The organism is Streptomyces sp. NBC_01451, assembly GCF_036227485.1.
Lineage (GTDB): Bacteria > Actinomycetota > Actinomycetes > Streptomycetales > Streptomycetaceae > Streptomyces.
The window spans coordinates 3,279,133-3,331,476 of record NZ_CP109479.1 but is presented as its reverse complement, the minus strand read 5'-3'; the positions used below and the strand labels follow the sequence as shown (position 1 = coordinate 3,331,476).

General features: G+C 67.8%; 70 protein-coding genes and 2 pseudogenes (1 of these 72 only partly in view). 54 read left to right on the top strand and 18 right to left on the bottom strand.

What is annotated here, in order from left to right; translation table 11 throughout:
• The 3 genes from OG595_RS14280 to OG595_RS14270 all read right to left on the bottom strand — a co-directional run.
• Nucleotides 1–98, bottom strand: partial view of a hypothetical protein gene (locus OG595_RS14280; RefSeq protein ID WP_329271868.1) — the beginning only. The gene continues 316 nt to the left of window position 1, outside the view; 98 of the gene's 414 nt are visible here — the first part of the coding sequence; its start codon is at nt 96–98; its stop codon lies beyond the left edge, outside the window.
• Between the two features lie 375 nt (nt 99–473).
• Nucleotides 474–893: an STAS domain-containing protein gene (locus OG595_RS14275; protein ID WP_329271866.1), complete on the bottom strand. Its 420-nt coding sequence runs from the start codon at nt 891–893 to the stop codon at nt 474–476.
• Between the two features lie 3 nt (nt 894–896).
• Nucleotides 897–1,082 (bottom strand): hypothetical protein, encoded by a 186-nt coding sequence (locus tag OG595_RS14270; RefSeq protein ID WP_329271864.1) that lies wholly within the window; start codon nt 1,080–1,082, stop codon nt 897–899.
• 212 nt (nt 1,083–1,294) lie between these two features.
• Here OG595_RS14270 and OG595_RS14265 point away from each other — a divergent pair, with 212 nt between their 5' ends.
• Nucleotides 1,295–2,068: a DUF7873 family protein gene (locus OG595_RS14265; protein WP_329271862.1), complete on the top strand. Its 774-nt coding sequence runs from the start codon at nt 1,295–1,297 to the stop codon at nt 2,066–2,068.
• Nucleotides 2,069–2,608: 540 nt separating this feature from the next.
• Here the strand turns inward: OG595_RS14265 and OG595_RS14260 are convergent.
• Nucleotides 2,609–3,724, bottom strand: a complete 1,116-nt coding sequence (locus OG595_RS14260) for an adenosine deaminase (protein ID WP_329271860.1) — start codon at nt 3,722–3,724, stop codon at nt 2,609–2,611.
• 41 nt (nt 3,725–3,765) lie between these two features.
• Here OG595_RS14260 and OG595_RS14255 point away from each other — a divergent pair, with 41 nt between their 5' ends.
• The 3 genes from OG595_RS14255 (at nt 3,766) to OG595_RS14250 (ending at nt 5,510) form a co-directional block, all read left to right on the top strand.
• Nucleotides 3,766–4,119: a hypothetical protein gene (locus OG595_RS14255; protein WP_329271859.1), complete on the top strand. Its 354-nt coding sequence runs from the start codon at nt 3,766–3,768 to the stop codon at nt 4,117–4,119.
• A 256-nt stretch (nt 4,120–4,375) separates the two neighbouring features.
• Nucleotides 4,376–5,029: a GntR family transcriptional regulator gene (locus OG595_RS45360; RefSeq protein ID WP_443073338.1), complete on the top strand. Its 654-nt coding sequence runs from the start codon at nt 4,376–4,378 to the stop codon at nt 5,027–5,029.
• 49 nt (nt 5,030–5,078) lie between these two features.
• Nucleotides 5,079–5,510: a hypothetical protein gene (locus OG595_RS14250; protein ID WP_329271857.1), complete on the top strand. Its 432-nt coding sequence runs from the start codon at nt 5,079–5,081 to the stop codon at nt 5,508–5,510.
• Between the two features lie 127 nt (nt 5,511–5,637).
• Here the strand turns inward: OG595_RS14250 and OG595_RS14245 are convergent, their stop codons facing one another.
• Nucleotides 5,638–5,976 carry a hypothetical protein gene (locus OG595_RS14245; RefSeq protein WP_329271855.1) on the bottom strand — a complete coding sequence of 113 codons (339 nt, stop codon included), beginning with the start codon at nt 5,974–5,976 and terminating at the stop codon, nt 5,638–5,640.
• A 190-nt stretch (nt 5,977–6,166) separates the two neighbouring features.
• Between OG595_RS14245 and OG595_RS14240 the strand changes: the two genes are divergently transcribed.
• From OG595_RS14240 to OG595_RS14035, 42 genes and pseudogenes are all read left to right on the top strand, one after another.
• Nucleotides 6,167–6,616, top strand: a complete 450-nt coding sequence (locus tag OG595_RS14240) for a hypothetical protein (protein WP_329271853.1) — start codon at nt 6,167–6,169, stop codon at nt 6,614–6,616.
• A 47-nt stretch (nt 6,617–6,663) separates the two neighbouring features.
• Nucleotides 6,664–7,008, top strand: coding sequence for a histone-like nucleoid-structuring protein Lsr2 (locus tag OG595_RS14235; protein WP_329271851.1), 345 nt, complete (start codon nt 6,664–6,666; stop codon nt 7,006–7,008).
• Nucleotides 7,009–9,636: 2,628 nt separating this feature from the next.
• Entirely contained in the window at nt 9,637–10,221 is a 585-nt protein-coding gene (locus OG595_RS14230; RefSeq protein ID WP_329271849.1) for a hypothetical protein, read from the top strand.
• 14 nt (nt 10,222–10,235) lie between these two features.
• Nucleotides 10,236–10,748 (top strand): hypothetical protein, encoded by a 513-nt coding sequence (locus OG595_RS14225; RefSeq protein ID WP_329271847.1) that lies wholly within the window; start codon nt 10,236–10,238, stop codon nt 10,746–10,748.
• Between the two features lie 137 nt (nt 10,749–10,885).
• Nucleotides 10,886–11,146: a hypothetical protein gene (locus tag OG595_RS14220; protein ID WP_329271844.1), complete on the top strand. Its 261-nt coding sequence runs from the start codon at nt 10,886–10,888 to the stop codon at nt 11,144–11,146.
• Entirely contained in the window at nt 11,136–11,456 is a 321-nt protein-coding gene (locus tag OG595_RS14215) for a hypothetical protein (protein ID WP_329271841.1), read from the top strand. The genes OG595_RS14220 and OG595_RS14215 overlap by 11 nt, the downstream gene beginning before the upstream one ends.
• A gap of 183 nt (nt 11,457–11,639) precedes the next feature.
• On the top strand, nt 11,640–11,993 hold the full coding sequence (locus tag OG595_RS14210; protein WP_329271839.1) for a hypothetical protein: 354 nt from the start codon (nt 11,640–11,642) through the stop codon (nt 11,991–11,993).
• Nucleotides 11,990–12,367, top strand: coding sequence for a hypothetical protein (locus tag OG595_RS14205; RefSeq protein WP_329271837.1), 378 nt, complete (start codon nt 11,990–11,992; stop codon nt 12,365–12,367). The genes OG595_RS14210 and OG595_RS14205 overlap by 4 nt, the downstream gene beginning before the upstream one ends.
• Nucleotides 12,368–12,558: 191 nt before the next feature.
• Nucleotides 12,559–13,563: a hypothetical protein gene (locus OG595_RS14200; RefSeq protein ID WP_329271836.1), complete on the top strand. Its 1,005-nt coding sequence runs from the start codon at nt 12,559–12,561 to the stop codon at nt 13,561–13,563.
• A 110-nt stretch (nt 13,564–13,673) separates the two neighbouring features.
• A complete protein-coding gene (locus OG595_RS14195) occupies nt 13,674–13,967 on the top strand; it encodes a hypothetical protein (RefSeq protein WP_329271834.1) in 294 nt (97 codons plus the stop codon).
• Nucleotides 13,964–14,374 carry a hypothetical protein gene (locus OG595_RS14190; protein ID WP_329271832.1) on the top strand — a complete coding sequence of 137 codons (411 nt, stop codon included), beginning with the start codon at nt 13,964–13,966 and terminating at the stop codon, nt 14,372–14,374. The genes OG595_RS14195 and OG595_RS14190 overlap by 4 nt, the downstream gene beginning before the upstream one ends.
• Nucleotides 14,375–14,515: 141 nt before the next feature.
• Nucleotides 14,516–14,890, top strand: coding sequence for a hypothetical protein (locus OG595_RS14185; RefSeq protein ID WP_329271830.1), 375 nt, complete (start codon nt 14,516–14,518; stop codon nt 14,888–14,890).
• Nucleotides 14,891–14,915: 25 nt separating this feature from the next.
• On the top strand, nt 14,916–15,170 hold the full coding sequence (locus OG595_RS14180; RefSeq protein WP_329271829.1) for a hypothetical protein: 255 nt from the start codon (nt 14,916–14,918) through the stop codon (nt 15,168–15,170).
• An 87-nt stretch (nt 15,171–15,257) separates the two neighbouring features.
• Nucleotides 15,258–15,842, top strand: coding sequence for a hypothetical protein (locus OG595_RS14175; protein WP_329271827.1), 585 nt, complete (start codon nt 15,258–15,260; stop codon nt 15,840–15,842).
• Between the two features lie 2 nt (nt 15,843–15,844).
• Complete coding sequence (locus OG595_RS14170; RefSeq protein WP_329271824.1) at nt 15,845–16,381, top strand: hypothetical protein; 537 nt, start codon at nt 15,845–15,847, stop codon at nt 16,379–16,381.
• A gap of 43 nt (nt 16,382–16,424) precedes the next feature.
• Nucleotides 16,425–16,694 carry a hypothetical protein gene (locus OG595_RS14165; protein ID WP_329271822.1) on the top strand — a complete coding sequence of 90 codons (270 nt, stop codon included), beginning with the start codon at nt 16,425–16,427 and terminating at the stop codon, nt 16,692–16,694.
• Nucleotides 16,691–16,963, top strand: coding sequence for a hypothetical protein (locus tag OG595_RS14160; protein ID WP_329271819.1), 273 nt, complete (start codon nt 16,691–16,693; stop codon nt 16,961–16,963). Before OG595_RS14165 ends, OG595_RS14160 begins: the two co-directional genes overlap by 4 nt.
• Nucleotides 16,964–17,010: 47 nt before the next feature.
• Nucleotides 17,011–17,322: a hypothetical protein gene (locus OG595_RS14155; protein ID WP_329271817.1), complete on the top strand. Its 312-nt coding sequence runs from the start codon at nt 17,011–17,013 to the stop codon at nt 17,320–17,322.
• A gap of 115 nt (nt 17,323–17,437) precedes the next feature.
• Nucleotides 17,438–18,040 carry a hypothetical protein gene (locus tag OG595_RS14150; RefSeq protein WP_329271815.1) on the top strand — a complete coding sequence of 201 codons (603 nt, stop codon included), beginning with the start codon at nt 17,438–17,440 and terminating at the stop codon, nt 18,038–18,040.
• A complete protein-coding gene (locus tag OG595_RS14145; RefSeq protein WP_329271812.1) occupies nt 18,021–18,707 on the top strand; it encodes a hypothetical protein in 687 nt (228 codons plus the stop codon). Before OG595_RS14150 ends, OG595_RS14145 begins: the two co-directional genes overlap by 20 nt.
• Nucleotides 18,704–19,228 carry a hypothetical protein gene (locus OG595_RS14140; RefSeq protein ID WP_329271810.1) on the top strand — a complete coding sequence of 175 codons (525 nt, stop codon included), beginning with the start codon at nt 18,704–18,706 and terminating at the stop codon, nt 19,226–19,228. Before OG595_RS14145 ends, OG595_RS14140 begins: the two co-directional genes overlap by 4 nt.
• Before the next feature lies 1 nt (nt 19,229).
• On the top strand, nt 19,230–19,697 hold the full coding sequence (locus OG595_RS14135) for a hypothetical protein (protein WP_329271808.1): 468 nt from the start codon (nt 19,230–19,232) through the stop codon (nt 19,695–19,697).
• Entirely contained in the window at nt 19,694–19,948 is a 255-nt protein-coding gene (locus OG595_RS14130) for a hypothetical protein (protein ID WP_329271805.1), read from the top strand. Before OG595_RS14135 ends, OG595_RS14130 begins: the two co-directional genes overlap by 4 nt.
• A gap of 7 nt (nt 19,949–19,955) precedes the next feature.
• Nucleotides 19,956–20,837, top strand: coding sequence for a hypothetical protein (locus tag OG595_RS14125; protein WP_329271802.1), 882 nt, complete (start codon nt 19,956–19,958; stop codon nt 20,835–20,837).
• An 8-nt stretch (nt 20,838–20,845) separates the two neighbouring features.
• The gene (locus tag OG595_RS14120) at nt 20,846–21,721 is read left to right on the top strand and encodes a hypothetical protein (protein WP_329271799.1); all 876 of its coding nucleotides are present in this window, start codon (nt 20,846–20,848) and stop codon (nt 21,719–21,721) included.
• 34 nt (nt 21,722–21,755) lie between these two features.
• Nucleotides 21,756–22,205 (top strand): hypothetical protein, encoded by a 450-nt coding sequence (locus OG595_RS14115; protein WP_329271796.1) that lies wholly within the window; start codon nt 21,756–21,758, stop codon nt 22,203–22,205.
• Nucleotides 22,206–22,381: 176 nt separating this feature from the next.
• Nucleotides 22,382–22,969, top strand: coding sequence for a DUF7178 family protein (locus OG595_RS14110; protein WP_329271794.1), 588 nt, complete (start codon nt 22,382–22,384; stop codon nt 22,967–22,969).
• 66 nt (nt 22,970–23,035) lie between these two features.
• Nucleotides 23,036–23,431 (top strand): hypothetical protein, encoded by a 396-nt coding sequence (locus OG595_RS14105; protein WP_329271792.1) that lies wholly within the window; start codon nt 23,036–23,038, stop codon nt 23,429–23,431.
• Between the two features lie 254 nt (nt 23,432–23,685).
• Nucleotides 23,686–24,192: a hypothetical protein gene (locus OG595_RS14100; protein WP_329271790.1), complete on the top strand. Its 507-nt coding sequence runs from the start codon at nt 23,686–23,688 to the stop codon at nt 24,190–24,192.
• A 99-nt stretch (nt 24,193–24,291) separates the two neighbouring features.
• A complete protein-coding gene (locus OG595_RS14095) occupies nt 24,292–24,795 on the top strand; it encodes a hypothetical protein (protein ID WP_329271787.1) in 504 nt (167 codons plus the stop codon).
• 89 nt (nt 24,796–24,884) lie between these two features.
• Complete coding sequence (locus OG595_RS14090) at nt 24,885–25,391, top strand: hypothetical protein (protein ID WP_329271786.1); 507 nt, start codon at nt 24,885–24,887, stop codon at nt 25,389–25,391.
• Between the two features lie 38 nt (nt 25,392–25,429).
• Nucleotides 25,430–25,888: a hypothetical protein gene (locus OG595_RS14085; RefSeq protein WP_329271783.1), complete on the top strand. Its 459-nt coding sequence runs from the start codon at nt 25,430–25,432 to the stop codon at nt 25,886–25,888.
• Nucleotides 25,885–26,649 carry a hypothetical protein gene (locus tag OG595_RS14080; protein ID WP_329271780.1) on the top strand — a complete coding sequence of 255 codons (765 nt, stop codon included), beginning with the start codon at nt 25,885–25,887 and terminating at the stop codon, nt 26,647–26,649. The genes OG595_RS14085 and OG595_RS14080 overlap by 4 nt, the downstream gene beginning before the upstream one ends.
• A gap of 8 nt (nt 26,650–26,657) precedes the next feature.
• Nucleotides 26,658–26,930, top strand: coding sequence for a hypothetical protein (locus tag OG595_RS14075; RefSeq protein WP_329271778.1), 273 nt, complete (start codon nt 26,658–26,660; stop codon nt 26,928–26,930).
• A 5-nt stretch (nt 26,931–26,935) separates the two neighbouring features.
• Entirely contained in the window at nt 26,936–27,691 is a 756-nt protein-coding gene (locus OG595_RS14070; RefSeq protein ID WP_329271776.1) for a hypothetical protein, read from the top strand.
• A 90-nt stretch (nt 27,692–27,781) separates the two neighbouring features.
• Nucleotides 27,782–28,609: a DUF6881 domain-containing protein gene (locus tag OG595_RS14065; protein ID WP_329271773.1), complete on the top strand. Its 828-nt coding sequence runs from the start codon at nt 27,782–27,784 to the stop codon at nt 28,607–28,609.
• Between the two features lie 223 nt (nt 28,610–28,832).
• Entirely contained in the window at nt 28,833–29,165 is a 333-nt protein-coding gene (locus OG595_RS14060; RefSeq protein WP_329271771.1) for a hypothetical protein, read from the top strand.
• A gap of 345 nt (nt 29,166–29,510) precedes the next feature.
• Nucleotides 29,511–29,660, top strand: a pseudogene (locus tag OG595_RS14055) (Lsr2 dimerization domain-containing protein); the annotation flags it as partial.
• Nucleotides 29,661–29,741: 81 nt separating this feature from the next.
• A complete protein-coding gene (locus tag OG595_RS14050; protein WP_329283644.1) occupies nt 29,742–30,428 on the top strand; it encodes an Lsr2 family DNA-binding protein in 687 nt (228 codons plus the stop codon).
• Between the two features lie 121 nt (nt 30,429–30,549).
• On the top strand, nt 30,550–31,446 hold the full coding sequence (locus OG595_RS14045) for a histone-like nucleoid-structuring protein Lsr2 (protein ID WP_329271767.1): 897 nt from the start codon (nt 30,550–30,552) through the stop codon (nt 31,444–31,446).
• Nucleotides 31,447–31,628: 182 nt separating this feature from the next.
• A complete protein-coding gene (locus tag OG595_RS14040; RefSeq protein WP_329271765.1) occupies nt 31,629–32,084 on the top strand; it encodes a hypothetical protein in 456 nt (151 codons plus the stop codon).
• On the top strand, nt 32,085–32,816 hold the full coding sequence (locus OG595_RS14035; protein ID WP_329271764.1) for a hypothetical protein: 732 nt from the start codon (nt 32,085–32,087) through the stop codon (nt 32,814–32,816). It abuts the gene before it with no gap.
• A gap of 66 nt (nt 32,817–32,882) precedes the next feature.
• On the opposite strand, the gene OG595_RS14030 is transcribed toward OG595_RS14035, so the two are convergent.
• Nucleotides 32,883–33,464: a YkgJ family cysteine cluster protein gene (locus OG595_RS14030; protein ID WP_329271761.1), complete on the bottom strand. Its 582-nt coding sequence runs from the start codon at nt 33,462–33,464 to the stop codon at nt 32,883–32,885.
• Nucleotides 33,465–33,582: 118 nt separating this feature from the next.
• On the opposite strand from OG595_RS14030, the gene OG595_RS14025 reads away from it, so the two are divergent.
• From OG595_RS14025 to OG595_RS14015, 3 genes and pseudogenes are all read left to right on the top strand, one after another.
• On the top strand, nt 33,583–33,936 hold the full coding sequence (locus tag OG595_RS14025) for a hypothetical protein (RefSeq protein ID WP_329271758.1): 354 nt from the start codon (nt 33,583–33,585) through the stop codon (nt 33,934–33,936).
• Nucleotides 33,912–34,169 (top strand): annotated as a pseudogene (locus OG595_RS14020) (adenosine deaminase); the annotation flags it as partial. The gene OG595_RS14025 and the pseudogene OG595_RS14020, both read left to right, overlap by 25 nt.
• 129 nt (nt 34,170–34,298) lie before the next feature.
• Nucleotides 34,299–34,658: an ATP-binding protein gene (locus tag OG595_RS14015; protein ID WP_329271756.1), complete on the top strand. Its 360-nt coding sequence runs from the start codon at nt 34,299–34,301 to the stop codon at nt 34,656–34,658.
• Nucleotides 34,659–34,750: 92 nt separating this feature from the next.
• Here the strand turns inward: OG595_RS14015 and OG595_RS14010 are convergent, their stop codons facing one another.
• From OG595_RS14010 to afsQ1, 5 genes are all read right to left on the bottom strand, one after another.
• The gene (locus OG595_RS14010; protein ID WP_164322241.1) at nt 34,751–34,960 is read right to left on the bottom strand and encodes a PspC domain-containing protein; all 210 of its coding nucleotides are present in this window, start codon (nt 34,958–34,960) and stop codon (nt 34,751–34,753) included.
• A gap of 132 nt (nt 34,961–35,092) precedes the next feature.
• Entirely contained in the window at nt 35,093–35,644 is a 552-nt protein-coding gene (locus OG595_RS14005) for a VanZ family protein (protein WP_329271752.1), read from the bottom strand.
• A gap of 177 nt (nt 35,645–35,821) precedes the next feature.
• Nucleotides 35,822–36,403, bottom strand: coding sequence for a hypothetical protein (locus tag OG595_RS14000; RefSeq protein WP_329282873.1), 582 nt, complete (start codon nt 36,401–36,403; stop codon nt 35,822–35,824).
• A gap of 83 nt (nt 36,404–36,486) precedes the next feature.
• Nucleotides 36,487–38,058 carry a HAMP domain-containing sensor histidine kinase gene (locus tag OG595_RS13995; RefSeq protein ID WP_329271751.1) on the bottom strand — a complete coding sequence of 524 codons (1,572 nt, stop codon included), beginning with the start codon at nt 38,056–38,058 and terminating at the stop codon, nt 36,487–36,489.
• A complete protein-coding gene (afsQ1, locus tag OG595_RS13990) occupies nt 38,055–38,732 on the bottom strand; it encodes a two-component system response regulator AfsQ1 (protein WP_318323702.1) in 678 nt (225 codons plus the stop codon). Before afsQ1 ends, OG595_RS13995 begins: the two co-directional genes overlap by 4 nt.
• 263 nt (nt 38,733–38,995) lie before the next feature.
• Here afsQ1 and OG595_RS13985 point away from each other — a divergent pair, with 263 nt between their 5' ends.
• On the top strand, nt 38,996–39,760 hold the full coding sequence (locus OG595_RS13985; RefSeq protein ID WP_329271746.1) for a SigE family RNA polymerase sigma factor: 765 nt from the start codon (nt 38,996–38,998) through the stop codon (nt 39,758–39,760).
• A gap of 205 nt (nt 39,761–39,965) precedes the next feature.
• On the opposite strand, the gene OG595_RS13980 is transcribed toward OG595_RS13985, so the two are convergent.
• Nucleotides 39,966–40,670 (bottom strand): uridine kinase family protein, encoded by a 705-nt coding sequence (locus tag OG595_RS13980; protein ID WP_329271744.1) that lies wholly within the window; start codon nt 40,668–40,670, stop codon nt 39,966–39,968.
• Nucleotides 40,671–40,730: 60 nt separating this feature from the next.
• Here OG595_RS13980 and OG595_RS13975 point away from each other — a divergent pair, with 60 nt between their 5' ends.
• On the top strand, nt 40,731–41,141 hold the full coding sequence (locus OG595_RS13975; RefSeq protein WP_329271742.1) for a hypothetical protein: 411 nt from the start codon (nt 40,731–40,733) through the stop codon (nt 41,139–41,141).
• A 114-nt stretch (nt 41,142–41,255) separates the two neighbouring features.
• Here the strand turns inward: OG595_RS13975 and OG595_RS13970 are convergent, their stop codons facing one another.
• From OG595_RS13970 to deoC, 3 genes are read right to left on the bottom strand one after another with little or no spacing between them, the layout of a single operon-like run.
• Complete coding sequence (locus OG595_RS13970; protein ID WP_329271740.1) at nt 41,256–42,200, bottom strand: aldehyde dehydrogenase family protein; 945 nt, start codon at nt 42,198–42,200, stop codon at nt 41,256–41,258.
• Nucleotides 42,193–43,644 carry an aldehyde dehydrogenase family protein gene (locus OG595_RS13965; protein ID WP_329271738.1) on the bottom strand — a complete coding sequence of 484 codons (1,452 nt, stop codon included), beginning with the start codon at nt 43,642–43,644 and terminating at the stop codon, nt 42,193–42,195. Before OG595_RS13965 ends, OG595_RS13970 begins: the two co-directional genes overlap by 8 nt.
• A gap of 5 nt (nt 43,645–43,649) precedes the next feature.
• The gene (deoC, locus tag OG595_RS13960; RefSeq protein WP_164408067.1) at nt 43,650–44,609 is read right to left on the bottom strand and encodes a deoxyribose-phosphate aldolase; all 960 of its coding nucleotides are present in this window, start codon (nt 44,607–44,609) and stop codon (nt 43,650–43,652) included.
• A gap of 178 nt (nt 44,610–44,787) precedes the next feature.
• Here deoC and OG595_RS13955 point away from each other — a divergent pair, with 178 nt between their 5' ends.
• On the top strand, nt 44,788–45,435 hold the full coding sequence (locus tag OG595_RS13955) for a PH domain-containing protein (protein WP_329271734.1): 648 nt from the start codon (nt 44,788–44,790) through the stop codon (nt 45,433–45,435).
• A 5-nt stretch (nt 45,436–45,440) separates the two neighbouring features.
• Nucleotides 45,441–47,141 carry a hypothetical protein gene (locus OG595_RS13950; protein WP_329271731.1) on the top strand — a complete coding sequence of 567 codons (1,701 nt, stop codon included), beginning with the start codon at nt 45,441–45,443 and terminating at the stop codon, nt 47,139–47,141.
• 64 nt (nt 47,142–47,205) lie between these two features.
• On the opposite strand, the gene OG595_RS13945 is transcribed toward OG595_RS13950, so the two are convergent.
• The 3 genes from OG595_RS13945 to OG595_RS13935 all read right to left on the bottom strand — a co-directional run bounded on the left by OG595_RS13945 (nt 47,206) and on the right by OG595_RS13935 (nt 50,668).
• Nucleotides 47,206–48,840 carry a phospho-sugar mutase gene (locus OG595_RS13945; protein WP_329271729.1) on the bottom strand — a complete coding sequence of 545 codons (1,635 nt, stop codon included), beginning with the start codon at nt 48,838–48,840 and terminating at the stop codon, nt 47,206–47,208.
• 441 nt (nt 48,841–49,281) lie between these two features.
• On the bottom strand, nt 49,282–50,106 hold the full coding sequence (locus OG595_RS13940; RefSeq protein WP_329271727.1) for a purine-nucleoside phosphorylase: 825 nt from the start codon (nt 50,104–50,106) through the stop codon (nt 49,282–49,284).
• Nucleotides 50,107–50,230: 124 nt separating this feature from the next.
• Nucleotides 50,231–50,668 (bottom strand): gamma-glutamylcyclotransferase, encoded by a 438-nt coding sequence (locus OG595_RS13935; RefSeq protein WP_189150331.1) that lies wholly within the window; start codon nt 50,666–50,668, stop codon nt 50,231–50,233.
• Here OG595_RS13935 and OG595_RS13930 point away from each other — a divergent pair.
• Nucleotides 50,667–52,289 carry an NAD(P)H-quinone dehydrogenase gene (locus OG595_RS13930; RefSeq protein ID WP_329271724.1) on the top strand — a complete coding sequence of 541 codons (1,623 nt, stop codon included), beginning with the start codon at nt 50,667–50,669 and terminating at the stop codon, nt 52,287–52,289. The two genes, OG595_RS13935 and OG595_RS13930, sit on opposite strands and share 2 nt — an antisense overlap.
• Nucleotides 52,290–52,344: the final 55 nt, after the last annotated feature.

The window sequence follows — 52,344 nt, the reverse complement described above, 5'->3', positions numbered from 1 at the left end:
GGCTCGCCCTGGAGGTTGAACGCCAGGGGGGTTCCGCCGGGGCCACGGGGAATCATGTCGGGGGCCTGGCCGGCGTCGAGGAGAGTTTGGCTCTGCACGCTGCGTCCTTTCCCTGAGAAAACGAAGGCCCGGCGCAACCAGGAGGCAAGGTGCCGGGGGGACAGCACCTGCGTCGACTGGTTGCACCGGACCGTTCCGAGGTGCGTGCCATGCAGGGTCCCGGTGACCGGGGGTGGGGTGATCGACCGGGACCCCGCTGCGTGGGCACGCACCGACATCAACTCATGACTCCGTGTGCGAGTCACGCAGTTCTCGGGTTATTTCTCGCCTCATCACTCTAATGGGTGACGAAATAACTCTCCGCGCACACGCTCGCCGGTCGAGATGTCCAAGATGCCCGTGATTTTCGCCCACATCGTGAGACTTTCCGCGATTTCAATTACGGAGCGTAAAAACTTCACGCGGCAGACACCTCATGCACACGCTTCCTCCCCGCCAGCACCCCCAGGCTCGCCCGCAGGCAGCTCCGCCCACATCCGGTGGAAGTCCTCAACGGAGTCCACGACAGGGAGCACATTCGTCATACCCGTGATCTTGAAGATCTTCGCCGTGCGCTCGTCCGGGGCGACGACGAAGAGTCCCCAGTCCAGTTCCCGCTTCCGCCTGTGGTTGAGGAGACCCACCAAGACCCCAAGGCCGCACGAGTCCAGGTACACGCAATCGCTCAGATCGATTCCCACATGCACCGGTGGCTCGTCGCACTCCACCACAAGCCCCTTCAGGTAATCCCGGAGCTTGGGATGGGTGTAGACGTCGATATCGCCGTCCACCAGGACCACCAACACCCCGTCCTCACGCCGCACGTGGGACAACTCCAGATCGAACGCGCCCATCACTCACTCCTCGCCATCGCCACGGTCAGGCCAGTGCGACCGGTGCGGACACACCAGCAGGTGGGCGAAGTTCGACTCGTACTTCAGACCCGGATGCACCGAACAGCGCTCCATGTCCACCGGCTTCGCCACGAACGGAGCAGCCAGACGCTCCGCATCCGCCACCATCTCCCGCAAATCCACTGCCATGAGCCCTCCATCCCGCGCACCCAGCGCGACGGTCTAGCCACACCCTGTGCGCACGGTAGCCCTGCGCGCGCATGTGCGCGCGCACCTTGCGAAGTTGGCATATGCCAGCACGACGAAGGCCCCCCACCCCACCAGCCAATTTCAAAGTCGCCCACCCATACGGCCTAAAGACGATTTGCCTTAACCAAAAAACGATCCATAAATTCACCGCCATGACGACGCGACTCAGCCAGGTCGTCGCAGTGGAAAAGCCCATCAAGACCGAGGCATACGGCACCCTCAGCGCCGCACACCACCAGGTCCAAAAGCCCCCGCTGCTCGCTGGCATCACCCGCACCTACCGGCCCCGCGACGACGACGGCGAACAGCTCCCGCCCGAGTCCACCCGCGTACAACTCCGGGCAACCGACGCCATCGACGACGTGAAGCAGGCCCTCACCCGCTTCTACGACGTCACCGCCACACGCGACTGGGCCAACACCACAGCCAAGGCGGACATCAAAGTCGCCGGCATCACCCTGCTGCGCGACGCCCCGGTCCCGTACCTGCTGTTCCTCGAAAAGCAGCTCACCTCGCTGCACACCTTCGTCGAGAAGCTCCCCCTCCTCGACCCCGCCGAGGAATGGGTGTGGAGCCCGGACCAGGGCATCTACCGCACGCCGGCCTACGAGACGCAGCGCTCCAAGAAAGTCCCCAGAAACCACGTCCTGGCCGAGGCCACCGACCGCCACCCCGCCCAGGTACAGGTCTGGCACGAGGACATCCCGGTCGGCACCTGGAGCACCGTGAAGTTCTCCGGCGCCCTACCGGCCAGCCACGTCAAGGCCATGCTCGCACGCGTCCAGGCCCTCCGCGACGCGGTCAAGTACGCACGTGAAGCGGCCAACGCCACCGAGATCCCCCAGATGCGCGTGGCCGGCCCCCTCCTCGACTACCTCTTCCCCGCCTTCACCCCGCCGGCCAACGAACAGGCCGCCGCAGCGTAGGAGGACACCGAAGAGGGCCGAGCATCTGTATGCCTCACGGCACATGGGTAACAGCCAGCATTGCGCGACTGTCTCGGGAGCGGGAGGGGTACCCCGCGAGCAACACCACAGACCCCCGTCGCCGGCGTGCGACGGGTGCGCATGGAGCGCAATCTGAAGCTCAGGACTGAAATTCAACAACGGGCAGGCCACAGCGAAGGTTCGAACCCTTCCCCCGGCACCACACGCCGGGGTAGCCCAGTCGGTAGAGGCAAGCCGGCCCCGAATCTGAAGCTCTCGCTCCTAGACTCAGACACGCCACCAAGCGCCGAATCAACTGGCCCGAGCCACATCCCCGAAATGCCGGTTCAAGTCCGGCCCGCGCAGCTCGATGCGCGGTGGTCCAATGGCAGGACGCGGAGACCTCAACACGACTCGGGACCTTAAAAGTGTCGGCGCGAGCTGATGGGTGGATTCCTTCACAGGACTCGACTCTTAATCGAGAACCCTCCCAGGGGGTCGGGACAGGCTACGTCCCGGCCCCCGCCAGCGCAGTAGCCCTTACGAACGACCAGGAAACAGCCGCTCGGCCCGCAACTCGGCGTACCCCGGCTTAATTACTTCACTGATCATTGCGAGACGTTCATCGAACGCAACGAATGCAGACTTCATTGCGTTGATCGAAAACCATTCGAGATCCGAGAGCGTATAACCGAAAGCGTCGACAAGATGCTCGAACTCCCGGCTCATGCTTGTCCCCGACATCAATCTGTTGTCCGTATTGACCGTCGCACGAAACCGCAGTCGCCGCAGCAGCCCGATGGGGTGCTCGGCGTACGAACGGGCGGCGCCGGTCTGGAGGTTGGAGCTGGGGCACAGTTCCAGCGGGATGCGCTTGTCGCGGACGTACGAGGCGAGGCGGCCGAGCTTCACGGAGCCGTCCTCGTGGACCTCGATGTCGTCGATGATGCGGACGCCGTGGCCGAGCCGGTCGGCGCCGCACCACTGCAACGCCTGCCAGATGGAGGGGAGTCCGAAGGCTTCCCCGGCGTGGATGGTGAAGTGGTTGTTCTCGCGCTTGAGGTACTCGAAGGCGTCGAGGTGGCGGGTGGGCGGGTAGCCGGCCTCGGCGCCCGCGATGTCGAATCCGACGACACCCTGCTCGCGGTAGCGGTTGGCCAGCTCCGCGATCTCCAGCGACCGGGCGGCGTGCCGCATCGCGGTGAGCAGCGAGCCCACCCTGATCCGGTTCCCGTCCTGGCGCGCCCGGCGCTCGCCCTCCCGGAAGCCCTCGTTGACGGCCTCGACGACCTCTTCGAGGGAGAGTCCGCCTTCGAGGTGCTGTTCGGGGGCGTAGCGGACCTCGGCGTAGACGACGCCGTCGGCGGCGAGGTCCTCGGCGCACTCGGTGGCGACCCGGACGAGCGCTTCGCGGGTCTGCATGACGCCGACGGTGTGGGAGAAGGTCTCCAGATACCGCTCCAGCGAGCCGGAGTCGGCGGACTCGCGGAACCAGACGCCGAGCCGGCCGGGGTCGGTCTCCGGGAGCTGGGTGTACCCGCTGTCGCGGGCGAGTTCGACGATGGTTCCGGGGCGCAGGCCGCCGTCGAGGTGGTCGTGCAGCAGAATCTTGGGCGCCCGGCGGATCTGGTCCGGGCTGGGGGTAACACTCGTCATTTCCGCACCATAGCGCCACGCGCGTAGAGAGGCTGTGACCAGTGCGCTACGAAGACCGGTGGGCCCAGTGCTGGCCCAATGTCGTCGACTCCGTCCGCCACGTCGAAACCATCTCCCTCAAAAACGCGTGGCGCGCGGAAGCCCTCGACCGCCGCTTCCGCGAAAAGGCAGCCCTCGAACACCACCACGCCGACGACGACCAGCAGTGCTCCACCTGCCACGTCGCCTTCCCCTGCCCCACCTACTGGGCGCTCACCACCGCCACCCCCTGGAAGCACGCCGTCGAAGGCCAGCCCGTCACGCTTCCCCTCGGCCTCAGAGACGTCCAGGCCGCGGTCACCGAAATGCTCCCCGAGCTGGCGCCGACCGACGAGACACCACATCCCGCCCCGTGAGGCCGGCCAGCCGACCCCAGACACGACGAAGGACCCCGTCGAGTACCCGGGGTCCTTCGCTGCGGCTTCCCAACGGAAAGCTCTGATCGCGTTGCGATCCTCAGCACCTCATCCCCACCTACGCGGGGAGCAACCGATCCGTGCTGCCACTCTCGATCCCCACAGGGTCTATGAGTCACCCCCGATCGCTCGGGGAGCAGCCACCCGGTTGCAAGTGGCGACGAGCCTGCTCCGAGGAGCGACCCGCCAGGCAACTATGGCACAACTCGCTGACACCAAGCGAGCACATGGAGCAACATGGTCTGAGCGGAGCCTGCGCCCGCAGGCGACGCGACGCAAAAATCCCAGCCAGGAAGATGCCTTGACCACTCCAGGACCCGGCGCTCAGCCACAAACCACCGAACGTGCACGCGTGGAGTCACTACTGCGAGACCGGATCACGACCGGCACGTACCAGACAGGGGCGCAGATACCCAGCATGGAAGCTCTCGCTTCCGAACTGGGCGTCGGCAAGGACAGCGTCCAGTTCGCCTTCAACCGGCTGTCAGACGCAGGTCTCTTGCTCCTTGTCGAAGGGCGAGGCACCGTAGTGACAGACCCGCAAGCACCCCCCACCGGCCCCGAGCTGCACGTAACGACCCTCGCCGGCACGACCGAGACCTGGACCGTACCCGGCCGAGGCATCACGAACGCCGACCACATCCGGACGGTCCTCACGAGGCGACTGGCCCGCGGGACCTACCCCCCAGGGGAACGAGTGCCATCCACGAGGTCACTAGCCGAGGAATTCAGAGTCAGCCAAATCACGCTCCGCAACGCCCTCAAACCCCTCATCGAGGCCGGCCTCCTGATCCCCTTTCAAGGACGGGGCACATTTGCCAACTCCCGGCCACCAAGCGTGAAACATTGACCAACCACAGCCGACCAAAAAATCTACGCGAGCGACCGAGGAGGGCGACTTGAGCACGCTGGAGCAGGAGACTGACCTGGTCACCCACTGGGATCGCGAAGGCAAACCGATCTCGCTCGGCGACTGGTCCCGCCTCTGGAACGACCCCGACTACCGCATCGTCGCCAAGACCCCGCATCTCGACGCCGTTGTCCAGACCCAGTGGGAAGGCATCAACGACGGCGTCCAGGTCGCCACCATGTACCACACCGGCATCGGTTGGGCCGGCACCTGGACCACCGTCTGGGAGGGCTACTACCCCTGCACGGAGGCCGACGCGAAAAAGGCCCACCGCCAGATCGTAAAGCTCCTCCGCGAGATGTGCCCGAAGCCGCCGGCCGGCGCCGAATACGCCCGCCATGCCCGCGCCATCCAGCGCAACATCGACCAGCTCCTGAGTGAAGCCGAGGAGGACGACGGCCAGCCGACGCCAGAGTCCTGATTTCCCGCGAGTTCCCGACCAGACCGCTACGGTCACGCCGAGGCCGGCCGATGTCGCTGCGCCGGCCTCACCTCCAAGCGCCGGCGGCTCTCCGATCCCCCGCGGAGGGTCGCCGGCTTATTCCGCATCAGACCAGGCCGATGGCGGCCGGCCACGGCAACCCCAGCACGTGACCACAGCCGACAAGCGTGACGCTCAGGAACGGCAGCTCCTTCTCCTTGAACTCTCGGAGCGCCGGCCTCAGCCCCTTGGGCACCTCACCGCAGACCGGGCACCCCGGGAAGGCGTCCGGAGGCGAGTGCCGGCGCATCGGCGCCAGATGGGCCCCGTCCTCACCGGGGCAGTACCACCTCCACCCCTCCGCAGTCCTGACCGCGGCGGTGTAGCGGACGTCGTGGCCCACGCACACAGGAAAGCGACGACCGAGCGGGCGCAACTCCCGGTCCAGAGCTTGAAGTTGAGTCATGGGCCGACTGTAGGCTCAGGCCGGCCCCACATTTCGCGGTCTGCCACTTTTCCGGCCTCTTCGTTAAACTCACCGGGGCTGGCAGCTCCGTGACGGCGCGAGAGCTGCCAGCCCCGGGGCCGAGAGCACCGACTCACCCGTTCGAGTGACAGCACCGTAAATGCAGGGCCGTCAGCGCTACGGTCACGCCATGAACGCGCTCGAAATCCTCTCCGGGGTGAACATCAAAGTCGTCGGCGCACGAGGCATCGACGGCCTGCCTCTGCCCATGCTCGGCATGCGGCCCCAGCACCTCGTCCTCGACCTCCGCGGAGGCGACCTAAAGCCGCTTTCTCCGCTCGAACAGGCCCTCGTGCACGCTGGCTTCACGCAACTCGTGCCGAGCGACGGCGTCCCAGACCCCCACCCGGACTGGAAGTTCTCCCTGCCCACGAAGACCTCGTACACAGCCACCTACGAAGGCCAGGTCCAGCTCAGCAACAACCTTCCGACACCCGAGATGTGGCACGCCTTGGTGCGTGAGGCCGGCTGGTGCCTCCTGGTCCTCCAACGTGAGCCCGGCCCCGAGGTCCGCGGCCAGGAGCTGCTCGCCGAGATGGACGCCGGCAACACCTTCGCTCTCAAGGCCCGGCTGGAATAACCGCTGAAGCACGTCCCTAGCGTTTTGAGTAGCCCTACAATCCCCGCATGCAAAAGACAATTGTCACCCTGGTGGACGACATCAGCGGCGAGGAAGCCGACGACATCGACACGCACACCATCGTCATTGACGGTGCCGGGGTCGAAATCGACCTCACCAGTAAGAACCACGATCTCCTGCTTGAGGCCCTGCGCCCGTTCCTGCACGCTGCGGGTGCCCGCCGAGTACGCGGGAGCGTCACGTCGGGCGGCGGAAAGGCCAAGCGTCGCGGAGCCGGCAGTGGGAACACCGCCCAGATCCGCGCCTGGGCGAAGGAGAACGGCTACGACGTCAACGACCGCGGCCGGGTCCCCGCCGACATCAGGGAAGCGTACGAAAAGGCGAATGCCTGACTTTTTCGGCCGGCCTCACCGGCTCGGCCTGCGGCTGGGTGACTTTTCCCCTGACCTGTAGCGGCGGTTGTCGGTGCTGTGCCAGCCTGGCAGTGGACCGGTTCGCCGGTTGTGCCGCAGTGGCTAGCCACTGCTATCGGAAGGGCCCTGCCCCCGCTCCGGCCAAGAGGTTAGGGGGCAGGGCCACCGGCAGGCTGGCCACTTTCCGGGCTAAATCCGCTAGCCTCGTGCCGTCGGCCCCGCGCTAATATCCGAGTCCACGGCCCGCGGCCACTGCCGGCGGCACGGACACTGCCTTCGGGCGAGGAGGGGATATGCGTCAGAGCAACCAGGCCCCCCTCCTGTCCGATATGCCCGTTAAGGGTGGGGGGGTCCGCATATACAGGGATTCGGCACCCATTTTCCCGTATTCACCGTTTCCGCAGGACATGCGGGGTATTAGCGCTGATTGTAGGACATGCCCACGTTGTACGTGTGATGTCCGAGCTTACGCACGGTAGTTACAGCTACCATGCGTAATGTTAGGCAGAGCGTGACGCTCCCGGCGCGTACGGTAGCGGAACTGGGAGCAAACGTTCCACTTTGCTCAGCAAATGGGGCATGTCCGACACAGTCGTAAATGTACGACGTGTCGATAAATGATATGCCGTGTCGTGAGGTACTGCCTTTGTACTGACACGGGGGACATGCACTCCATGCCTGGCATAGGCTATTTGTAAGGCATAAGCGAGTTACCCCCACATGGCATGGCATGAGCCGACACGGTGGGCATACGTCCTCTTACCTACCTATGTACGGGTACGAGGGGCATACCCTTTAAGCACCCCGAAATTTCGCGTCCCGTCATTTTCTAGGGCGTGTCCGTCATGCCCGGTATGCAGGGGCGTGGCGCTGAGAGCCGTTCTGCCGCGCGGGACGCCGTGAGGGTACCGAGCGACCCCGGGCCGGAGATAGGCCGCGACGCGGGCAGACAGCACCGCGCACGGGCCGGATACGGGGCGGCGGCGGGGGCGTAGTCGTACCGTGCGAGCACGTCACCGGGCGCGTACGGGCCCCGTAGGGAGCGACCGGAGAGACGGGCCCCGGGGGCGAGTGCGCCCCGTAGGGAGGCACACAGGGGCGCGGTTACATAGCGTCAATCTTCCCCGAATTTTGGGCACCCAGCGTGATATTTGGCCCCGCCGGGGGCGCCCGACCCTTGCCGACGGCCATTTCTGACGCCCTGTCAGAAAATCGCGTTTTCGCAGGTCAGAGGCCCTTTTTGGCCTTATTGAAAATCACCCCCAATAGACCCTCGGGGCGCCCTCGCGAGCCCCTATGTAATGGGTGCACGGGCTATTTGATCTTACGAAATCTCAAAATGTGAGACATTCCCAAGATCAACATAATTAGTTTTAGGGCCTCTGACCTGCGAAAACGTGGATTCCCTCGGTTTCCTCGGCAAAAGGGGTTCACGAGGGCCCCGTGACCCCGTAATGTTCTCCATGTCGCCACCGAGGGACGGGCCCGGAACCTAGGGCCCGGAACACGGGGGCGGCGGGGAGTCGCTCACACGTGAATTTCTGCGCGTGAGTGGCAGTGCCCCCGGTGACTTTGCGTGCGGTACGCCGTTTCGGCCGTACGGCGCAGAGGTGACGGGAGAGTGTCCCCAACCTTTGAGAACTCAACAGGGTGCCGTGTTATGTGGGAGTTGTCTGTCTGAACTCTCGCGAATTACCTAGGGAGAACTCTGTCTTCGGACAGATTCTCACGGGACTGTACGTGTGACTTTCTGCGCGTACCCCACGTCCCATGTACGCCCTTACCCGTGTGATCCTGCGCGGGTAGCAGTGCCGTACCCATGGCGGAATTCTGCCTAAAAATTCCCGGGGTCGCTTCGGCGTCGCCTTTAGCTCAAACGCGCGTGTTGGTCGCATGCGCTTGGGAGGACTGGTTTGCCTCCGCTCCATTTTCTAGGTATCGCGAGTGACGACAGTCCCCGTGCCGTTCCCCACAAGGGGACGGACGTAAGTAGTGCGCAGAGGGTACGTAGTTGCGCGCTCATTCATGTGATCTTTTGCGTGGTGAGCGTGCCGAATTACGGGTGAATTCCTGCCCGTTAACCGTGACTGAAACCCGAAAAGGGCGCGCGTGTGCTGAAACGAGCTGTATACGGGCATGCGTAAACCTAGTACGGAAGAACTGACTACCGGGGTCATGCCCGGTACTCAAAGCGCGCGAAAGCAAACACCTATGGAATTGTTTCTGGGGGTGAACTCTGCCCTCAGACCGTGCGGACGGTTGTCTACTCTGCACCCCATAGCCACATAACGGACAACAGTCAACGGCAGAGGGGGCAGACGTACGTGTCCCCGAAAAGGTTCTCAATTCCCCGCGCAAACGCTCACAACGGGAGCGCGGGAAGGGTCGCAACGCTTAGCGAAGCGACCAAATAGGGGGCCGGTAGCGTGTGAGGGTTTGCGCGCTACCGGCCCCGTTTATCGCACAACCTACCGAGTGCGCGTAGTGGGTAAGCGGGTGAAACATACCGCTGATTACGCGCACTCATTTTCTCGCCCCTGAACGGCTTACCGGTTCAACTCCGGACGGGGGCACTCATTCACTAATAGTCACGGAAGGACTCTGACTATGTCGAAAGCCAAGCGTAAGGCGCGTGCACTCGCGTCGACTCTCGAACTGTCCCGTAAGGAAAATCGCCAGTCTGTGAAGCCTGGCAGTAAGCGGCTCATGCCTGAAACGCTCTCCGCTACGGCGCAGCGACTCAAAGCAGAAAGCCAGGCAGGTGCGAACGTTCCCGCGCGCGTTGTTGAGCGCATGAGCGGCAGCGTTAAGGACGTGCGCATTTCCCAGGGTGACAGCGGCCCGAAAATGCGACCTAAGCGTAAGCCGCACACCGTAGGGCGCGAAGCGGCAGGAACCTTTGCCGGTCGTGACTACGGCTCCTCGGGTGACGGGGTCAAGCGTCTGTCGGATGAGCGTATCCGGCAGAACCGTGCCGAGTACTTCGCGGGTACGGCTGCAAGCCGTAAGGCGCAGGAAAAGGTGCCGAGTGTCTCGGGAGACTCCGAGGCCGCGCGTATCGCGCAAGCGCGTGAGGACTACGCGCACGCAATTGGTAAGGCTCATGCACGGACCGCTGCCGGTGATCCTTCCGGCGCCGAAGCGTGGATGAGTGAGGCTCGTAAGTACCGCCGGATTTTCCGCAACCACTGACAGGAGACACACGGATGAACGTGATCACGCATTCCTCCCCCCTCGGCCCGACGGAGGCCGTAGACCTGAAGCACGCGGCGATCGGTGCCGCGCGTATCGCCCTGGAATCCGGCGACGCCGACATGTCGGAGAAGCTGATGACACGCGCCCGGGAATTCAACCGTGCCGCTCGGCGTACGGGCAAGGAGGCGATTCCCGTTCCGGCCGTAAAAGAGATGCGGACCGTGAAGGCGGCGGAATTGCAGGAGTCTTTCAAGGCCGTCATCAGGGAACTCGCGCGCATGGGCAAGCTGTCGGACTGGAGGATCGTCGGCGAGGCGAACGCCGACGACGAGTCGTTCCGGCCGCTGTGCGCGCGGCTGGTTGGTAAGGCCGTCCGGTACATGGAAGTCCCGCCTCTCAGGCCCGTGGAGGAGAAGGCGGCGGCGGTCGAGACCGAAAAGGACCGGCTGATCAGGCAGGAGACGCGGCGGCGCACGGAGCCGAAGAAGATCAAGGCCAAGACGACCGAAACCACTGCCGCGTGAGGGGGTGATCCGATCTCCGGCGTGCGCGGCTCCAGAAAGTACCAAGCCGCGCGCGTCGGTCTTGTCTCAGCCCTAGGGGCGCAGGGAATTCCCCCTGCGCCCTTTTCTCGTCTCAAAAGAAGGGTGGAACCTAACCCATGCACAACACCATGAAGCGCGCGGCGGCGCGTCGCTCGGTCAAGGTCGACATGCGCCGTGACGTACTCAAGGCGAACGGCACTCAGGTGCGGGATTTCCTGGAGACGCTGCGCTCCCACCGATATTCCATGACGGACAGCGCTTACGCGTTCGCGTACCGGTCTGTGCTCGGGACTCGGCGGGCCACTCGGCAGTCGGTCGAGGATCGGATGCGGAGTCTGCGGCACCCCGTATCGGTCGGGGGTTCCAGTGGCCGGTGACTACGGAATCCAGAACTTCCACGACTCCGGTTCGTGGCAGGGATACGGCGCGTACCGGCGCATGCCCCTTGAAGAGGCCATGCGAGCGGCTGCCGAATTTGCGCAGAACCTGCACGCGTCGCCGCTCGGTGTGCGCGTCACCGGGCCCAAGGGCTGGGTCTCGGATCGGATCGGCGGCAGGCAGGAAATCACGCTGATCCACAACCCGCTCACCGATGTCTGGACCGTGGGATGCACGAAGTGCTCGTGCACGGAGGAAAGCACGGATTCCTACGACCCGGTGAGATTCGCCAGACGTCACCAGTGCTGAAAGGGGAAAACATCCCATGCTCACGTGCCCCACCGTTCCGCTCGCCGTTCGCATTCCCGGGCAGGCACCGCGACTGAACCTGTTCTGCCCCCTGTACGGCAAGACCAAGCGCGGCCGTAAGCGCGCGGATTTCACACGCACGGCCAAGGCGTCCATTCAAATGATCGACCGAAAGGTGTCCGCATGAGCAGCGGAGAATTCGAGTACCTGCCCTACGTCACCACTCAGCCTGGCGACACGGACGAGCTGGTGGAGGAATTCTGGGAGGCGTTCCGGGAATTCAACGAGGGCTTCGCTGCCCTGCGCGCTGTCTACACCGGGCACACGCCCAAGCCCGGCAGGCACGACCGCTGCACGCAGCCGCCGCTCACGTTCGCGCGAATCGAGCACCGCGACCACGACGGCAGGCTGACGCACTCGACGAGTCACCGCAACCTGCTCAGCCCCACGTGGTGGGGCGACGGCAGAAACGCGTACGCCGGTCCGGCATTCACCCGCCCCGGGTTCTTCCCCAACGAGACCGGAGACGCCGCATGACGAACGTGATCAGGTCGCAGTTCCCTGCCGCTCATGCGGCGGCCGACCGCCTCGACGGCCCGATCGGGCGGGAGATCGAACGCACGGCCCGCGACTTCGAGCAGCTCGTCGACGAGTTCACGCACAACGGCGCGGTCGACACGCACAGCATCGACATGATGCGCGTCGGACTCGACCGGCTGGAGATGCACAGCAAGATCGAGTCGCTCGCCGACGAACTGGCGGAGCGCGCCAGGTTCGTGCGGCGCCTGGGCGACGAGCTGGGCAACGACAAGGCCCAGGGCGCGGTCGAGCGGCTCCAGGGGCACATCGACTTCCAGATGGGCCAGGTAATCGACATCGCCCAGAACGCCAGCACCCACACGGACGCGTAGATGGCCCCGGTCGGGCTCGGTGTCAGGGGGGAACCGAGGCCGGCCGAGGCTGTGCGCGTCCCGTGCATGGTCCTGCTGCGGGTCGGCCGGCCGATGGGTCGGCAGGGATGCCGCAGCAATTTCCGCAGGAATAGGGAGGGGGTATTTCGTTGCGCGCTGACATTCAGGCTGTAACGGTCGCGCTCCGGACGTTGAACGGCCACGGAATCAAGGAACTGAGCATCACTCAGCAGAGTGTGTGCGGTGGGGCGAAGTTCCGGGGTCAGTTGACCGACGAGGAGTTCGCGCCGTACGTGGCCGCCGCCGATGCGCGGCTCATGAACTACATGCGCTGGCGCGACATCCCGACGACGCCGGAGGCGTTGCACACCACCGTCTCGGTAAATCAGACGGTGGTCGCGTGGCTCCAGTTCGATGGCGTGGTCCGGGTGATCGACCGCAAGTTCGAAGAGCGGGCCCTGAACACGGCCCGGGATCTGGCCCGCCGGTTCCTGGGCCAGGACGCGGGCGTGCAGCAGCAACTCGCCGACGGCCGTGGCGACATCGAGAAGATGAGCGCTGAGGCGTTCCCGCGTGTGATCGGGGCGTTCGCCGAACGGGCCGCGCCGGGCAGTCGAACCAACGACTACCCGCCGGGTGTGAGCGTCCGGGAGTGGGAGCACGCGAACCGAGTACAGAACACGGGCCGTGACAAGGACATCCGGCCGTGGGTGTACCCGATGAACCCCACTCGTGAGCTGACCGACGACGAGCGCACGCGTTGGAGGCAGGAAGCGGATCGCTACATCGAGGCGTTCCGTACACGCTTCCCGGCCGAGCACAAGGCGTGGCAGTTTCGCGGCTGGTGGGATTCGACACGCGCTGAGCGGGCCACGGATGAACCCCTCGGCCTCCGGGCCGACGAGCGAATTCTCATCGAATACGAGGGCATGGTGATCCCAGCGGTCGTGGCCTGGCCGATGCGCCAGAGGGACCAGAGGGAGCGCGTGGACCTGGTCGTCGAACCCAGGCATCAAGGCTCGGGTGAGGACGGGCATCTGACGTGGGTCGACGTTTACCCCGGCCGGGCCCTTCGGTACGAGGACGTTCCCAAGAACGTGCGGTCAGGCTGGGAGAACACCTGGGCCGAGCTGCTGAAGCGGGTGAAGGAGATGTTCCCCGACTCTGAGTACGCGGCACTCCGGTACGACAACTGAACTATCCGACGGAAAGGGAGCCCCGGCGCGCGTAAATGCCGGTGGGCTCCCTTTCCGTTGTCCATCCTGAGTTTCTAGGTCCATCCATCGAATGGGCTAGGAGGTACCCCGTGGTTTTTGACGTAGTAAAGGACAGGCTGGCCGTTTGGCGCGATCGGCGTGAGGTGGCGCGGCAGCGGCTCGAAGCGGCGGACGAGTTCACCTGGGTCTGGTCCGACACGGTCAACCCGTGTAGCCACGAGTTCGGGGCCGATCTCACCTGCCGTGAGACGAACACCCTCGCCACCCTGTTCCGGCTTTTCCACCACTGGAACACGGCGAACCAGCTCCAGAAGGAGCACGAGCGCGGACCCAACTGCAACAACGCCGAGCCGCACCCCGAGATCGTCGAGGAGGACCAGTGAACGACCGCAGCGGCAAGACGGTGAGCAAGCAGAAGCGGCCGGAGGACTACAGGCTGTCGGACCGTGCGCACCTGGTGCTGGAGTGCGCGGACCGGGGATGGCTGTTCCACCTGAACGGAGTGACGAGCTGGCGGGTGTCGCCGGGGCGTGGGAACGGGCACCGGATGGTGGTCTCGGATGCCACCGGTCAGAAGCTGGTCCGTGACGGGCTCCTGGAACTGACCTCGGGAGTCGAGTGCCGTCTGACGAAGTTCGGCCGTGACGTGCTGTTCCCGCGGCGCCTGGCGGGCTGGGAGCTGGACGCCGGGGTCGGACGCAAGCCCCAGCTCAAGCAGGTGCCCCGCGAGGCCGAGGAACGGCCGGCCGGCCAAGGGCCGAAGGTTCTTCGCGAACTGCTCCAGATCTGAGGGGGGATAGCCATGTTCACGGTCTGCATCCTGGAGCCCTGCTGCCCAGTTCAGGAACCGGGCTACACGCCGCCGCCGCGCTCCCCGTTCAACCGAGTGCCGGGGTACAGCCCGCTCTCGTGTGGGCACAGGGACAAGCGCGTGGCCACGCTCACCACACACGACACGCAGAGTCTGGCCGAAGCCTGGTTCAACGGTAGGGCGCGCGGCTGGTACTCGACGGACGGGTGGCTGTTCGACGGCGAGATGCCGTCGGAAGGCGAGCGGTTCCGCATCGTGCCGGTCGGCGGCAGCCTCGCCACGGCCCGTGGCTACCTCCACGGTGCGCCGGTCGAGATCCCATTCCCCACGATCGAGCAGGCTCGCGAGTACGCCGAGGCGTACCACGAGTACCCGGACGGCCGGAGGCACCGGCAGGTCCTGTTCAACATCGTCGGCGACCAGGACACGCTCGTGCGCTGGTCGTCGTACGGCGTCGGCATCGGTACGGAACTGGAAGCCGGTGCCTGGGCCTGAGCGGGTCGGCCGGCTTTGGTTCTTCATGCTCCAGCAGTACGTGCCCCCGGCCGGTGAGCAGCCGGCCGCATGGGTCGATACCGCGACGCGGTACGTACAACTCAAACCGCGCGGACGGGAGTCCGACCCGGTTGCCGAATATTGCGTGCGCCACATGAAAGCGCGAATGCGCAAGGGTAAGCCCCAATTCCGCGTGAAAGTCCGCGAGTTCAGGGGCTCAGTAATCCAGCAGGTATTCGTGGTGCACATCGACGGCACCCGCACATCAATCGACGTCTGAGCTAACGGCAGTCCAGGACGCAGCAGCAACGCCGCGCCCCGAGCTGCCGACCATCAGCCGAATTACCCAGTCCAGAAGGGAAACCACATGCCGCACGTCTACAAGAGGCCCGAGAAGTACTACCCGCAGGTCGGCGAAACCGTCGTGGTCGAGATCGGCGCGTCCGAATGCATGATGCATCTGGGCCTGGTCGGGCAGTACAGGCCGGTCCGAATCCTGGAGAACGGGTTCGGCCAGCTCCGTCACCCGGACACCGGTCGTGACGACGGGATGCCCAACCCGCTCAGTTGGATCAGCGGCTTCTACAGGGACGACCAGGGCTACTACGGCACCGACGTCTACGAGATCGGTGTGGGCCACACCGTGACCCACACGAACGGCCGCTACTACGTCTACGTGGAGGGCAAGAAGCTCTACGGCGTTCAGTCCATGCGCTTCGAGGAGATGCGCGACGCGGCCCGCGAAATGCACGGGCGAGACATCCCGACCGCTCAGGTCCGCTTCGTGGAGAACAGCCGGTTCCTGAAGAACATCTCGTGGTCCCGCTCCGCCGTCGTGCCGCTCGACACCGAGGTCCGCGAGCACGTCACCCGCACCCACCGGGACACGTGGGTCGACATCCCGACCCACTTCAACCTCTTCGCCGGCCGACACCACCTGACGGAGGTCTGAAAATGCTGACGATCGACGAGGCGACCGATTTCCTGCGAGGAATCAAGCCGGGCCAGCGGGTGTCGCTGTTCGACCCGCGCGCCGTGAACCACCGGGACAAGTGGCACGCGGAATTCGTGCTGGACGGTGAGCAGCCGAACCTCCCGTACACCCCGATCTGCAACAGGCCGGATCACTTCCGGATCTACATGCGGATGCACAAGGACGTCGTCTGCTTCATCTCGAACCTGTGCGCGTGCGAGCTGGCCAACGGCTCGAAGCGGCTCGCGGTGTGGGAGATGCCGGAGGACGCCAAGCACTCCATGTCCGCGACCAGCTTCTACAACGGCAAGCACTACGAGGAGCAACGGACCTGGCAGTCGACCATGTGCGGTCTGCTGCTGGAGACGACCGGCGGCGTGAATCTGCGGGAGCAGGGCCACAGCTCCTACATCACGATCCACTCGTTGGACCGGCTCACCTGCCCCGGCTGCCTGATGCGTGAGGGCAAGCCGCCGCAGGACATCGAGGGCGTGACTGTCTTCGGTTACCTCGCCTGAACCACGTCTCAACCCCTCGGAAGGAAAAGGGACGGGAAATCTGATGAAGGAATACACGATGGCCGGCGTCTGGGACGACGGCGGCGGCCTCGAAGTCAAATACGTGGGCGTGGGCCTGCCCGACGCGACGATCGAGGGCCTTGTCGCCGCCGACAGCGACAGCAACGCGTTCACGCACACGGTCGAGTCCGAGTCCGAGGCCGACGCGTTCCGGGCCCTGGCGGAGGAGCTGGACGCCGACAACGTCTGGGACTACCGGAAAGCAAAGCCGCTTCGCGTGTACACCCGGCCCGACGAGGAGGACGACGCGTGATTCTTCTGACCGGTCACTGGGACAAAGACGGGAATCTCGTGATCGAGACCTCCCAGGAATACCCCGACAGCACATCGAAAACCGAACTCGATGCCCTGGCGTACCGGGATCTGCCCGATGAGCACAAGCAGGACGGCTGGGCCTGCTCCTTCCTCGTCGACGACCACTCCCGGGCCGTTCAAGAGGCGCACGAGAGGTACGTGCGGGAGGTCGGCGAGAACAGCCCCAAGACGATCGACAACGTCTGGGGTGTTCTGGTCGACGAGTAGGACTCGGGCCCGGCCGACGAGCAACCGCGAGATCAAGGAGAGCTGAAATGTTCGGCGATGACATGCCCAGGCACACCCAGAGCGGCATCGAGATCCGCAACGGCATGCAACTGCACAACACCTTCGACGACGAGCCGGTGACCACCGTGACCGCCAACGGATGTGGGCGTCACCACAGCACCGGACACCGCCGCCCTGACGCCGATGGCATCACCCGCCCGACCCGCTCTATGCACAAGGACGGCACCGTACGGCACATCAACGTGTGGGAGGGCTACTGGCACGTGGTGGTGCGCAACGGCCCTACGGGCGTGTGCCGTTTCGTGCACGCATCGGAACTGACCACCGAGGAGTGCTGAGGGAAAGCCGGGCCCCGTCGATGAGTAGCGGTGCCGTCCTCCCCTTTGCGGCATCCGGCGGGTTCGATTCCCGCACGGGGCACCAGATTGATTCCGAGAGCAGGAAGGGAAAGACATGAAGATCGGCGACATGGTCCGTGTGGTGAAGGAGATGGACGGGCGGCAGGAATTCATGTACGGCCGCATTACCGACTTCTACAAGCCGGACGGCAGGCAGTACCGGCGGAAGGTCGCCAAGCCATTCGGCGCGTACGTGGATCTGATCGAGGGTTACAGCGGGGCCCGCCGACCGCTGGCAGAAGTCACGCCGGTCGCCGAGGACTTCGAGTTCATCACCGACCCCTCCGAGGTCCACCGCGGCGCCTTCGGCCCGGCCGGAATGCTGTGGTGCATGGGCTGCCCCCGCCCGTACCCGAATCCCGCCAGCGTGAAGGTGCTCCACAAGGCGACGGGCGTGAAGACGCAGTTGTGCGACACGCACAACGACGAGGAGCAGTGGGCCCAGCTCGGCCACCAGCCGCTGTGGGACGCGCGTGGCAGCCGGGACGTGATCGAAGACCTGGCTCGCAATCCCGAGAAGCTCGTCGGTCCGGTCGAGGACTGGGAGTCGCACCGACTCCGTGAGTGGGCCGGCATTTTCCCCTACCTCGTGCCGCAGAAGGCGGGCGAGCTGTACGCCGCATGGAAGGAGAATCAGAGTGCTGCTGTTGCCGCCTGAGAAGTGCTCGACGCTCGGGTGCGAGGCCCGGCCGACGCACGTCCTGGAGTACGACCTGCTCGCGCCGTTCCCGGACGAGCCGGGCCGCGGGCACGACTACGTGTGCGAGGAGTGCGGCAACAGCTACATGCGCACGAACCGGGTCAAGCGCTGGCGCCCGTACCTCGCCCGAAACGGGGCCGCGGTGTCGAGGGTCGCACCGAGGATCAGGGTCCGGGTTCAGCACGACAGTGAGCCCGACGCGTACGCGAGGGACAGCGACTGGTGGGAGGGCGAGGACGCAGCAGCAATGCGCGCCGGTCGTCTGGAGGTGTACGTCGTCGAGATCATCGACGGTGCTGGCGAGGTCATCACGGACTGCCCGAATCGGCTGGCCGGCCCCGGCTTCGAGGGTGTCTACCAGCGGCCGGTCGAAATCCAGGACGAGTGGCTCAGGTACTACGCCTCTGATCACTGGACCCCGCACTTCGGCATCGAGCCCGGCGACCTGGTCACCACCTTCGACGGCGAAAACCTGACGGTGGTCAATTACGACCAGGTTGACCAGGACTACGGCGACGTCGGCGCCAACACCGGCTTCATCCTCTGCCAGCCCACCCGCACATCGACCGTCCGCCTCCTGGTGTGGGTCGAGGAACTGAAGAAAGTCCGGGAGATCACCGCATGACGTACGAGCCGAGCGACGTCACCCGCCGCAAGACCGAAGCGAACGAGTACTGGAACACCAAGACCGAGAAGTGGGAGGTCATCAGTCGGCACGGTCTGTACGACGTGCAGGAGACATTCCTGACCCCCGAGGGCAAGATCCTGTTCCTCGCCTTCAACGCGCACGCCGCGCAGCCGTACGCGGTCGGCTTCTACAACTCCGACCAGGCGGTCTACTGGACCGACGGCGACGACGCCCGCAGGCACTACGCCTGGAAGATCGCGGAGTCGTTCGACCTGATCGTGGACAAGAAGGGCTCCAAGGCCGTTGTACCGGCGAGCCGTGACTACGCCACGGACCTGTGCGAGCAGATCAAGACACACGCCGAGGACTACCAGCAGGCCGTCACCGAGCAGGACGAGTTCCGGCAGGAGGCGGCGGCCGAGAAGCTGGAGACCAGCGCTTCCTCCCTGGCCAAGCACCTCCAGCGCACCGGCGTCCTGACCCGCGAGGTCTACAACCATTCAGAGAGGATTGGATGACATGCGCACGTCATTGCAGGTCGTGATGCTCAATCTCCAGCACGCGGCATACCAGTCGACCCCTGGCGCCCCGATCAAGGACTACGGACCCCAGGGCAAGGGGCCGATGGGTGAGTACCTGCGGCCGACCACCGAGGCCGAGTCGGAGGCACGCCGGCCCGACTTCGAGCGGCTGTCCGCCGAACTGCGCGAGCGTGACCCCGGCACCTACGCCGCGTGGCTGGCCGACTTCGAGTTCTGGCGAGCAGGCGACCTGAGCGTACGCATGCCCCGCGTGGACGCCTACGAGAAGCGCGACGAGAACGGCCTACGCCTCTTCCGCGGCCACCGGCTGGTCAACACCCGTGAAACCGCTCCCTGGTTCGCCGACGAGGAGCAGAAGGCGTTCGTGTGGAAGTGCCGGTGCTGCGGCTTCACCGGGCATGACGGCGACCTCATCGGTGCACCTCGCTGCGAGTCCGGCGCATGACCCGCAGCGTCTACGTCGGCCCGGAGTGGCCCGACGGCGAGCCCGAGCCCGAGGCCGAGAGCCACTTCTACTGCGCCAACGACAAATGCCCCAGCTCGTTCGGCAACGGTCACGGCCCTGTTCCCAACACCCGGAAGTACCAGGTGCCCGGCGGGTACATCTGCGAGCTGTGCGCCGAGGCCCACGACAGCCAGGTACCCGCCAAGGATGCAGCCCCAACTCCCGCCGTTCCCACGGCCTTTCCCGAGTAGGAGCGTCATGCGTTGCAGCACCCGACCCAACATCGATCTGAGCGACACCTGCACCAGCACCGCTACACACATGCTGCTGTGGTCGATGCCGGACCCGCACAAGCCGCAGGGCGCCCGCAAGCGGTACACCGAGCCAGTGTGCAAGCCTTGCGGCGACGTGGCATACCGACGCCGCCCCGCGCTCAAGGCCCGCGTCGTTCCCCTGCACATCTACACCCCGACGCCCGCCTTCAAGGACATCGCCGGAGGCCACCGGCTGGTCGACCACCCCGAGCACGGCGCGCAGTGCCACGACTGCGGACGGACCGGCAGCACCGATCAGTTCAAGCTCGCGATGCTGCACGGATGCCCGGCCCGCCCGGAGTCCGTGAACAGCCGCGAGCTTCCGCAGGCCGGCATCGGATCGGACGTCACACGCGACGAGCTGGCCGGCCGTTGGTGGAAATACGTCACCCATGAAGTCGGCATGGGCGTCGGAGACTGGCGCCTGACCAAGGACGATCGCCTTGTCGTCGCTACCTTCACCTTCCGCGACCGGGAGTACGTCCTTATGCACTCCCCGAGCATTCCGTACGTCTGGGCCGAGAAGCGAGAAAACCGGGGCTACCCGGCGCCCGAGCTGATCAACCCGGAATACGCCCAGACCTACAGGCAGGTCGCCTTCCACTTCCACACCGGAAACTACAACGGCGCTATGAACTTCGCCTGCTACACCCCCGGCTGTGAGGACGTCATCCTCTACTACCCCGAGGGCCAGACCAGGGCGGTGCTGCGCATCTCGGGCCTGAACTTCCCGGAGTCCACGCACCTGGCGCAGGTGACCGACGCAGTGTGCGACGCCTTCGGTCCCGTCGCCGACCTCATCTTCCAGACCCGCATCTACCAGTAGGAGCCACCATGGCCGACCCGATGTACACCGACTTTCGTCTCGTTGCTGAGCCGCTCCTACGGATCGCACGGGACACGGCCGCAACTCTCGGCCCGGAGTGGAGGGTCGAGGCCATCTTGAGTTCCGCCCTCGTCGTGCACAGCTTCGGCCTCCGCGTCTGCCTCAACGACGGCACCGACCAGGTACTCCTCACCGCGCACGTGTCGGTCAGCACCGACAAGCGCAAGCCGCTGGAGGACGTCACCGCCATGGTCGAAACGGCCGGCGACCCTGCAATCACCGTCCAGCGGACAGCCGCGGCCATCCGCACCCAGATCCTGCCGCACTTCGGACGCGAGGACGCCGTCGCCGGCCTGCGCGTACTCTCCATCCCCCTGCGAGACGCCGGCATTCCCGCCGTCGCCCAAGGCGGCACGCTGAACACGTACATCGACTACACGCCGGAACGGCTCAACGTGCCAGTCCGCGAGTACGACCAGGGGGAACGGCGGCCCCTCGGGGTGATCATCACCTCCACGGGAAGCGACGACACCCGCGTGGAGATCCGCATCCCGCACCTTCCCATCCGGACCGCGGCGCGGATCACTGAGGGCATCCGGCCAGGGCTCGGCCACCCCATGCGGGACATCAAGAGCCTGCCGGAGGAGGTACGCGACGACGTCGCCGCCACGTTCCCGGGGCTGACCGCGAAGCATGTCGTCAGCGACGTGCCCCGATACACCGACCTGAAGGACGACAGCGGCGTCCTCACCATCCGCCACGCCCTGGTCGTCCGGCACGACGGGGCCAAGACCAACAACCGGACGTTCGCCGCCGTTTGGCTGCGCAACGCCACCATCGCCCAGGCGTACGCGGTTCTGTACGCCTACGCCAACGCCTCCTGACACCGACCAACCTACGAACGATGAAGGGACAGCCATGGAAGACACCCAGGCCACCGAGGTGACCGCGTCAGTCCTGACCCGCTACCGCGTCACGTGGTCGCGGGCGGAGGGCGACGGAGAGCTGAGGGACACCGAGTGCATCGTCGACTCGGCGGACCTGAAGCGACCGGGCGACGAGGACGAACTGACTCTGGTCCTCCGCAAGATTCTCGCGAACGCCCACATGCCCATCGGGGAGATGCGGCCGGAGAACGTGGCCTTGCACACCTACCTGCCGATCTGCAACTGCGAGCCGTACCCGAGCCCGGAGAACTGCTCCTTCGCCGAGCACCGGGGGCAGCGCTTCTACCTCACCGCGTCGATCGCCAGGCCGGGCCACGAGGTCATCCACGACCGGTACCGCCACAAGATCCTCGGCGTCGTCTGCAACACGCTCTCCGTCGAGTTCCTGACGCTGGTGCAGAAGAAGTACGAGCACCAGTAGCAGCGGGCAAGGACACAACCGAAATTCGCGCGGCTCACCCATGAGGGTGGCCGCATTTTTCATGCCTGGAGGGGATGATGCAGCCCAGCCTCGAAGCCGTGAGACCAGCCCGAACGGTCCGCCTAAGCTCTGCCACCAGTAGAAGCACATCGCGTAGAAGGGCGATCCCGCTCACGGTGGACGAGAAAACGCGCGAACAGTACGTCCAGAACATCCTCGAAGCCTTCGGCCGCGCGACCGCGGACCAGGAGCAGCGAGGCCGGGCGTGGTACCGAGTGGCTCACAGCCTGGCGAACATCATCGCGGACGGCAACGTTCGGGAAGGCGCCGGCGTTCTGGCGGCGCTGTCGGCGAACAAGTCCTGGCGGGAGAACGAACGGCTCGCCCGGAGCGCCTACACCGAAGGGCCGTCCGGCCACACCGGGGACACCCTGCGCAAGGTCGAGCGGATCATGCTGGGCGAAGACCCGGAGGACGTGCTCCCGATGTCCATGAAGACCGGCCATTTCTTCCGGTGCATCCTCGACCCGGAAGACCCTGACCCGGTCGTCATCGACCGTCACGCCCACGACATCGCAGTGGGCGCCGTCTACGGCAACGAGGACCGGGGCCTCAGCGCGAAGCAGCGGTACGCCCTTCTGGCGCACTGTTACCGCGAGGCCGGACTGAGGCTGGAGGAAATCCCCAGCGTCGTCCAGGCCGTCACCTGGGTAGCGCACACAGAGCGACTGGCCGGGACGGACGGCAGGCCGAAGAACCGTTGATCAGAAATCCCTGGACGGCCCGTTCTCATCGCGGGCCGTCTTCCAATTCTCGTGAGGAGCACCGCCATGACCCACCGCCAGCGCCACCCCTACTCCGAGCTTCCGGAGGGCCAGTTCGTACGCGTCTGGACCGACTCCACCCAGCCCGAGTACTACTACGGCCGCATCAAGTACCACGTACGCAACGACCAGAAAAAGCCGATCGGGATCACGTCCGTGGAAACCCTCGACGCGCGGCACCTGGGCGACTGGTACAAGCGTCCCCGCGGCTGGTCCCGCGAGATGGAGACCAAGTTCATCGAACCCCTGGACCACCTTGCCGAACAGCCCACGGCGGGCTCGTTCATCTGCGGCCACCCGACCGGAACCGCCGACAAGCCTCGCTACTGCACCGAGACAACCGTCGAGGGAGCTGACCGGTGTGCTGCGCACACCTCCACGGGGTCGACGTGTCCGGGCTGATCACCAGGAAGCCCCAGCAGCACTGACTCAGGGGCACAGCAGCAATTCGCGCGGCCTCCTACCCGGGACGGCCGCTTTTTCATGCCTTCGAGGTCGCCGAGCTGCTGGCGAAGGCCGACACGCTCTGACCTCCCGGCCGGCCCCTCGGATGGCCGACGCGACCACCCGGCATGTACGGGTTCACTGAAGACCGGCCCCCGTGACTTTCGCGGGGGCCAGTCCTTTTGCAGGTACATCTCGAAAGGAGTTCTCCGGTGGAGAAGAAAACGCAGGACGAAAAGCTGTGGGTGATCACGGCCGAGATCACGAGCCCCAAGGCTGCTGAGGAACTGCTCGACTACCTCGGCAAGCACCTGGTGGCCGTCCCGATCAGCCGCCAGGGAGACAAGGTGGGCGGGCAGTTGATCGCCCTGGACCCGGAGGCACAGACCGCCTCACTGCGCCGGTACGACGACGACACCGTGAGCGTAGTCCCGTGGCTCGGCACCGAATTCCGCGCCACGACCTCCATCGACAACCCCTTCAAGGATCTGAAGGTAAAGGCCAGGCGCCGGTTCGAGTGGTTCCAAGACGCCGACGGCCGCGAAACGCGCACGCCCCGCACGCTGGTCGGCACCGTCGACCACGTCACGCCGGAAAAGGTGCACCTGTGGGTGCGCGACGAGGCGTACTCCGGGGGCGGCTGGTGGGCCACCATCCACGCCGGGGACGCCGCCCGGCACTCGCTGCGCGCGGTGAACCTCACGCAGGACACCGAATAAAAAACTCCGTCACTCAAATGGGTGACCTGACTAATTAAGTCGGCGCTCGTTGATCCAAGGACGCCGGCCTGCCGAATTACAACGGATGGAGTGACACCCATGGCCATCGTTCACGACGGCTGCCTGAAGTGCCCGCGCTGCGGTGAGTACGTCATCGAGGCCGACGAAGAGCAGTACCCCAACGGTGTCGACTACCGCACCCCGGGCGCCGACGAATCGAAAACGCCATGCGGCGAATGCGCGCCCCACGTCCAGGGCACCACCGAAACGCGCCGCGAACCCACGGACACCCGACCTATCCCCATCCGATCCGTCCGTTGGCTCCAGAAGCCCCGCTGGGCGGCGTACTACGAACACCCGGTGACTGCGGCGCCGAAGACCGGCCGCCGCCGGGTGGGCCTGCTTGTGCCCCGGCCCACCCCTCAGAGCCCGAACGGCGTCGTGCAAGTCGCCTACGCCTACAACGGCACGCTCATGGAGTTCCCCGTCGGCAGCCTCCCGGAAGGGCCGAGCGGCTGGTACACCGCCCGCGCTGGCGAACTGACCCGCGAGGAGCAGAAGGCCATCCGCGCCTTCGCAAACAACCGTCCCGAATCGACCTGACCTCGGCCTCCTCCGTCCGCCCCCTCGGGGGCGTGGCGGTCTTCGCCGAACGCCCCGCCCATTTCCGCCCCTCACCTGATTGGAACGCCATGCTCACGTGCCCCACCGACCAGTGCGACGACCCCACCTTCGACATGATGACCACGGCCTACCTGAGCTTCGACGTCGACACCGACCCGATGCAGGCGACGGCCGACCTGACCGGCCTCAGCCACGAGGACATCGCGATCTCCTGCGTCGGCTGCGGCCACGAGGTGGAGCGCTCCCGCGACCTGAGTGTGGCCCAGGTGGTCGCGCTCATCCGCGTCCACAAGCGGCACGCCATGCCCCTGCCCCTGTTCAGCGGCTACGACCTCCAAGGGACCGAGGTCGAGCCCAACAAGATCACCGAGCCGCGGCTGCGTGACGTGTCGACTGGCGCCGCCTACCAGAAGGCCGTCGAGCACCAGGAGAAGTACACGCAGTGGCTGTCCGCGCAGGAAGCCCGGATCTCCCGAGGCGAGATCGACGTGCGCGACCTCCACACCATGCGCGGCGGCTGGCGCGAGGCCAGCGAGCGCCACCTGGCCGCCCTCCTGGCCGAGCTGGCGTCCTGACCCCCGCCCCCTGCCCCTCCGTTCCAGAGGAGTTCCCTGTGACCACGCACACCGACACCCCCACCGTCCCCCGCTACGGCTGGCTGGCCGACCTCGACGACCAGCAGTTGCAGGGCCTGGTCGGCGCCATGGTGACCGTCATCTCCGGCGCCAGGGCCGCCACCGGCCTGCTGACCGACATCGAGGGCGGCACCGCCCGCATCTTCAACGAGCGCCATTCGCGGCCCATCGAGTTCCGGGTATCCAGCACCAACTACGAACGCGTCCCCGGCTCACCCATGAGGCTGGCCCTCGCCCACGCCCTCGTCTACCAGCGAGCGTGGGACGAGCAGTACGAGACCCTGACGGACGGCAACGGCAACGCCCTGAACATGTACGACTACGACAAGGCCCGCGGCGAGTGGGAGCAGGGCCTGCCCGAGGTCTACGAGGCCCTCATGGCGGAGAACCGGCGCCTGCTGTTCGGGGTCACCGACGGGCCGGAGTCGAACGGATGACCCAGCACGTTGTTCAGTTCAGCGGCGGCCTCGGTAGTTTCGGGGCGGCCCTTTGGGTTGCCGAAAAGCACGGCACCCGCAACCTGACGCTGCTGATAGCGGACACCGGGATCGAAGACCCGGACCTGTGGCGTTTCGCCGACGACACCAGCCGCCTGCTCGGCGTGCCGCTGACGAAGGTGGCCGACGGCCGTACGCCGTGGCAGTTGTTCCGGGAGAAGCGATTCCTGGGCAACGACCGCATCACCCCGTGCACCACGTGGCTGAAGCAGAAGCCGTGCCGGAAGTGGATGAAGGAGCACGCCCCCGTCGACGATTCCCTCGTCTACATCGGCATCGAGAAGACGCCCCGCGACCGGCTCCGCGCCCCGGCCATCGCCCGGAACTGGAAACCCTGGCAGGTGCGCTTCCCGCTGTGCGGCCGGTGGATGCCAGAGCTGGGCAAGGAGGAGTCCAAGGCCCAGCTCATGGACCTCTCCCGCTGGTACGGCATCGAGCCGCCCCGGCTGTACGCGCTCGGCTACGAGCACAACAACTGCGGCGGCACCTGCGTCAGGGCAGGTCAGAAGCAGTGGAAGCTCACGCTCGACGTGCTGCCCGAGCGCTTCGCCGAGGCCGAGCGCCAGGAGGCCAGCCTTCGCGAGCTGCTCGGCGACGTAACGATTCTCCGCGAGCGCCGAAAGGGCGTCGCCTACGGCCTCCCGCTTTCCGTACTCCGGCGTCGGCACGAGGCCGCCGCCGCTTTCACTACCACCGCCTAGGAGCCTTCGTGACCGACATCCCCGCCGACCGAGGCATGCGGTTCGTCTACATCTACGCCGACCGCAACGGTCCTCACGACCCGACGCCCGAGGACCAGAAGTACTTCGTGGGCAAACTGCTCACCGCCAACCGGGAGGTCGCCGACCTGGCGGCGCAGCTCCTGGGCGCCAGGACCAGCACCGGCCGGCGCGTGTCCCTGGTCGAGATCGGCAAGCCCGACAAGGGTGCCGTCATCGAATCCGTCCACACCAGCACCGTCCACACCACCCCGGAGACCTGATGACCATGTCCGAACTCCGACCAGTGCTGAGGACGCCGACCGGCGGCGCTGAATCCCAGCCCAGCACCCCCACCCAGTGGCACGGCTACCCGTACGTGTGGGCCTGGAATGTCGCCCTCGGAGCGACCAGCCGCACGTTCATCGAGAACGAGTGCAAGGCCGCCGCGGAAGCCGGGGCGCCACCGGACGCGGTATACCGAACACGCGACGACGACAAGAGCATGCCGGGCGAGTGGCTCACCGTCGGCATGATCACCATGGCCCAGCGGCAGACCCGGGTCCGCGAGTACGCCCAGGCGCTGGTCGACTGGCAGGACGCCCTCAAGGCGCACAGCAGGCCCCCCGCTGTGCAGCAGCTCCAGGACGCGAAGCAGCCCACGGACGAGCGGGGGCAGCCGGGGCAGGAGTACGAGTACGCCATCGTCTTCCGGCCCACCCACATGACCGGCGTGGTCAAGGCCGGCTCCCTGCGCGAGGCGTACCAGAAGCTCGCACCCGGCCCGCAGTTCGCCCCGAGTGGCTACGGCGTCCTCGACCTGCCGGGGCAGGACGAAGTGCTCTGGCACGTCGGCTTCGACGCGGGCAGGGGCCAGCTCCAGGACACAACCGACCCGCGACTCACCCGGACACCCCAGCCGGCCGAAGCGCCAGCCGCACCGGAGCGCCCCACGGCGCCGGCCGCGGCCGTGGACACGGCAGCAACCCCGGTACCCACCGGGCGCGGCGTGAAGGTCATCCCGCGCACCAAGCAGCAGCCGTAAGGCACAGCGACCGCAGGGCCCGCTCACTGACCCCGTACAGGGCAGGTGCGGGCCCTTCGCGTCCCCTCTTCCAGTGAAAGGAAAATCGGCATGAGCAACGAGAACACGGTCGACGGAGGCACGTACTTCACCGCCCCCATCGTGCAGCGGTCCACCAACTACCCGCTGACGGAATTCGTCATCGCCGCGCACCTCGGCATCGAGGAGTTCACCGCGGACAACGCCGAAGAGTGCCTGCGCCGCGTGAAGGCACTCTTCGAGCTGTACGAGGAGTTGGGCGTCCCGCTGGTCTACCTGAAGGACGAGGTGCCCTTCTCGTCGCGGTACGCCAACCGGGCCTTCATCCGCCACCACCTGGGCCAGCGGACGGCAGGCATCGCCAAGACGCCGGAGGAGTTCGACCGCCACCTCAAGAAGGTCAAGACCAGCCGCACCGGAATCCCCAGCCGCTCCTACTACCGCATCACTCGATTCGGCGCGAGCGTGCGTCTGGCCGAGCCGTGCGTGATCCTCCAGGAAGTCGACGATCACGGTGACTTCGAGATCCGCCGGGTGGAGCTGTACCCGGACGGCCGGATGCTGTGGCACAACGACGAGGACGGGCTGGAGCCCGGGACGACGACGAAGGAGTGGACCGAGGCCGCCGAGGTGCCCCTGCTGTCCGTACTCAACAGCCGCGCCTTCCAGCGAGCCGAGGAGGTGCCGGCCGAGGAGTTCAAGAAGCTGTGGCCCGCCGCCAGGCGCCAGGGCTGCAAGTGGGTCCTCTCCCTGCACGCACCGCGCGAGTGGCTGCACCTCGACGAGACCGAGTCGGTGTACTGCGGTGCCACGGACCTCACCGACGACGGCTCGGCGTTCTGCACCGAGCACCGCGAGATCGCCGGCCGGATGTTCCCCGCACTGTTCCCGGGAGCGTAGGTTTTACAGACGAAGGACACGACAGAAACTTGCGCCGGCCCGGCCCGCTCCCGCAGGGTGCCGGGTGACCGCACAGACCGCTGACAACTTCGCCAGCCCACCCGGGGCGTCTTTCAATATTCCGTGGGTGGGCTGGGGCGGCTGCCGGTCGCAGATGTGCAGCAATAAATAAACAACGTTGCCTAACTATTGAATGGTGAAGAGTGTGGGCCAGCGCACGAAAATGACATGGACGGATGCCCAAGGGATCTCGCGCCAACTCTACGAGAGCGGCGCCGCCCGGCTGAGGTACGTCGCCGGCCGATCAGGCACAGGCCGCTACCAGATGCCCCCCGGGGAGCCCGTCTGGAACACCAAGGACGTCCGCGCCTACCAGGTACTGGGCCTTTGGGAGGTCACCTGGCTTGAAGAGGGCGACACGGAGCACACGGGCGCCTGGCGGATCGACGGCCTCACAGACAGAGGGCGCGAGCTGCTCGCCGAGTGGGAGCGACGGGTCGAGTCTGGCGGTGGCCGGCGCGGGCCCAAGCGCACCAGCACTCCTCGCAAAGCCTGACCGAGTTGCTGAACGCGGCTTTACCCCGGCCTTCTAAATATCGAGCCAAGGGTCCGGCGTCCCTCCCCGCAGGCGACGCATATGCGTTTCGCATGTACCCGACAATGACGCTGGTCCGCGAGCAGCAGCACGAACCCGCGCGCACTACCCGCACACCGGGCGTTTGCGCCCCCCGTGGCGGTGAAAATAGCGGGCACATTATGGCAAAACATCGTGCAGGCAAACTCAGCCGAAAGTGCTCCGCCTACCCTCGCTTCCAGGTCTCACACCACCTGCTGCCGCTAGAGTCTGCACCAGGTGCGGCATCAAGAGACTTCCCATAAAAGGACGCGTGGAGGAACAGCCATGGCGGTTACCAGGTACGACGATCTAGACGGCACGCCAGAGGCCACAACTGTGACCTTCTCCCTAGACGGTCAAGCATTCGAGATCGACCTGAGCCAACCGAACGCCGCAGCATTTCGCGGCATGTTCAGGCCGTACCTGGCTAAATCCCGAACCGTCGGAGTCACCGTCTGCCTCCCCACAGCACACCTCCGCCACGTACTAGGGACGAGGACTTTCGAGTCAGGCGCGATGGGCCAGCAGGCCATCGCCGGAAACGGCGGCGTGGCTTACCCGGAAGCCGACCGCAGCGTCCGGCCCATCCTTCAACTCGCCGCAAGCGCCCCGGCAGTTCCCCACCAGCTCGACCACACCGCACCGCCGGCCGAACCCGCACCGCGAGCCGAACCCGAACCCGCACCCGCACAAGCTCCAACGCCACACCCCGCACCCGCCAAGGACCCCGAGGTACGGGAGTGGGCCAAGCGCTACCAAGTCCCCGACGTCCCCGCTAGGGGCCGCGTACCCGCACACATCCGCACGGCCTACGAAGCCTTCCAGGAAGACGAGAGGGGGCCCTGGAAGGCACTTCTCCAGAAAGCAGGCATCAACCCAACCAAGGCCCTGGCCACAGCACGCAGGCTCACCGCAGTCGACTCCGCCAAGCAAGCAGCACCCACCCAGGAAGAGATCGACCGCAAGACCGCAGAACTCGTCGGCAAACTCAGCGGCGCCCAACTCACCCACCTACGCGAGATGTTCGGCGCCCCCGACGGCCGCGCCACAGCCAACCGCAAGACCAAGACCAGCTTCGAAGCACTCATGCACCGAGGCTGCTGCACCCTGATCACTGACGACGAAGAGACCAGTACCTACGAGATCACCAACGTCGGACGCCTGTGGTTCAACGTCCGCGGCATCGACCCCGCCGACGCCTAACCACAAAGCCACCCCAAACCCTGAAGCCCGCTGTACACCCCCCGCAGCGGGCTCAGCAACACCCGCACGCCAAGGCCCCGTAAACACGGGGCCTTTTGCATTCACACCGAAGGGAAGAACCGTGAGCCGCATCAAGCTCGTCATCCTCCTCGATGACCTTGCCAACGACGACACCACCGAAGCCGACGAGACGGTCCAGTTCAGCCTCGACGGCGTGGACTACGAAATCGACCTCACCGAAGCCAACGCCCAGAAACTGCGCGCCCGGCTCAAGGAGTTCACACAGGCCGGCCGCGTCGTCCCCAAGCGCAGGCGCTTGCCGCGGCCCATGACCGAGCCCGCCGGCGCCAGCGCCACCCTCAGCCGGCACCAGGGCGGCATCGACCCCAAGGCCGCCCGCGCCTGGGCCACCGAGCACGGCCTCATCGCCCCGAAACAGCGCGGAGTGCTCGGCCGGAACATCAAGGACGCCTACAACGCCTTCCAGCGCGGCGACATCGGCCCCCTAAACAAACTCAAGCAGGCGCAGAACGACCACGGCACCACCCCCGCCACCGACAAGCCCAACACCCCGCCGGAGCCCCCCAAGCGCCGGCCCCTGCACGCCGTCCCCGAACCCCCGGCAGAGCCCGAGCCCCAGGCCGAGGCCGACGAGGACTACAACGAAGCCAAAGCCCGCGAGTACTACCAGCCGCTCACCCAGGCTCAGCGCCACCCCGATGTTCAGGACGACCAGAAGTGGGACCGCCGCACTGGCTACGGCGTCGACCGCACCGAAAAAATCAAGGAATGGACGCTGACAGAACGCATCGCCACCGTCAGCAACCAGCACGCCACCATCCTCAATCAGCTCGCCGGGATCACGGCCCTCAACAGCAAGGGAGGTGTCTCTTACCTCAAGACCAGCGCCACCCGACTCCACAATCTGGAGTTCATCAAGTACGCCCCTACGTCCCTCCACGGCTGGGAGATCACAAACTTCGGCCGGTACGCCGTCCGAATCCACGGCATGGGGTGAATGACCTGTGAGGATCAAGTGGAGCCCGCATGGACCAGGATGACCCGGGCTCCACAACCCCCTAGCACATGGATTCACCCATTCGAGTGTCAGCGAAGGAAATCGCCCAACTGCGTTCCGGCCAAGGTCACCCCCCAGCTATTTTGTGATCCATCGCAATAACAGAGCGACAGGGAGTAACCGTGGCAACCGCAGAGCACGAAATCCCCACCGAAGAAGCGATCTACGCGCACATGCGCAGCGTCCACCCCAAGTACCGCCGGTGCGCAGGAGGTGACCACAACTGGGACATCGCCCACAACGTCCAGGGGTACACCGCGGGCGGCAGGAAGTTCCGCGGCAGCGACCTGCGCGATGCCGCCTGGTTCGAAGGGACCGACACCTGCATCGAGGACGAGAACGAGGAACGGGGCTGCGGCCGGGAGCGCAACTACCAGATGGAGTGGAACCACCGCAGCCAAGGTTTGGTCCGCACCACCGAATACAGCTACAGCAACATGCACCCTGACCTCGCCAGCCCCAAGGGCATTTCCTTCACGGGCATCAGCGTCCGCACCGAGATGCCGGACATCATCCGCGAAGAACGCGTCCGGCGGAGGATGCTCCAGGTCGCCACGCCCGCCAAGGGGGCTGCGTAAATGGCAAATCGCATCACCACGAGCCAAACTTGCGACTGGCACGAGCAACTCAGGCCCCCAGAGCAGGTGTCGGCCGTACACGTCCGCGTCAACCCCGCCGGCAAGGAACTCGACCTCTGCGACCTTTGCAGCGTGGCGTACGACCTGAGCGCGCCCCGAATGGCCCTCATGGTCCAACTCTTCAACGCTGAGGTCGTCGAGCGTCTCTTCCGTACCGGTCGGCAGCCTGCCGTCGAAGAAAAGGTGCGCCGCCCCGCACAGCTCGCCATCCCTGACGCCCCGTCGGCCCCGAAGAAGAAGGTGGCGAAAAGCACTCCTCCGGCCGCACCCAAGCCCGTGGCCGACCCCGAGCCCGCCACGAAAACAGGGAAAAAGGCGGTGGCCAACCGCGGCCGTCGGATCGACGGCGAAGACCAAGTCCGTTGCCCCAAAAGCCACCCCGGCGCCAACAGCCCCCAAGACGAGTACTGGGTCAGAGTCAAGGACCGCCACAGCCACGCGGTAAGGGCCCACAACATGATGGGCCCCGAGATCAAATACGAGCTGCCTGACGACATGCAGCTCGGCGAGAAGTGCTTCGTGCACAAGGTGTGCGCCGACAACGGTGGCTACGGTCACCCGAACAAGCAGTCCCTCGCCACCCACATCTTCAAGTCCAACCAGGCAGGGTGGGAGAAAACGCCTGGCGCGGACGCAACCGAAACAGCGGGGGTGGCTAGCGAAGCAGCCTGAAGGCCCCGTAACGGCTTAGGCCCCCGCCTTGGGAAAACAGGGCGAGGGCCATCGTCGTATCCGGCCTCAGCTCGCCAGCCGCACCGGGATGGTCGTCTGAATGATCCGCGCATCCTCCTGAACGGGCTTCGCTTGGGCCAGGAATTCGGCCGCGAGTCGGCGCCGGTGTGGGTTCGCCGCGAGTCTCTCCCACTTTGACGGCTCCATGCCGTTCAGGTCGCCGCCGTACCACAGGGACAGATTCATCAGGCGCAGGCCCTCGATGGTGTCCAGATACCCACCCTCGGGCATGCACCCCCAGGGGCAGGCCAGTTCCTCCACGAGGCCCCAAATGCGGCAGACCATGGGCCGTACTTCATACGCACGGCACTGCATCTTTTCTTGGTCCAGCGCGGTACAGGTCGTCCCCACTCTTTGTCCTACGGACAGAGTAATTACCCGGCCGTCGACCCACCGCACCCCGCTCGCCCTGATCCGGTTTCTTTCCAGGGGGCTCAGCGGCACAGGGCCGCAGGCAGACCCGCATTTTCGCTGGCACTCCAAGCGGGGGAGGGACTCGTAAAGAGCGTCGAGTGCCGCGGGGTCGGGGTCCCGCGCCAGGCCGCCGGCCACGAGCCGGACCAGTGCTTCCGCGTCGCCAAGTTTCATGCGTGGCAGGCTAAATGACACCTCGCCAGAAGTACGGGTCGTTCACCCGTATGGGTGGTGGGGTTGCTTATGGAACCGATACGATCACCTCCTTTGGAGCAACCTGGTGGGAGGGGCTGTGTCGGTGGAGCTGAGTCCGCTCGAACGGCTGATGGCGCAGGACCGGGAGATGTCCGCGGCGCAGCGGTTCGAGGAGCGCATGCGCCAGGTGCGGATCGCAGACGGTCGGGAGCTTCCAGAGGAGGAGGGCCCCGAGGGGGAGGCGGCGGGGATAGTCGTCGGCCGGCTGACCCCTGCGCTCGTAGCTCGCCTCGCGAAGGCCCTTGGGGACGCTAACGATCTTGAAGCGGATCTGCTCCGCATCGCCTTCAACATCCCCCTGCCTGACGCGGAGCCCGTTGTCGCAGGTCAGGGCAAGGGTGGTGAGGTGCACTTCCTGGCGGATAGTCTGTCAACACCGACAACCGGCTGATGTCGGGCACCGGAATGAGCCTGGAATTCGAGCATCTTGTCGAAGCATTCGGTTATACGCTCGACGACCTGCAATGGTTCTCGGTCAATGCTATGAAGTCAGCATTCATTCCTTTCGATGAACGACTGGCGATGATCAATGACGTCATCAAGCCCGGATATGCCGAGCTGAAATCCGAATGGTTGTTCCGGCAGACCGCCTCCACCAGCGGTTCTGTCGATACGCAGGGCTGATCCGGGGGTCCGGGAGGCGGTCGGGCCGGTGCGACTCGACCGCTTTTCGATGTTTGCGGCAGGCGGCTTCTCGTGTTTACGGTCGTGGACCGCTCACATCCCCGTCTCGCATTCAAGGACGCATTCACTATGAAGCAGTCTGCTGCCAAGACCCTCGGTGTCGCCGCCCTCGGTGCCGCCTTCGCCGCCGCGGGTGCGGGTGCCGCCAACGCCGCCCCGGCTCTTCCCGCCCTCCCGGACTCCGCCGCGCTGGGCTCCGTGACCCAGACGCTGCCCGTGGAGAGCGCGTCGAAGGCGCTGCCCGGTGCCGCCGAGGCCGTGGCCCAGGGGCAGAGCGCGGTCGGCGCGGGCGTTGCCGCCGCGCAGCCTGCCGTCACGAAGTTGCTGTCCGAGGGTCCGACCGCGCCGGTCTCCGGTCTGCTCGGCGGCCTTCCGCTGCAGGGCCTGCCCACGCACGGCCTCCCGGTGAACGGCATTCCGCTCGGCTGACCCACCCCGTGAACGCGCCGATGGGGCGCACCCCTGGTCAAGGGGTGCGCCCCATCGGCGTACAGGCAGGCCGTCCGGGCGGTTCGCGTCGGCTACCAGGCCGCGTGGGCCTTGTTCTCGTACTTCTCGGAGGGCAGCAGGATCCACATGGCTATGTAGAGCAGGAACTGCGGGCCGGGCAGCAGGCACGAGAGCACGAAGATCACGCGCATCGTCGTCGCGGAGGTGCCGAAGCGCCGTGCCAGCGCGGCACACACTCCGCCGATCATGCGGCCGTTGGTGGGGCGGGCAAGGGCGGTCATGGCGTCTCCTCGGTGAGTCCGGCTGGATCCGGTGGATCCGGTGGGTCCGGTGGATCCGATGGGCGGGGCCGGCTTTTCCGGTCGCCTCATCTGCACTCAACGTTACGGACGCGCAGCGGACGAAGCGTCGCTCTACGGGGCGATCCCGACCCTGGGAATCGTCGGGGTCCTACCCTGAGTCGCGTCCTCCGTGCGGACGGCCGCCCGGCGCCTGCGGTCACTCCTGCGGCGGAGCCAGGACCGTGCGGCGGGCACCACGGCGACATGCGCGAGTCCCACGCCCACCGTGTTCAGGAGCAGCGAGTCGACGTCCACGACCTGACCGGGCACGCCGGTCTGCAGCAGTTCGATGCCCAGCGAGATCATGGCACCGGCCATGACCGTACGGACGAGCGAGGCGAGCGGGGAGACGTCGAGCCGTCCGCCCGCCATCGGCAGCAGCACACCCAGCGGGGCCAGCAGGGCGAGCCCCTCCGTGATGCGCCGGGCCGCGTCCTGCCAGCCGAGGGTCAGATCGGCCCGTATGCCCGCGAAGGGCTGCAGGTTGGGAGGCAGTTGCCACGGGACGTCGAGCGGACGCAGCGTGATCCAGGCGACGAGCGCGAGATGGGCGACGAGGAGGACACCTCCCGCCGTACGGATGCGAATGGCGGCACTTTCGCCGACCGAGCCAAGACGCTGCACGTCCCCCAAGACGCGGCCATCGGCACGATCGGTTCCGGGTTGCCCCCGTACAGGCGAGTGAGTCGTGTGCCACACGGGGGCCTGCGCGGGGCCCACCGGGGGACGGGCGGTTCCTCGGCCGCGGGTCGGTGGGGGCTTGTCGCGCAGTTCCTCGCGCCCCCTAGGGGCGCTCAGCACTCAGCCGCTGTCCACGCCCGACGACGGCGGTACCTGTGCCCCCGGCCGGGAGCGGACCTCCGGTGTGCACGTGTACCGGCGCAGCGGGTCCGTGTCCGGGCCGCCCAGGACCACGGAGCCGTCTCCCTCGGCGGCGGCCGAGTCGGAGAACGTGCAGACGATCTGGGCGAGGGCGTACGACGAGAGCTCGGCCGGGGACGTGCTCAGCCGCAGGGCGTCCTCGGGGTCCTTCGGGCCGGGTCCGCTCACGCTCATCCCGCCGCGCACGTCCGTCGTGTAGCCGGCCGCGGTCTCGGTCGTCGACGGGGTCCTGGACAGCTCGTCCAGCAGCCCCTGGGCCACCAGCACGCGCCGCGCCGCCTCCGCCGTACCGTCCGGGACGCGCACCGCGCGGTCGACGGTCACCAGCTGGGAGGCGCACAGGAGGAACACCTGGACGGGGACGCCCGCGGACGTCTGCGCGGTGACGTCCGGCGCGGCGGGGGCGGAGATGTCGGAGAGGGAGCACGGGACGCGGGAGGGCGCCGGACCGAAGTCCGTCGGGACCTCGGTGGCCCGGATCCCGCACCCGGCGAGCAGCATGGCGAGCGCCCCGAGCAGCGGGACGGCCGCCCGGCGGCGCACGCCCCGAGCACCTCGTACGCGCCGTACGCCCTGTACGTTCGTCACGCGCTCTCCCCGTTGCCGTTCGCGCCGGCCGGCTCGGCCGGTTTCTCCGTCAGTGCCGACGGGTCCCTGGGCAGCCGCAGGGTGAACACCGCGCCGCCCTTCGGGGAGTTGGCCGCGGTGATCTCGCCGCCGTGGATGTGGGCGTTCTCCAGGGCGATGGACAGGCCCAGGCCGCTGCCCTCGGAGCGGGGGCGGGAGGCGCTCGCCTTGTAGAAGCGGTCGAAGACGTGCGGCAGGACGTCCTCGGGGATGCCCGGCCCCTGGTCGTGCACCTCGATCTGCAGGTCCTCGTCGGACGCGCACACCGACACCCGTACCGGCGAGCCGCCGTGCTTGAGGGCGTTGCCGATGAGGTTGGCCAGGATGACGTCGAGGCGGCGCGGGTCGAGCAGCGACATGATGCCGCGTTCGGCGTCCAGTTCGACCGCGTCCAGCCAGGCGCGGGCGTCGATGCAGGACGTGATCTGGTCGGCGATGTCGACGTTGTCGAGGACGAGCCGGGCGGTGCCCGCGTCGAAGCGGGTGACCTCCATCAGGTTCTCCACCAGGGAGTTGAGCCGCAGGGTCTCGCTCACCACCAGCCGTACCGCCGGTTCGATCATCGGGTCGACGCTGCCGGTCTCCGCGTCCAGCTCCTCTTCGAGGATCTCCGTCACGGCGGTGATCGCGGTGAGCGGCGTACGCAGCTCGTGGGACATGTCCGCCACGAACCGCCGCGAGGCCTCGTCACGGGCGCTCATCTCGGCGACCCGCTTCTCCAGGGCCTCCGCCGCGTGGTTGAACGTCCGGGCGAGGTCGGCCAGTTCGTCCGTGCCCGACACCCGCAGCCGGGTGTCCAGCTTCCCCTCGCCGAGCCGCCGGGCCGCGATACCGAGGCGGTGCACCGGCTTCAATACAGTCGTCGCGGCGGCCTGCGCGAGCAGCGCCGAGCCGATCAGCGCGAGGCCGGTGGCGATGCCCAGCGACCAGGCCAGCGAGTTGAGGTCCTTCTCCTCGGGCTCCAGCGACTTCAGCATGTAGCCGGCCGGACCACCGCCGATCACCTTCGTGCCGGCGACCAGGTACGGCTTGTCGCCGTCGATGATCCGCTGCCAGTAGAGGTGGTACGGGTACTTGTTGTTCGAGGTGATCGACTGCTCCTTGCCGACCGCCGTGCGCAGCGACCGGGGCACGTCCGCCAGGGAGAAGGGGTCCAGCGCCCCGGAGTTGCCGACGACCGTCCGCCCGTTCTCGTCCTCGGCGACCAGCAGGACACTGAACCGCTGGCTGCTGGCGGCCATCTGGCCCGCCGTGTGCTGGAGTTCGTCCTGGGTGGGCCGGGTCGGCAGTGTGCCCGCGCGGTTCTGCATCTCCTGCTGGAAGTCGCGCAGCACCGCGTCCTGTGTTCGTGTGAGCACGGCCTCGCGGTTGAGCCAGTACGCGATCCCGGAGGCCGACACGGCGGCCGTCAGCGCCACCAGGCCGAAGACCACGACCAGCCGCAGCCGCAGGCTGGTGAAGCGCAGCCCGGAGAGTATCGCCTTGCGCGCCGCGGCCCAGCCGCGGAGCTTGCCCTGCGGTTTCGTCACTGAGGCGAGTCCAGCCGGTAGCCGACCCCGCGGACGGTACGGATCAGCGTCGGTGACGAGGGCACGTCCTCGACCTTGGCGCGCAGCCGCTGGACACACGCGTCCACCAGCCGCGAGTCGCCCAGGTAGTCGTGCTCCCACACCAGACGCAGCAACTGCTGCCGGGACAGCGCCTGACCGGGCCGCCGGCTCAGCTCCAGGAGCAGCCGCAGCTCGGTGGGCGTCAGCTGCAGATCCTCGCCGTTCTTCGTCACCGTCATCGCCGAGCGGTCGATGACCAGCGAACCGAAGGTCGCCGAGTCGTTGGACTCGCGCTCCCCGCGCCGCAGCACGGCCCGGATACGGGCGTCGAGCACCCGCCCCTGCACCGGTTTGACGACATAGTCGTCGGCGCCGGACTCCAGCCCGACGACCACGTCGATGTCGTCGCTGCGCGCGGTGAGCAGGATGATCGGCAGCTGGTCCGTGCGCCGGATGCGCCGGCACACCTCGAAACCGTCGATACCGGGCAGCATCACATCCAGGACGATCAGATCCGGCCGCTGCTCACGCAGCAGCTTCAGACCGTCCTCACCGGTGGCAGCGGTGGCGACCCGGTGGCCCTGGCGGGTCAAAGACAGCTCCAGGGCCGTACGGATGGCGTCGTCGTCCTCGATCAGCAACAGGGAAGGCACGGATGCATTCTGGCCCATGGCCGGGCCGGGCTGCGACTGTCAGGTGCTTGTCGGGCGATTTCGGGGTGTCGGCGGGCCTTTACCGCGCCACTCTGTGACCTTCCTGTGTTGTTCGCCGTGCTGTTCCTGAGAAGTGCCCCTGTTGCACGCCTGTGACAGTCGGCGGACACCGTCATGAAGTGGCTTGGGCAGAGTTCTCGGCACAGGCAAGGAAGCACCACGAACCGAGCCGAAGACGGTAAGTCCACGACGGGGGGCGCGAGATGAGCACGCTGCACAGCACAAGCGCGAACGCAGTGATCACGCGCCTGCACGACGTCACGAGGACCACCGAGAAGTCCGGTGCCGTGAACGGGCGGGGGTGCGTTCGCGGCACCGGGCGTCAGCACACCACGTACATGTCGGTGGTTGACGCACACACGGGGGGAAGCGGCAGCGCCGCCACGAAAGAGGCGGGGCTGACGGGGGCCGCGTACAGGGAGACCACGGGGGAGCGTCGTTCGCTGTCGGAGGCGGAGTTCACCGCCTACGTCCAGGAGCGCCGCGCCTCCCTGTACGCGACCGCCTACCACCTCACCGGTGACCGCTTCGAGGCCGAGGACCTGCTCCAGAGCGCGCTGTTCTCGACGTACCGCGCCTGGGACCGGATCAGTGACAAGGCCGCGGTCGGCGGATACCTCCGCCGGACGATGACCAATCTGCACATCAGCGCGTGGCGCCGCCGCAAGCTGAACGAGTACCCGACCGAGGAACTGCCGGAGACGCCCGGCGACACGGACGCGATGCGCGGCACGGAGCTGCGCGCGGTCCTGTGGCAGGCGCTCGCCCGGCTCCCCGAACTCCAGCGGACGATGCTGGTCCTTCGTTACTACGAGGGCCGCACGGACCCGGAGATCGCGGAGATCCTCGACATCAGTGTCGGCACGGTGAAGTCCAGCATCTGGCGGTCGCTCCGCCGGATGCGCGAGGACGAGGTCCTCAGCTTCGGCCGTGACGAGGAGGAATCCTTCGGGGAGCTCGTGGCCTGAGGGTGTGGGGGAAGCACCGCTCGGGGGAGCGGTAGACGGGGGAGCGGTAAACGGGGGGAAGCACGGGGGAGCATCACCAGGGGGGGAAACCACCGGGGCTGGGGGGCCGCGGGGGTTGCACCACACGGGGGAAGCACAAGAGAAGCGGGACTGGGGGGCCGGGGGGTCCGTTCAGTCCCGCTTCTCGTGTGCGTGAGGGCGGGGGTCAGGCCGCCGTGCGCGTCTGTGTGCGGCGGCCCGCCGCCGCGTCGGCCAGTCTGCCCATCGCCTCGTCCCGGTCGCACGCGTGGGCGCCCAGGGCCGTCTGGCGGGCCACGATGGAACGCTCGGCGCGCATCAGCCGCCAGCCGCGGCGCAGCAGGAACGGCACCGACTTGCGGCCCTCGCGCAGATCCCGCAGGAAGCGTCTGCGGAACGTCCGAACGGGCCCCCGGCTCAGACAGAGCGCGTCCGCGAGGACGCCCTCCTCCCGGCAGCGCGCGACGATCTCGGCGGCGAAGATGCCCTCCGCGATGAACAGCGGGGTCCGGCCGATCTCGACGCTCTCCTCGCCCGTACGGGCGCTCAGCGAGATGTCGTACACCGGGACGTTCGTACGGCTCGTGCGGCACAGCTCGGTGATCGCGGTGACCGCCGCGTCCGCGTCCCACGACTGAGGGTGGTCCCAGTCGATGTCGGTGCTTCCCAGGACCTGCGGCAGCGTCGGGTCGGCGGCCTCCTTGTAGAAGTCGTCGAGCCGCAGGACCGGGAGACCGGAACGGGCCGCGAGGAGGGACTTGCCGGAGCCTGAAGGGCCGCAGAGCAGCACGACTCGCGTGGGTATGTGCGGGTGGGAGGTCACGAGACACCAGTGTGAGGCATCGGGCGCCCCCCTGCCGACCCCGCGGGTCGGCTTTGAAAGGTGCGTCACACCTCAACTACCCTTCGTGTCGATCCGATTACCCGGCGCACCAGAAGGCGGCCACCAGTCATGGCACGACGTACGTCCACCCAGAACCAGACCGCCCAGCGCGCGCTGATCGCCCTCGCGGCCACCGGCGCGGCCCTGGGGGCGGGTGCCGCGACGGCCTCCGCCGCCGAGGCGGGTCCCGCGGTGGACGCCATCCGCATGAACCCCACCACCTCGCTGGGGAAGATCGACCCGCAGTCGGGCCTGGCGGCGCTCACCGGCTCGGTCGGCTACGTCACGGGTGCGGTCCAGGGTCTCAAGCCCAACCCCCTCGCCGGTACGGGCGTCGACCCGCTCGACAACGGCGTGGGCACCCAGCTCGCCGACTTCCAGCCGGTTGCTTCGCAGATGGTGACCGGGCCTGTTGCGCAGGCGCAGTCGATCGGGCGCATTCCGGTGCTGGGGGAGGCCTTGGGGGTCCTGGGCGGTTGATGTGCGATTGATGTGCGGGGGAGGGGTGGGGAACTGCTGACCGTTGCCGGGCGCGAGTGCGTCGTGGCTGGTCGCGCAGTTCCCCGCGCCCCTACCAGGCGGCCTGCGGCCGGCCTAGTAGGAGGATCCCGACGCGCCCAGTGAACCGGTTGGGTGCCAGACCGTCTTCGTCTCCAGGAAGGCGGTCATGCGTTCGGTGCCCGGGGTGGCGAACCACTGGGCGTTGTCCACAGTCTGTGGACGCAGAACGCGCTTGAGGTTGTCGGCCGCCGCGATCTCCAGCTCCTTCGCGAGGACCTCGTCCGCGCCCGCCAGGTCGATCGCGTTGACGTCCTGGTGCGCGGCCAGCGACGGGGTGATCTCCGCCGTACGGCCGGACAGGATGTTGACGACTCCGCCGGGTACGTCCGAGGTGGCCAGGACCTCGCCGAGGGACAGCGCGGGGAGCGGTGACCTCTCACTGGCGATCACGATCGCCGTGTTGCCGGTGGCGATCACCGGGGCGAGGACCGACACCAGGCCCAGGAACGAGGACTCCTGGGGGGCGAGGACGACCACCACGCCGGTCGGTTCGGGGGAGGAGAGGTTGAAGTAGGGTCCCGCGACCGGGTTCCCGCCTCCCACCACCTGGGCGATCTTGTCGGTCCAGCCCGCGTACCAGACCCAGCGGTCGATCGCCGCGTCCACCTGGGCGTTGGCCTTCGGCTTCGACAGGCCCTCCGCGTCCGCGACCTCCCGGACGAACTGCTCCCTGCGGCCCTCCAGCATCTCGGCGACGCGGTAGAGGACCTGGCCGCGGTTGTACGCCGTGGCCCCGGCCCAGCCGCCGAACGCCTTGCGCGCGGCGACGACCGCGTCACGGGCGTCCTTGCGGGAGGACAGGGGCGCGTTCGCCAGCCAGTTGCCCTTCGCGTCGCTCACCTCGTACACCCGGCCGCTCTCGGAACGCGGGAACTTCCCGCCCACGTACAGCTTGTAGGTCTTGAAGACGGACAGACGTGCGTCCGACCGGGTGTCCGGTCGGGTGTCCGGTCGGGTGTCCACTCGGGGGTCAGACATCGAGGTACGCCTCCAGGCCGTGGCGACCGCCCTCGCGGCCGAAGCCCGACTCCTTGTAGCCGCCGAACGGCGAGGTGGGGTCGAACTTGTTGAACGTGTTGGACCAGACGACACCCGCGCGGAGCTTGTTCGCGACGGCGAGGATCCTCGACCCCTTCTCGGTCCAGATGCCCGCCGACAGGCCGTACTGGGTGTTGTTGGCCTTGGCGACGGCCTCGTCCGGGGTGCGGAAGGTGAGGACCGAGAGCACCGGGCCGAAGATCTCGTCGCGGGCGATGGTGTGCGCCTGGGTGACGTTCGTGAAGAGCGTCGGGGCGAACCAGTAGCCGGAGGAGGGGAGTTCGCAGGCCGGGGACCAGCGCTCGGCGCCCTCCGCCTCGCCCGCCTCGACGAGCGAGGTGATCCGGGCGAGCTGCTCGGCGGAGTTGATCGCGCCGATGTCCGTGTTCTTGTCCAGCGGGTCGCCGAGGCGGAGCGTGGAGAGCCTGCGCTTGAGCGAGTCGAGCAGCTCGTCCTGGATCGACTCCTGGACGAGGAGCCGGGAGCCCGCGCAGCAGACCTGGCCCTGGTTGAAGAAGATGCCGGTGACGATGCCCTCGACGGCCTGGTCGATGGGGGCGTCGTCGAAGACGATGTTGGCGCCCTTGCCGCCCAGTTCGAGGGTCAGCTTCTTGCGGCTGCCGGCGACCGTGCGCGCGATCTCCTTGCCGACGGCCGTCGACCCGGTGAACGCGACCTTGTTGACGTCCGGGTGCGCGACGAGCGCGGCGCCCGTGTCGCCGTACCCGGGAAGGATGTTGACGACGCCCTTGGGCAGGCCCGCCTGGCGGCAGATGTCCGCGAAGAACAGGGCGGAGAGGGGGGTCGTCTCGGCGGGCTTCAGCACCACCGTGTTGCCGGTGGCGAGCGCCGGGGCGATCTTCCAGGCCAGCATCAGCAGCGGGAAGTTCCAGGGGATGACCTGGCCCGCGACGCCCAGCGGCCTGGGGTTCGCGCCGAAACCGGCGTGGCCGAGCTTGTCGGCCCAGCCCGCGTAGTAGAAGAAGTGCGCGGCGACCAGGGGGAGATCGGCGTCGCGCGTCTCCCTGATCGGCTTGCCGTTGTCCAGGGTCTCCAGGACGGCCAGCTCACGGCTGCGCTCCTGGATGATGCGGGCGATGCGGAAGAGGTACTTGGCGCGCTCGGAGCCGGGCAGCGCCGACCACTTCTCGAAGGCCTTGCGGGCGGCCTTCACCGCACGCTCGACGTCCGCCTCGCCCGCCTGCGCGACCTCGGAGAGGACCTCCTCGGTGGAGGGGGAGACGGTCTTGAAGACCCGGCCCTCGGCGGCCTCGGCGAACTCGCCGTCGATGAACAGGCCGTAGGAGGGAGCGATGTCGACGACGGCGCGGGACTCGGGCGCCGGTGCGTACTCGAATGCGGATGACCGCTTCTCGATGGTCATGGTGATCAGTCCACCGTCACGTAGTCGGGGCCGGAGTAGCGGCCGGTGGCCAGCTTCTGGCGCTGCATCAGCAGGTCGTTCAGCAGCGAGGAGGCGCCGAAGCGGAACCAGTGGTTGTCGAGCCAGTCCTCGCCCACGGTCTCGTTGACCACGACCAGGAACTTCACCGCGTCCTTGGTGGTACGGATGCCACCGGCCGGCTTCACGCCCACCTGGACGCCGGTCTGCGCGCGGAAGTCGCGTACGGCCTCCAGCATGAGGAGGGTGTTCGCGGGCGTCGCGTTGACGGCGACCTTGCCGGTGGACGTCTTGATGAAGTCGGCCCCGGCGATCATGCCGAGCCAGCTCGCGCGCCGGATGTTGTCGTACGTCGACAGCTCGCCGGTCTCGAAGATGACCTTGAGCCGGGCGGACGCCCCGCAGGCCTCCTTCACGGCGACGATCTCCTCGTACACCTTCAGGTAGTTGCCCGCGAGGAACGCGCCCCGGTCGATGACCATGTCGATCTCGTCGGCACCGGCGGCGACGGCGTCACGCACGTCGGCCAGCTTGACGCCGATCGCGGCGCGGCCCGCGGGGAAGGCGGTGGCGACGGAGGCGACCTTGACGGTGGACCCGGCGACGGCCTCCTTCGCGACGGCCACCATGTCGGGGTAGACGCAGACCGCGGCCGTGGCGGGGGCCGTGCGGTCGGTCGGGTCGGGGCGGACGGCCTTGGCGCCGAGCGACCGGACCTTGCCGGCGGTGTCCGCGCCTTCCAGAGTCGTCAGGTCGACCATCGAGATGGCCAGGTCGATGGCGTACGCCTTCGCGGTCGTCTTGATGGAACGTGTGCCGAGGGAGGCGGCTCGCGCCTCCAGGCCGACCGCGTCGACGCCGGGCAGCCCGTGAAGGTAGCGGCGCAGCGTGCTGTCGGACGCGGTCACGTCCTTGAGCGGGAGTGCGGTTGATGCAGTGGTGGGCATGGTCACAAGCCGAGCATATCTACGCGCGTAGCGGCTGTACAGCCCCGGGAAACAGGTGGAGCGGGCCGACCCCGGGCCCGGGGTGGACATATGCGGTGAACGGGTGGCGGAGCGGGAAACGCGGCCCGGGCGGCACCGGCGGCGAGGGGTGTCCGGGGCGTCGGGCAGAATCGGGGGCATGACGACCCCGGACCACCCGTCGCCCGAGCAGGGCCCAGCGCAACCCGTGTCTCCCGACCGGGTCTACCGGTCACCCTCCGCCCTCGTGGCCGGAGTGCTGCTGCTCGGGCTCGCTGGCTGGCTCGGCGGCGACGCGCTGTTCGTCGGCCACGGGCGGACCCCGTGGCTGGCGCTCGCCACGCTGCTCTTCGCCGTACCGCTGGTGATCGCCTTCACGCTGCGGCCCGCCGTGCTGGCCAACGACCACCGGCTGCGCGTGCGCAACCCGTTCCGGGTCGTCGAGCTGCCCTGGGGGACGGTCGCCGGGTTCCGGTCGAGCTTCTCGAACGAGGTCGTCGTCGAGTCCGGTACCAAGTACCAGCTCTGGGCCGTCCCCGTCTCGCTGCGTGCCCGCAAGCGGGCCAACCGGGCCAAGATGCGCGAGGCGCGCGAGGCCGGCCGCCCCGGCGGCCGGATGCCCCTGGTGCCGCCCGGACCGACCCGCGCCCAGAACGACCAGATCATGGACGACCTGGGCCAGCTGTGGGAGGCCCGCGAGAAGGCGGCCACCTCACAGGGCGAGGTGACCGTCAAATGGGCGTACGAGATCATGGCGCCCGCCGCCGCCGGCGCGGTTCTGCTGGCGATTCTGCTCGCGGTCGGCTGATCCGCGTGGCCCTCCCCGACGAGTCGTTGCGGCTGCCCCCCGCCTCCATACCCGACGGCTGCCAGGACTGGACCACCGCTCGCGCGGCGGGCTGGTCGGCCGCGCTGCCGCCACGCTGGACCTTCCTCCGGGTGCGCCGCTCGGTCGCGGCCGGGCTCGCCACCCTGGTGCTGTGCGTGGGCGCCCTGGTGGCCATGGCCGGCGGCCTGTGGCCCTTCGTGGCGGCCGGGTTCGCGGTGTACGTGCTGTGGGTGCTCGCCCGGCCCGAGCTCGTGTGGGTCGGCGCGCCGCTGCTGCTCCTCGCCCTCGCCGCGGAGGCCTCCGCGAAGTCATGGGCGCTGACCGGCTTCGGAGTGGTGGTCGTGCTGGGCTCCTGGGCTGTCGTGGCCGTACGGCTGCGGGCGCGCGGTGAGCAACTGGAGCGGGCCGTCGAGGCCGCCGGGGGCGTCGCCGCGCTCGTACCGGGCGCCGAGGTCCCCGTACGGCGTGGGCGGCTGCTGTTCGTGCTGGGGTTCGTCGTGCTCGCGCTCGGCCTGCTGACCGGTAGCACCGCCGGTCTCTGGGGATCGGCCCAGGACCAGGAGGGCGCCTGGGTCTTCACCGTCTTCCTGGCCGGCCTGGCAGCGACCGCGCTGACCTCGGCATGGCTCGGCCGGCAGCGGGCGGGCGCGCTGCGCGGAGCCCCGGTGCCGGTACTGCGCGTCCTCGTACGTGACGACGCGCAGGGCGGTACGGAGGTGTACGCCGCCGACGATCTCGACGCCGAGCGGCCCCTGTTCACCGTCGACCTCACCTCCTTCGACGACGATGACGACGTCGATGACGTCGATGACGAGGGTGACGACGAAGGCGATGGGGGCGCGAGCGGGGAGGGTGAGGCCGGTGGGGACGTCGACGACGAGCTTCGGCGGGTGCTTCTCGGTCTCGACGACGACACCCTCGGGCCGCTCCGGGAAGCCGTTCTCTACGGCGCCCCCTTCGACGGCGCCGAGGTGCTCGTCGTCAGCGCCGACGAGGATCCCGCGCAGCCGCCGCTGACGGAGTGGTCGGCGGGGCCGGTCCGGCCGCTGTCGCCGGACGCGAGTCGCAGGCGCGTCGCCCGGCACCGCGAACACGCCGCCGACAGTCTCCAACTGGAGCTTCAGGGGCGGGAGCTGGCCGAGCGGCGGGCGATGGCCGGCAAGGTGCGGCAATGGCGGGCGGGGTGGCTGGACTGGCTGGCCACCGTGTTGCCCGGATTGTGGGGCCTGTGGCTGGCCTTGGACTGGATCTACGAGCCCGACCTCCCGACGTGGGAGCTGGTGGGCCTCCCCCTGCTCGGGCTGGGCTTCGCGGTCGTCGTCGTCATGAAGCTCGCCTGGCGCGTCACCGCCGACCGGTCCGGTCTCTGGATCAACGGGCTGCGAGGACCCCAGCACGTGCCCTGGGACGACCTCCGCTTCGTACGACGCCGCTCACTGGAGCTGAAGATCGACTGGCAGGACGGTGTCTGGTCGGTCTCCGCGCCCCGCTGGGGCCGGCTCCAGCGGCGCCTGGGGTTGACCCACCCGTACGACGCCCTGGCCGCCGAACTGACCGCCATGCGCCTCGACGCCGAGCTGCGGCCGACCGGCGAGAGCCGCGCGGCGCAACGGGGACGGCCGCTCTGGCCGCTGGCCGCGGTACTGGCGGGGGTGTGGGTGGTGGCGCTGGTGGCGGCGCGCTGAGAGCGGGGCACCGGGCAGGCCAGGGCCTGCCCGGTGGATCAGCCTGGTTCCGGTCGGCAGCCGCTCAGATGCCCGCCGCCGCGGAGAGGTCCCGCTTGATCGTCTCCAGCAGGTCCGTCGCCTTCGCGCGGGCCGCCGGGAGGTCCGCGTGCGTGGGCACCGGGAGGACGACCTCCAGGTAGCACTTCAGCTTGGGCTCCGTACCGCTGGGGCGGACGATGACGCGGGCACCGTCGAGCGTGTAGCGCAGGCCGTCCGTGGGCGGGAGCGTCTCCGTGCCCTGCGTGAGGTCCTCGGCCTTCGTGATCGCCAGGCCCGCGAGGCGGGTCGGGGGCTGCTCGCGCAGCCGGCTCATGGCGTCCGCGATGACCGACAGGTCCTCGACGCGGACCGCGAGCTGGTCCGTGCCGTGCAGACCGTGCTCGACCGCGATGTCGTCGAGCAGGTCGAGGAGCGTACGGCCCTCGGCCTTCAGCTCGGAGGCGAGTTCCGTGACGGCGAGCGCGGCGGTGATGCCGTCCTTGTCGCGTACGCCCTCGGGGTCCACGCAGTAGCCGAGGGCCTCCTCGTAGCCGTAGCGCAGGCCGTCGACGCGGGCGATCCACTTGAAGCCGGTGAGGGTCTCCTCGTAGGGGAGGTTCGCCTTCTCGGCGATCCGGCCCAGGAGGGAGGAGGAGACGATCGACTCGGCGAAGGTTCCCCGCGCGCCGTGCCGGACCAGGTGGGTGGCCAGGAGGGCGCCCACCTCGTCGCCGCGCAGCATGCGCCAGCCACCGCCGGCCGGTACCGCCACCGCGCAGCGGTCCGCGTCCGGGTCGTTCGCGATGATCAGGTCCGGGTTCGTCTCGCGGGCCTTGGCGAAGGCGAGGTCCATCGCGCCGGGCTCCTCCGGGTTGGGGAAGGCGACGGTCGGGAAGTCCGGGTCGGGATCGGCCTGTTCGGCGACCAGCTCGGGGGCGGGGAAACCGGCCCGGGCGAAGGCCGCGAGAAGGGTGTCCCGGCCGACGCCGTGCATCGCGGTGTAGACCGTGCGGGCGGTGCGGGGGGAGCCGGGGGTGAGGACGGCGTCCGTACGGGCCAGGTAGGCGTTCAGGACGGTGTCGTCGAGGGTTTCCCAGCCCGCGGTGGGGCGGGGCACGTCGGCGAGGGCGCCTACGGCCTCGATCTCGGCGGCGATCTCGGCGTCGGCGGGCGGGACGATCTGGGAGCCGTCGCCCAGGTACACCTTGTAGCCGTTGTCGCGGGGCGGGTTGTGGCTGGCGGTGACCTCCACGCCCGCGACCGCGCCCAGGTGCCTTATGGCGAACGCCAGTACGGGGGTGGGGAGGGGGTGGGGGAGGACGGCCGCGCGCAGACCCGCGCCGGTCATCACGGCGGCGGTGTCCTGGGCGAAGTCAGCCGACTTGTGGCGGGCGTCGTAGCCGATGACGACGAGGCCGCCGGTCCGTCCCTTCGCCTTGAGGTACGCGGCGAGGCCGGCGGCGGCGCGGATGACGACCGAGCGGTTCATGCGCATGGGGCCGGCGCCGAGTTCGCCGCGGAGACCTGCGGTGCCGAACTGGAGGGTGCCGGTGAAGCGGGTGGTGAGTTCGGGGAGGTCCTGGGCGTCGATGAGCTTGGCGAGTTCCTCACGGGTTTCGGCGTCGGGGTCCTCGGCCAGCCACGCCTTGGCGCGTGCGATGAGTTCGTCGTCGTGCACGTCGGTGCCTCTCGTTGTGGTGGTGCGGTGCGGTGCGGTGTGTGGTCGGGTGCGGGCCCATTCTTGTCGCCCCCGCCGCCCCTACCCGTCCCGTCCTGTTCCTGGGGGCTGCGCCCCCAGACCCCCCTCCGGCCCTGAACGGGCCTTGTCCTCAAACGCCGGACGGGCTGGAGGTGTGGGCCGGTGTTCTAAGGGTGCCGGTCGGGCTGGAGGTGTGGGCCGGTGTTCTAAGGGTGCTGGTCGGGCTGGGGGTGTGGGTCGGGGTTGGGAAGGTGCTGGTCGGGCTGGGGGTGTGGGTCGGGGTTGGGAAGGTGCTGGTCGGGCTGGGGGTGTGGGCCGGGGTCGGGTGGGCTGGTGGGGGCACTCGGGCCGCGGATGTGGTGGTGGGGGGTGTGGGGGAGGGGGGAAGGCTGGGGTGGAGGCTCTCGGGCCAGGGTGGGGCTACAGGCGGTCCAGGACCTGGGTCAGGAGGGAGCCCATTCGGGTTGCGCTGTCGCGGCCTGCCTGGAGGACCTCCTCGTGGTTCAGGGGTTCTCCGGTCATTCCCGCCGCGAGGTTCGTCACCAGGGAGATGCCCAGGATCTCGGCGCCGGCCTCGCGTGCCGCGATCGCCTCCAGCACCGTCGACATCCCGACCAGGTCCGCGCCGATGACCCGCGCCATCCGGATCTCCGCCGGTGTCTCGTAGTGCGGGCCCGTGAACTGGGCGTACACGCCCTCCTCAAGGCTCGGGTCGATCTCCTTGCACAGGGCACGCAGCCGCGGCGAGTACAGGTCCGTCAGGTCGACGAAGTTCGCGCCGACGATCGGGGAGGTCGCCGTGAGGTTGATGTGGTCGCTGATCAGGACCGGCTGGCCGGGGCGCATGTCGGCGCGCAGGCCGCCGCAGCCGTTGGTCAGGACGATGGTCTTGCACCCGGCGGCCACGGCGGTACGGACACCGTGTGCCACGGACGCGACGCCCCGGCCCTCGTAGTAGTGCGTGCGGCCCAGGAAGACCAGCGCGCGCTTGTCGCCGATCCGGTACGAGCGGATCTTGCCGCCGTGGCCCTCGACCGCCGGCGGCGGGAAGCCGGGCAGCTCGGTGACCTGGAACTCGGCCTCGGGGTCGCCCAGGGCGTCCACGGCCGGTGCCCAGCCGGAGCCCATCACGAGGGCGACGTCGTGGGTCTCGGCGCCCGTGAGCTCCCGCAGGCGCGCGGCGGCGGCGTCGGCGGCGGAGTAGGGGTCGCCCTGGATGTCGTCCGGAAGAAGAGATGCGTTCACGCGCATGAGGGTATCCGGTTCGAGCCTACGCGCGTAGATGACGGAGGTTACGGGATGCCGATCGTTGTCTTGTCGTTTCCATCCAAAGGGCGCCGCCGGGGACCCGCCCCCGGCCGGTCCCCGGTCAACAGGGACGTTTTCTCAGTTCCATCACATAGTCGTGAGGTGCCCCCGCCGACTCCGCCGCGTCGGCGATCTCGCCCAGGTTCCGGGCCGACGGCAGGCCGCCCTCGTAGCCGTTGAGGACGTACACCCACGCCGGCTCCTCGCCCTCCAGCGTGTCGACGCGCAGCCGCATCCGGCGGTAGATGTCGAGGCCCACGCCCTCCCAGCGGTCCAGCGAGTCCTCGTCGAGCGGGGCGATCTCGTACAGGGCGACGAAGACCTGGGAGCGGGGGGCCTCGACGATCGTCGGGAGGGCGCCCTCCCAGCCCATGTGCTCGCCTCCGAAGGTCAGCCGCCAGCCGGTCAGCCAGCCGGTGGCGCGCAACGGCGAGTGCGGTGCGCGGCGCGTCATGAGCCGGGCGTCGAGATTGCCGGCGTAGGCGGCGTAGAGCGACATGGATCGAGAGTACGGCAGCGGACCCGGCCGTCACTCCGACAGCACACGTCCCCTCCGTACCCGTACAGGTGTCCGCCCCCGCCCGTGCCGGACCCGTCGGCGGTCCCTCCGGCGTCCGCCCCGGACCCGTGCGGCGGCCCCGGGGCGTCGGCACCCCGGCGCGTACGGGACAATGGGGTATGTGACTCGGATCGTGATCATTGGTGGCGGACCCGGCGGCTACGAAGCGGCGCTGGTGGCGGCGCAGCTCGGCGCGGAGGTGACCGTCGTCGACTGCGACGGTCTGGGCGGGGCGTCGGTGCTCACCGACTGCGTACCGTCGAAGACCCTGATCGCCACCGCCGAGGTGATGACGACCTTCGATTCCTCGTACGAGGAACTGGGGATCATCGTCGCCGACGACACCCCGCCCGACAAGCAGGCCGCCCGCGTCGTCGGTGTGGACCTCGACAAGGTCAACCGACGGGTGAAGCGCCTCGCCCTCGCCCAGTCGCACGACATCACCGCCTCCGTCACCCGGGCCGGCGCACGCGTCCTGCGCGGGCGCGGGCGGCTCGACGGACTCCAGGGCGTCGACGGCTCCCGGAAGGTCGTCGTACGGGCCGTGGACGGCAGCGAGGAGACCCTCGTCGCGGACGCCGTGCTGATCGCCACCGGCGGGCACCCCCGCGAGCTGCCCGACGCGCAGCCCGACGGTGAGCGCATCCTCAACTGGACCCAGGTCTACGACCTCACCGAGCTGCCCGAGGAGCTCATCGTGGTCGGCTCCGGTGTCACCGGTGCCGAGTTCGCGGGCGCCTACCAGGCCCTCGGGTCCAAGGTGACCCTCGTGTCGTCGCGCGACCGGGTGCTGCCGGGCGAGGACCCCGACGCCGCCGCCGTCCTCGAAGAGGTCTTCCGGCGCCGTGGCATGAACGTCATGGCCCGCTCCCGCGCCGAGTCCGCCAAGCGCGTCGGCGACCGGGTCGAGGTCACCCTCGCCGACGGGCGGGTCATCAGCGGCTCGCACTGTCTGATGGCCGTCGGCGCGATTCCCAACAGCGCCGGAATGGGCCTGGAGGAGGCCGGGGTCAAGCTGCGCGACTCCGGGCACATCTGGACCGACAAGGTGTCGCGGACGACCGCCCCGGGTGTGTACGCCGCCGGTGACGTGACCGGTGTCTTCGCCCTCGCGTCCGTCGCCGCCATGCAGGGCCGTATCGCCATGTACCACTTCCTCGGCGACGCGGTGGCCCCGCTCAACCTCAAGACCGTCTCCTCCAACGTCTTCACCGACCCCGAGATCGCCACCGTCGGCTACACCCAGGCCGATGTCGACAGCGGCAAGATCGACGCCGTGGTCGTCAAACTGCCGTTGCTGCGCAATCCGCGCGCGAAGATGCAGGGCATCCGGGACGGTTTCGTCAAGCTCATGTGCCGGCCGGGCACCGGGATTGTCGTGGGCGGGTGTGTCGTGTCGCCGCGCGCCTCCGAACTCATCCACCCGATCTCGATCGCCGTCGACAACAATCTGACGGTCGAGCAGATCGCGAACGCGTTCACTGTTTACCCGTCTCTCTCGGGATCGATCGCCGAGGTCGCCCGGCAGCTTCACACGCGCAAGGCGGCGGGCGAGGCCTGACGGCCGGGACGCGCCAGGGGCGGCAACTTCCCGCTGGTCACGGGGATTTGCCGCC

Coding starts and splice junctions, on each gene's coding strand:
- OG595_RS14015 (WP_329271756.1), top strand. CDS start 34,299: ATGAAGCAGTCTGCTGCCAAGACCCTCGGTGTCGCCGCCCTCGGTGCC.
- OG595_RS14150 (WP_329271815.1), top strand. CDS start 17,438: ATGAAGATCGGCGACATGGTCCGTGTGGTGAAGGAGATGGACGGGCGG.
- OG595_RS14155 (WP_329271817.1), top strand. CDS start 17,011: ATGTTCGGCGATGACATGCCCAGGCACACCCAGAGCGGCATCGAGATC.
- OG595_RS14230 (WP_329271849.1), top strand. CDS start 9,637: ATGTCGAAAGCCAAGCGTAAGGCGCGTGCACTCGCGTCGACTCTCGAA.
- OG595_RS14000 (WP_329282873.1), bottom strand. CDS start 36,403: ATGCTGCTCGCCGGGTGCGGGATCCGGGCCACCGAGGTCCCGACGGAC.
- OG595_RS14080 (WP_329271780.1), top strand. CDS start 25,885: ATGACCCAGCACGTTGTTCAGTTCAGCGGCGGCCTCGGTAGTTTCGGG.
- OG595_RS14265 (WP_329271862.1), top strand. CDS start 1,295: ATGACGACGCGACTCAGCCAGGTCGTCGCAGTGGAAAAGCCCATCAAG.
- OG595_RS14180 (WP_329271829.1), top strand. CDS start 14,916: ATGCTCCAGCAGTACGTGCCCCCGGCCGGTGAGCAGCCGGCCGCATGG.
- OG595_RS14095 (WP_329271787.1), top strand. CDS start 24,292: ATGGCCATCGTTCACGACGGCTGCCTGAAGTGCCCGCGCTGCGGTGAG.
- OG595_RS14090 (WP_329271786.1), top strand. CDS start 24,885: ATGCTCACGTGCCCCACCGACCAGTGCGACGACCCCACCTTCGACATG.
- OG595_RS14010 (WP_164322241.1), bottom strand. CDS start 34,960: ATGACCGCCCTTGCCCGCCCCACCAACGGCCGCATGATCGGCGGAGTG.
- OG595_RS13985 (WP_329271746.1), top strand. CDS start 38,996: ATGAGCACGCTGCACAGCACAAGCGCGAACGCAGTGATCACGCGCCTG.
- OG595_RS14030 (WP_329271761.1), bottom strand. CDS start 33,464: ATGAAACTTGGCGACGCGGAAGCACTGGTCCGGCTCGTGGCCGGCGGC.
- OG595_RS14135 (WP_329271808.1), top strand. CDS start 19,230: ATGCGCACGTCATTGCAGGTCGTGATGCTCAATCTCCAGCACGCGGCA.
- OG595_RS14060 (WP_329271771.1), top strand. CDS start 28,833: ATGACATGGACGGATGCCCAAGGGATCTCGCGCCAACTCTACGAGAGC.
- OG595_RS14275 (WP_329271866.1), bottom strand. CDS start 893: ATGGGCGCGTTCGATCTGGAGTTGTCCCACGTGCGGCGTGAGGACGGG.
- OG595_RS13935 (WP_189150331.1), bottom strand. CDS start 50,668: ATGTCGCTCTACGCCGCCTACGCCGGCAATCTCGACGCCCGGCTCATG.
- OG595_RS13965 (WP_329271738.1), bottom strand. CDS start 43,644: ATGACCATCGAGAAGCGGTCATCCGCATTCGAGTACGCACCGGCGCCC.
- OG595_RS14245 (WP_329271855.1), bottom strand. CDS start 5,976: ATGACTCAACTTCAAGCTCTGGACCGGGAGTTGCGCCCGCTCGGTCGT.
- OG595_RS14125 (WP_329271802.1), top strand. CDS start 19,956: ATGCGTTGCAGCACCCGACCCAACATCGATCTGAGCGACACCTGCACC.
- OG595_RS14235 (WP_329271851.1), top strand. CDS start 6,664: ATGCAAAAGACAATTGTCACCCTGGTGGACGACATCAGCGGCGAGGAA.
- OG595_RS14260 (WP_329271860.1), bottom strand. CDS start 3,724: ATGACGAGTGTTACCCCCAGCCCGGACCAGATCCGCCGGGCGCCCAAG.
- OG595_RS14120 (WP_329271799.1), top strand. CDS start 20,846: ATGGCCGACCCGATGTACACCGACTTTCGTCTCGTTGCTGAGCCGCTC.
- OG595_RS14170 (WP_329271824.1), top strand. CDS start 15,845: ATGCTGACGATCGACGAGGCGACCGATTTCCTGCGAGGAATCAAGCCG.
- OG595_RS14105 (WP_329271792.1), top strand. CDS start 23,036: ATGACCCACCGCCAGCGCCACCCCTACTCCGAGCTTCCGGAGGGCCAG.
- OG595_RS14140 (WP_329271810.1), top strand. CDS start 18,704: ATGACGTACGAGCCGAGCGACGTCACCCGCCGCAAGACCGAAGCGAAC.
- OG595_RS14115 (WP_329271796.1), top strand. CDS start 21,756: ATGGAAGACACCCAGGCCACCGAGGTGACCGCGTCAGTCCTGACCCGC.
- OG595_RS14165 (WP_329271822.1), top strand. CDS start 16,425: ATGAAGGAATACACGATGGCCGGCGTCTGGGACGACGGCGGCGGCCTC.
- OG595_RS14065 (WP_329271773.1), top strand. CDS start 27,782: ATGAGCAACGAGAACACGGTCGACGGAGGCACGTACTTCACCGCCCCC.
- OG595_RS14205 (WP_329271837.1), top strand. CDS start 11,990: ATGACGAACGTGATCAGGTCGCAGTTCCCTGCCGCTCATGCGGCGGCC.
- OG595_RS13970 (WP_329271740.1), bottom strand. CDS start 42,200: ATGTCTGACCCCCGAGTGGACACCCGACCGGACACCCGACCGGACACC.
- deoC (WP_164408067.1), bottom strand. CDS start 44,609: ATGCCCACCACTGCATCAACCGCACTCCCGCTCAAGGACGTGACCGCG.
- OG595_RS14130 (WP_329271805.1), top strand. CDS start 19,694: ATGACCCGCAGCGTCTACGTCGGCCCGGAGTGGCCCGACGGCGAGCCC.
- OG595_RS14175 (WP_329271827.1), top strand. CDS start 15,258: ATGCCGCACGTCTACAAGAGGCCCGAGAAGTACTACCCGCAGGTCGGC.
- OG595_RS14035 (WP_329271764.1), top strand. CDS start 32,085: ATGGCAAATCGCATCACCACGAGCCAAACTTGCGACTGGCACGAGCAA.
- OG595_RS14050 (WP_329283644.1), top strand. CDS start 29,742: ATGGGCCAGCAGGCCATCGCCGGAAACGGCGGCGTGGCTTACCCGGAA.
- OG595_RS14240 (WP_329271853.1), top strand. CDS start 6,167: ATGAACGCGCTCGAAATCCTCTCCGGGGTGAACATCAAAGTCGTCGGC.
- OG595_RS14210 (WP_329271839.1), top strand. CDS start 11,640: ATGAGCAGCGGAGAATTCGAGTACCTGCCCTACGTCACCACTCAGCCT.
- OG595_RS13930 (WP_329271724.1), top strand. CDS start 50,667: ATGGATCGAGAGTACGGCAGCGGACCCGGCCGTCACTCCGACAGCACA.
- OG595_RS14270 (WP_329271864.1), bottom strand. CDS start 1,082: ATGGCAGTGGATTTGCGGGAGATGGTGGCGGATGCGGAGCGTCTGGCT.
- OG595_RS45360 (WP_443073338.1), top strand. CDS start 4,376: ATGGCACAACTCGCTGACACCAAGCGAGCACATGGAGCAACATGGTCT.
- OG595_RS13955 (WP_329271734.1), top strand. CDS start 44,788: ATGACGACCCCGGACCACCCGTCGCCCGAGCAGGGCCCAGCGCAACCC.
- OG595_RS13975 (WP_329271742.1), top strand. CDS start 40,731: ATGGCACGACGTACGTCCACCCAGAACCAGACCGCCCAGCGCGCGCTG.
- OG595_RS14220 (WP_329271844.1), top strand. CDS start 10,886: ATGCACAACACCATGAAGCGCGCGGCGGCGCGTCGCTCGGTCAAGGTC.
- OG595_RS14070 (WP_329271776.1), top strand. CDS start 26,936: ATGTCCGAACTCCGACCAGTGCTGAGGACGCCGACCGGCGGCGCTGAA.
- OG595_RS14225 (WP_329271847.1), top strand. CDS start 10,236: ATGAACGTGATCACGCATTCCTCCCCCCTCGGCCCGACGGAGGCCGTA.